60 protein-coding genes, 1 tRNA gene and 1 riboswitch (1 of these 62 running past the window's edge) are annotated in these 54,758 nt (G+C 61.1%); of the genes, 35 read left to right on the top strand and 26 right to left on the bottom strand.

What is annotated here, in order from left to right; genetic code table 11:
* Positions 1-755, bottom strand: partial view of an AI-2E family transporter gene (locus tag HX786_RS18120; RefSeq protein ID WP_003211986.1) — the 5' portion only. 316 nt of this gene lie to the left of the window's left edge; only the first 755 of its 1,071 coding nucleotides appear in the window; its start codon is at positions 753-755; its stop codon lies beyond the left edge, outside the window.
* A gap of 40 nt (positions 756-795) precedes the next feature.
* Positions 796-1,035 carry a sulfurtransferase TusA family protein gene (locus HX786_RS18115; protein ID WP_003211989.1) on the bottom strand — a complete coding sequence of 80 codons (240 nt, stop codon included), beginning with the start codon at positions 1,033-1,035 and terminating at the stop codon, positions 796-798.
* A 95-nt stretch (positions 1,036-1,130) separates the two neighbouring features.
* On the opposite strand from HX786_RS18115, the gene HX786_RS18110 reads away from it, so the two are divergent.
* Complete coding sequence (locus HX786_RS18110) at positions 1,131-2,564, top strand: M48 family metalloprotease (RefSeq protein ID WP_087692605.1); 1,434 nt, start codon at positions 1,131-1,133, stop codon at positions 2,562-2,564.
* A 67-nt stretch (positions 2,565-2,631) separates the two neighbouring features.
* On the opposite strand, the gene HX786_RS18105 is transcribed toward HX786_RS18110, so the two are convergent.
* From HX786_RS18105 to rpoE, 4 genes are all read right to left on the bottom strand, one after another.
* A complete protein-coding gene (locus HX786_RS18105) occupies positions 2,632-4,071 on the bottom strand; it encodes a DegQ family serine endoprotease (RefSeq protein ID WP_003211993.1) in 1,440 nt (479 codons plus the stop codon).
* A 244-nt stretch (positions 4,072-4,315) separates the two neighbouring features.
* Positions 4,316-5,272 (bottom strand): MucB/RseB C-terminal domain-containing protein, encoded by a 957-nt coding sequence (locus tag HX786_RS18100; RefSeq protein ID WP_178912419.1) that lies wholly within the window; start codon positions 5,270-5,272, stop codon positions 4,316-4,318.
* A 16-nt stretch (positions 5,273-5,288) separates the two neighbouring features.
* On the bottom strand, positions 5,289-5,876 hold the full coding sequence (locus HX786_RS18095; protein ID WP_003172479.1) for a sigma-E factor negative regulatory protein: 588 nt from the start codon (positions 5,874-5,876) through the stop codon (positions 5,289-5,291).
* Positions 5,877-5,907: 31 nt separating this feature from the next.
* Complete coding sequence (gene rpoE, locus HX786_RS18090; RefSeq protein WP_003172477.1) at positions 5,908-6,489, bottom strand: RNA polymerase sigma factor RpoE; 582 nt, start codon at positions 6,487-6,489, stop codon at positions 5,908-5,910.
* 467 nt (positions 6,490-6,956) lie between these two features.
* Here rpoE and nadB point away from each other — a divergent pair, with 467 nt between their 5' ends.
* On the top strand, positions 6,957-8,573 hold the full coding sequence (nadB, locus tag HX786_RS18085; protein WP_003211997.1) for an L-aspartate oxidase: 1,617 nt from the start codon (positions 6,957-6,959) through the stop codon (positions 8,571-8,573).
* Here the strand turns inward: nadB and HX786_RS18080 are convergent.
* Together HX786_RS18080 and HX786_RS18075 are read right to left on the bottom strand one after the other, a co-directional pair.
* A complete protein-coding gene (locus tag HX786_RS18080) occupies positions 8,542-8,994 on the bottom strand; it encodes a protein YgfX (RefSeq protein ID WP_008437845.1) in 453 nt (150 codons plus the stop codon). The two genes, nadB and HX786_RS18080, sit on opposite strands and share 32 nt — an antisense overlap.
* Positions 8,978-9,232 (bottom strand): succinate dehydrogenase assembly factor 2, encoded by a 255-nt coding sequence (locus HX786_RS18075; RefSeq protein ID WP_003212000.1) that lies wholly within the window; start codon positions 9,230-9,232, stop codon positions 8,978-8,980. Before HX786_RS18075 ends, HX786_RS18080 begins: the two co-directional genes overlap by 17 nt.
* 139 nt (positions 9,233-9,371) lie before the next feature.
* On the opposite strand from HX786_RS18075, the gene HX786_RS18070 reads away from it, so the two are divergent.
* Positions 9,372-10,313: a folate-binding protein YgfZ gene (locus tag HX786_RS18070; RefSeq protein WP_178912418.1), complete on the top strand. Its 942-nt coding sequence runs from the start codon at positions 9,372-9,374 to the stop codon at positions 10,311-10,313.
* 36 nt (positions 10,314-10,349) lie between these two features.
* Positions 10,350-11,171, top strand: a complete 822-nt coding sequence (locus tag HX786_RS18065; RefSeq protein ID WP_003212004.1) for an HDOD domain-containing protein — start codon at positions 10,350-10,352, stop codon at positions 11,169-11,171.
* Here HX786_RS18065 and HX786_RS18060 read toward each other — a convergent pair whose 3' ends face one another.
* Positions 11,172-12,557 (bottom strand): sensor histidine kinase, encoded by a 1,386-nt coding sequence (locus HX786_RS18060; protein ID WP_003212006.1) that lies wholly within the window; start codon positions 12,555-12,557, stop codon positions 11,172-11,174.
* Positions 12,550-13,221, bottom strand: coding sequence for a response regulator (locus HX786_RS18055; protein WP_003212008.1), 672 nt, complete (start codon positions 13,219-13,221; stop codon positions 12,550-12,552). The genes HX786_RS18060 and HX786_RS18055 overlap by 8 nt, the downstream gene beginning before the upstream one ends.
* A gap of 236 nt (positions 13,222-13,457) precedes the next feature.
* On the opposite strand from HX786_RS18055, the gene HX786_RS18050 reads away from it, so the two are divergent.
* The 5 genes from HX786_RS18050 (at position 13,458) to HX786_RS18030 (ending at position 18,888) form a co-directional block, all read left to right on the top strand.
* A complete protein-coding gene (locus HX786_RS18050) occupies positions 13,458-14,738 on the top strand; it encodes an OprD family porin (RefSeq protein WP_008437839.1) in 1,281 nt (426 codons plus the stop codon).
* 28 nt (positions 14,739-14,766) lie between these two features.
* On the top strand, positions 14,767-15,753 hold the full coding sequence (locus tag HX786_RS18045; protein ID WP_166742143.1) for a tripartite tricarboxylate transporter substrate binding protein: 987 nt from the start codon (positions 14,767-14,769) through the stop codon (positions 15,751-15,753).
* A 130-nt stretch (positions 15,754-15,883) separates the two neighbouring features.
* Complete coding sequence (locus tag HX786_RS18040) at positions 15,884-16,342, top strand: tripartite tricarboxylate transporter TctB family protein (protein WP_008437838.1); 459 nt, start codon at positions 15,884-15,886, stop codon at positions 16,340-16,342.
* Position 16,343: 1 nt separating this feature from the next.
* On the top strand, positions 16,344-17,858 hold the full coding sequence (locus HX786_RS18035; RefSeq protein WP_003212016.1) for a tripartite tricarboxylate transporter permease: 1,515 nt from the start codon (positions 16,344-16,346) through the stop codon (positions 17,856-17,858).
* A complete protein-coding gene (locus HX786_RS18030; RefSeq protein ID WP_003212018.1) occupies positions 17,851-18,888 on the top strand; it encodes an AbrB family transcriptional regulator in 1,038 nt (345 codons plus the stop codon). Before HX786_RS18035 ends, HX786_RS18030 begins: the two co-directional genes overlap by 8 nt.
* 68 nt (positions 18,889-18,956) lie before the next feature.
* Here HX786_RS18030 and ung read toward each other — a convergent pair whose 3' ends face one another.
* Positions 18,957-19,649: a uracil-DNA glycosylase gene (gene ung / locus HX786_RS18025; RefSeq protein WP_003212020.1), complete on the bottom strand. Its 693-nt coding sequence runs from the start codon at positions 19,647-19,649 to the stop codon at positions 18,957-18,959.
* A 135-nt stretch (positions 19,650-19,784) separates the two neighbouring features.
* On the opposite strand from ung, the gene HX786_RS18020 reads away from it, so the two are divergent.
* Positions 19,785-20,897 carry an enoyl-CoA hydratase/isomerase family protein gene (locus HX786_RS18020; RefSeq protein WP_178912417.1) on the top strand — a complete coding sequence of 371 codons (1,113 nt, stop codon included), beginning with the start codon at positions 19,785-19,787 and terminating at the stop codon, positions 20,895-20,897.
* Here the strand turns inward: HX786_RS18020 and HX786_RS18015 are convergent.
* Together HX786_RS18015 and HX786_RS18010 are read right to left on the bottom strand one after the other, a co-directional pair.
* Positions 20,891-21,340, bottom strand: a complete 450-nt coding sequence (locus HX786_RS18015; protein WP_178912416.1) for a DUF3757 domain-containing protein — start codon at positions 21,338-21,340, stop codon at positions 20,891-20,893. The genes HX786_RS18020 and HX786_RS18015 overlap by 7 nt on opposite strands.
* Positions 21,341-21,500: 160 nt before the next feature.
* Positions 21,501-21,857 carry a hypothetical protein gene (locus HX786_RS18010; RefSeq protein ID WP_003212026.1) on the bottom strand — a complete coding sequence of 119 codons (357 nt, stop codon included), beginning with the start codon at positions 21,855-21,857 and terminating at the stop codon, positions 21,501-21,503.
* Positions 21,858-22,159: 302 nt separating this feature from the next.
* Positions 22,160-22,260, top strand: a riboswitch (guanidine-I (ykkC/yxkD leader).
* A 61-nt stretch (positions 22,261-22,321) separates the two neighbouring features.
* Between HX786_RS18010 and HX786_RS18005 the strand changes: the two genes are divergently transcribed.
* The 11 genes from HX786_RS18005 to HX786_RS17955 all read left to right on the top strand — a co-directional run bounded on the left by HX786_RS18005 (position 22,322) and on the right by HX786_RS17955 (position 33,277).
* Positions 22,322-23,389 (top strand): putative urea ABC transporter substrate-binding protein, encoded by a 1,068-nt coding sequence (locus HX786_RS18005; protein ID WP_003212027.1) that lies wholly within the window; start codon positions 22,322-22,324, stop codon positions 23,387-23,389.
* 12 nt (positions 23,390-23,401) lie between these two features.
* Positions 23,402-24,217, top strand: coding sequence for an ABC transporter permease (locus tag HX786_RS18000; protein WP_003212030.1), 816 nt, complete (start codon positions 23,402-23,404; stop codon positions 24,215-24,217).
* Positions 24,214-24,978, top strand: coding sequence for an ABC transporter ATP-binding protein (locus HX786_RS17995; RefSeq protein WP_003212032.1), 765 nt, complete (start codon positions 24,214-24,216; stop codon positions 24,976-24,978). Before HX786_RS18000 ends, HX786_RS17995 begins: the two co-directional genes overlap by 4 nt.
* The gene (locus HX786_RS17990) at positions 24,975-25,700 is read left to right on the top strand and encodes an urea amidolyase associated protein UAAP1 (RefSeq protein WP_003212035.1); all 726 of its coding nucleotides are present in this window, start codon (positions 24,975-24,977) and stop codon (positions 25,698-25,700) included. The genes HX786_RS17995 and HX786_RS17990 overlap by 4 nt, the downstream gene beginning before the upstream one ends.
* Before the next feature lie 9 nt (positions 25,701-25,709).
* Positions 25,710-26,342, top strand: a complete 633-nt coding sequence (locus HX786_RS17985; RefSeq protein ID WP_003212037.1) for an urea amidolyase associated protein UAAP2 — start codon at positions 25,710-25,712, stop codon at positions 26,340-26,342.
* Positions 26,343-26,646: 304 nt separating this feature from the next.
* Positions 26,647-30,288 carry an urea carboxylase gene (uca, locus tag HX786_RS17980; protein ID WP_178912415.1) on the top strand — a complete coding sequence of 1,214 codons (3,642 nt, stop codon included), beginning with the start codon at positions 26,647-26,649 and terminating at the stop codon, positions 30,286-30,288.
* Positions 30,289-30,361: 73 nt separating this feature from the next.
* Positions 30,362-30,574, top strand: a complete 213-nt coding sequence (locus HX786_RS17975; protein WP_003212042.1) for a cysteine-rich CWC family protein — start codon at positions 30,362-30,364, stop codon at positions 30,572-30,574.
* The gene (locus HX786_RS17970) at positions 30,574-31,266 is read left to right on the top strand and encodes a pseudouridine synthase (RefSeq protein ID WP_178912414.1); all 693 of its coding nucleotides are present in this window, start codon (positions 30,574-30,576) and stop codon (positions 31,264-31,266) included. Before HX786_RS17975 ends, HX786_RS17970 begins: the two co-directional genes overlap by 1 nt.
* 291 nt (positions 31,267-31,557) lie before the next feature.
* On the top strand, positions 31,558-32,442 hold the full coding sequence (locus HX786_RS17965) for an alpha/beta fold hydrolase (protein WP_003212046.1): 885 nt from the start codon (positions 31,558-31,560) through the stop codon (positions 32,440-32,442).
* A 137-nt stretch (positions 32,443-32,579) separates the two neighbouring features.
* Positions 32,580-32,653: transfer RNA gene (locus HX786_RS17960), tRNA-Gly, on the top strand.
* A 168-nt stretch (positions 32,654-32,821) separates the two neighbouring features.
* The gene (locus HX786_RS17955) at positions 32,822-33,277 is read left to right on the top strand and encodes a hypothetical protein (protein WP_177068322.1); all 456 of its coding nucleotides are present in this window, start codon (positions 32,822-32,824) and stop codon (positions 33,275-33,277) included.
* Between the two features lie 46 nt (positions 33,278-33,323).
* Here HX786_RS17955 and HX786_RS17950 read toward each other — a convergent pair whose 3' ends face one another.
* The 3 genes from HX786_RS17950 to HX786_RS17940 all read right to left on the bottom strand — a co-directional run bounded on the left by HX786_RS17950 (position 33,324) and on the right by HX786_RS17940 (position 35,753).
* Positions 33,324-34,130 (bottom strand): polysaccharide lyase family 7 protein, encoded by an 807-nt coding sequence (locus HX786_RS17950; protein WP_178912449.1) that lies wholly within the window; start codon positions 34,128-34,130, stop codon positions 33,324-33,326.
* A gap of 169 nt (positions 34,131-34,299) precedes the next feature.
* On the bottom strand, positions 34,300-34,539 hold the full coding sequence (locus HX786_RS17945) for a DUF6124 family protein (RefSeq protein ID WP_003212057.1): 240 nt from the start codon (positions 34,537-34,539) through the stop codon (positions 34,300-34,302).
* A 317-nt stretch (positions 34,540-34,856) separates the two neighbouring features.
* Positions 34,857-35,753, bottom strand: coding sequence for an SDR family oxidoreductase (locus HX786_RS17940; protein ID WP_178912413.1), 897 nt, complete (start codon positions 35,751-35,753; stop codon positions 34,857-34,859).
* Between the two features lie 95 nt (positions 35,754-35,848).
* Between HX786_RS17940 and HX786_RS17935 the strand changes: the two genes are divergently transcribed.
* From HX786_RS17935 to HX786_RS17925, 3 genes are all read left to right on the top strand, one after another.
* Complete coding sequence (locus HX786_RS17935; RefSeq protein ID WP_008437810.1) at positions 35,849-36,661, top strand: helix-turn-helix transcriptional regulator; 813 nt, start codon at positions 35,849-35,851, stop codon at positions 36,659-36,661.
* A gap of 161 nt (positions 36,662-36,822) precedes the next feature.
* Entirely contained in the window at positions 36,823-37,116 is a 294-nt protein-coding gene (locus HX786_RS17930) for a type II toxin-antitoxin system RelE/ParE family toxin (RefSeq protein WP_178912412.1), read from the top strand.
* 2 nt (positions 37,117-37,118) lie between these two features.
* The gene (locus HX786_RS17925; protein WP_003212064.1) at positions 37,119-37,427 is read left to right on the top strand and encodes an addiction module antidote protein; all 309 of its coding nucleotides are present in this window, start codon (positions 37,119-37,121) and stop codon (positions 37,425-37,427) included.
* Here the strand turns inward: HX786_RS17925 and HX786_RS17920 are convergent.
* Both HX786_RS17920 and HX786_RS17915 read right to left on the bottom strand, forming a co-directional pair.
* Complete coding sequence (locus HX786_RS17920; RefSeq protein ID WP_178912411.1) at positions 37,420-38,610, bottom strand: MFS transporter; 1,191 nt, start codon at positions 38,608-38,610, stop codon at positions 37,420-37,422. The genes HX786_RS17925 and HX786_RS17920 overlap by 8 nt on opposite strands.
* On the bottom strand, positions 38,607-39,770 hold the full coding sequence (locus HX786_RS17915; protein WP_178912410.1) for an MFS transporter: 1,164 nt from the start codon (positions 39,768-39,770) through the stop codon (positions 38,607-38,609). The genes HX786_RS17920 and HX786_RS17915 overlap by 4 nt, the downstream gene beginning before the upstream one ends.
* 95 nt (positions 39,771-39,865) lie before the next feature.
* On the opposite strand from HX786_RS17915, the gene HX786_RS17910 reads away from it, so the two are divergent.
* From HX786_RS17910 to HX786_RS17885, 6 genes are all read left to right on the top strand, one after another.
* A complete protein-coding gene (locus HX786_RS17910) occupies positions 39,866-40,774 on the top strand; it encodes a LysR family transcriptional regulator (RefSeq protein ID WP_102604152.1) in 909 nt (302 codons plus the stop codon).
* Between the two features lie 171 nt (positions 40,775-40,945).
* A complete protein-coding gene (locus HX786_RS17905; protein ID WP_003189411.1) occupies positions 40,946-41,128 on the top strand; it encodes a type II toxin-antitoxin system HicA family toxin in 183 nt (60 codons plus the stop codon).
* A gap of 23 nt (positions 41,129-41,151) precedes the next feature.
* On the top strand, positions 41,152-41,562 hold the full coding sequence (locus HX786_RS17900; RefSeq protein ID WP_003212074.1) for a type II toxin-antitoxin system HicB family antitoxin: 411 nt from the start codon (positions 41,152-41,154) through the stop codon (positions 41,560-41,562).
* Positions 41,563-41,584: 22 nt separating this feature from the next.
* On the top strand, positions 41,585-41,917 hold the full coding sequence (locus tag HX786_RS17895) for a hypothetical protein (RefSeq protein WP_178912409.1): 333 nt from the start codon (positions 41,585-41,587) through the stop codon (positions 41,915-41,917).
* Between the two features lie 89 nt (positions 41,918-42,006).
* Positions 42,007-42,489, top strand: coding sequence for a methylated-DNA--[protein]-cysteine S-methyltransferase (locus HX786_RS17890; RefSeq protein WP_003212078.1), 483 nt, complete (start codon positions 42,007-42,009; stop codon positions 42,487-42,489).
* A 110-nt stretch (positions 42,490-42,599) separates the two neighbouring features.
* Positions 42,600-43,025, top strand: a complete 426-nt coding sequence (locus tag HX786_RS17885) for a low affinity iron permease family protein (RefSeq protein ID WP_003212079.1) — start codon at positions 42,600-42,602, stop codon at positions 43,023-43,025.
* A gap of 55 nt (positions 43,026-43,080) precedes the next feature.
* On the opposite strand, the gene HX786_RS17880 is transcribed toward HX786_RS17885, so the two are convergent.
* Positions 43,081-43,608, bottom strand: coding sequence for a DUF4142 domain-containing protein (locus HX786_RS17880; protein ID WP_003212082.1), 528 nt, complete (start codon positions 43,606-43,608; stop codon positions 43,081-43,083).
* Between the two features lie 209 nt (positions 43,609-43,817).
* On the opposite strand from HX786_RS17880, the gene HX786_RS17875 reads away from it, so the two are divergent.
* A complete protein-coding gene (locus tag HX786_RS17875) occupies positions 43,818-44,057 on the top strand; it encodes a CopG family ribbon-helix-helix protein (RefSeq protein ID WP_008437804.1) in 240 nt (79 codons plus the stop codon).
* The gene (locus HX786_RS17870; protein WP_008437803.1) at positions 44,047-44,331 is read left to right on the top strand and encodes a type II toxin-antitoxin system RelE/ParE family toxin; all 285 of its coding nucleotides are present in this window, start codon (positions 44,047-44,049) and stop codon (positions 44,329-44,331) included. The genes HX786_RS17875 and HX786_RS17870 overlap by 11 nt, the downstream gene beginning before the upstream one ends.
* Positions 44,332-44,337: 6 nt before the next feature.
* On the opposite strand, the gene HX786_RS17865 is transcribed toward HX786_RS17870, so the two are convergent.
* Positions 44,338-45,255 (bottom strand): LysR family transcriptional regulator, encoded by a 918-nt coding sequence (locus HX786_RS17865; RefSeq protein WP_008437802.1) that lies wholly within the window; start codon positions 45,253-45,255, stop codon positions 44,338-44,340.
* Positions 45,256-45,322: 67 nt separating this feature from the next.
* Between HX786_RS17865 and HX786_RS17860 the strand changes: the two genes are divergently transcribed.
* On the top strand, positions 45,323-45,811 hold the full coding sequence (locus HX786_RS17860) for a DMT family transporter (protein ID WP_003212086.1): 489 nt from the start codon (positions 45,323-45,325) through the stop codon (positions 45,809-45,811).
* Here HX786_RS17860 and HX786_RS17855 read toward each other — a convergent pair whose 3' ends face one another.
* The 5 genes from HX786_RS17855 to HX786_RS17835 all read right to left on the bottom strand — a co-directional run bounded on the left by HX786_RS17855 (position 45,812) and on the right by HX786_RS17835 (position 51,158).
* Positions 45,812-47,143 (bottom strand): MFS transporter, encoded by a 1,332-nt coding sequence (locus tag HX786_RS17855; protein ID WP_008437801.1) that lies wholly within the window; start codon positions 47,141-47,143, stop codon positions 45,812-45,814.
* A 59-nt stretch (positions 47,144-47,202) separates the two neighbouring features.
* Positions 47,203-48,141 carry a hydroxymethylglutaryl-CoA lyase gene (locus HX786_RS17850; RefSeq protein ID WP_178912408.1) on the bottom strand — a complete coding sequence of 313 codons (939 nt, stop codon included), beginning with the start codon at positions 48,139-48,141 and terminating at the stop codon, positions 47,203-47,205.
* Entirely contained in the window at positions 48,138-49,331 is a 1,194-nt protein-coding gene (locus tag HX786_RS17845) for a CaiB/BaiF CoA-transferase family protein (protein WP_087692626.1), read from the bottom strand. The genes HX786_RS17850 and HX786_RS17845 overlap by 4 nt, the downstream gene beginning before the upstream one ends.
* 240 nt (positions 49,332-49,571) lie before the next feature.
* Entirely contained in the window at positions 49,572-50,483 is a 912-nt protein-coding gene (locus HX786_RS17840; protein ID WP_003212094.1) for a LysR family transcriptional regulator, read from the bottom strand.
* Positions 50,484-51,158, bottom strand: a complete 675-nt coding sequence (locus HX786_RS17835; protein ID WP_102604145.1) for an NAD(P)H-binding protein — start codon at positions 51,156-51,158, stop codon at positions 50,484-50,486. It lies immediately after the preceding gene.
* 115 nt (positions 51,159-51,273) lie between these two features.
* Between HX786_RS17835 and HX786_RS17830 the strand changes: the two genes are divergently transcribed.
* On the top strand, positions 51,274-52,461 hold the full coding sequence (locus HX786_RS17830) for an MFS transporter (protein WP_178912407.1): 1,188 nt from the start codon (positions 51,274-51,276) through the stop codon (positions 52,459-52,461).
* Here the strand turns inward: HX786_RS17830 and yiaY are convergent.
* A complete protein-coding gene (gene yiaY / locus HX786_RS17825) occupies positions 52,428-53,576 on the bottom strand; it encodes an L-threonine dehydrogenase (RefSeq protein ID WP_003212101.1) in 1,149 nt (382 codons plus the stop codon). The genes HX786_RS17830 and yiaY overlap by 34 nt on opposite strands.
* 127 nt (positions 53,577-53,703) lie before the next feature.
* On the opposite strand from yiaY, the gene HX786_RS17820 reads away from it, so the two are divergent.
* On the top strand, positions 53,704-54,720 hold the full coding sequence (locus HX786_RS17820; RefSeq protein ID WP_003212103.1) for a DUF4917 family protein: 1,017 nt from the start codon (positions 53,704-53,706) through the stop codon (positions 54,718-54,720).
* Positions 54,721-54,758: the final 38 nt, after the last annotated feature.

The raw sequence follows: 54,758 nt of genomic DNA, 5'->3' as shown, positions 1-54,758 counted from the left end.
ACCACCACTGAAACACCCACCAGCAGCGCCAACAGGGCAGCGTAGTTAAGCCCCAGCGCGACAAAACCGATGTAAGTGACGCCACCGCAGATAAAAATCTCGATAACCTTGCCGCGGATGTAGTTGGCAATCTGCCGGTTCATTTCCTCGGCGACCCGGGTAATCAGCGCACGCTCACGGGGCAGATAGCCACGCACCCAGCGACCGATCATCTCGCGGTCCTTGAGGAAGAAAAACACCAGGATCGGCACCAGTACCAGGTAGATCATGATGTTGACCAGCAGCGGCAAGCTCGAAAGGGAAAAGGTCAGCGCCCATTGTCCGAACTTTCCGATTTCGCCGCGAGCCACCTCAATGGCCTGCAGGACCTGCTCGTCCGACACCAGGTGCGGATAGCGCTCAGGCAACAGCAGCAGCAATGACTGCCACTTGGCGAGCATGCCCGGTAGCTCGTTGAACAAGGTGATCAACTGGTGCCACAGCAAAGGCACCACGATCACGATAAATACCAGCAACAGCCCCATGAACAAGGCAAACACTAGACCCACCGCTGCCCCACCCGGCAAGCGCAGACGCTCCAGGATGGAGACCAGGCCTTGCATCAGGTACGCCAGCACCATCCCCGCCAGTACCGGCGCCAGCATGCCGCCCAAAGTGAGCACGGCCGTAAAGGCAAGAAACAGCAGGACGGCCAGCACCACGGCTTCTTCGTCGGAGAAGTAGCGCTGAATCCAGTCACGTAACACTTTGAACATCAATAAACCTCAGGCGATAAGGACAGCATATTCAAGCGATTCAGGCCTTGCGCAACCAGTAACGATAGACGCCCGCTTCGTCTTCTTCATGCAGCAGGGTGTGGCCGGCCAGCTTGGCGAACGTACGAAAGTCCCGCTGGGAGCCAGCGTCCGTGGCGATCACCTTGAGCACCGCGCCGCTGGCCAGCCGATTGAGCTCCAGCTTGGCCTTGAGCAACGGCAGCGGGCAGTTAAGGCCACTGGCATCCAGTTCGGCATCGAAGGCTACAGCGTCGGTCATGGTCTAACTCCGGGTGGGCGTCGAGGGCGCTTAGAATATCTGGTCCGAAGCTCAGTGTCCGGCTACAGTAAGCTCTTTGTCGAAAGGCTTTGTGCATGACTTTTTTGCGCCCTACCCTGCTGACGCTGGCTTGCCTGCTTGCCTCTCCAGGCTTCGCCGACGACCTGCCGTCACTTGGCGACGCCAGTTCTGCCATTGTCTCGCCAAAACAGGAATACGATCTGGGTCGGGCATGGCTGGCCTACCTGCGTGGCCAGGTCTCGCAACTCAACGACCCGCAGCTCAAGGATTACGTCGAATCCAGCGTTTATAAGCTGGTGGAAACCAGCCAGGTCAATGACCGGCGCCTGGAATTCATTCTGATCAACAGCCCGCAGTTGAACGCCTTTGCCGCACCGGGCGGTATCGTCGGGGTCAACGGCGGCCTGTTCCTCAACGCCCAGACCGAAGGCGAATATGCCTCGGTACTGGCCCACGAATTGGCTCACTTGTCCCAACGTCACTTCGCACGAGGCGTGGAAGCACAGCAGCGCATGCAGATCCCGATGATGGCTGCGCTGCTCGGCGGCATCATCGCTGCCGCCGCTGGCGCAGGCGATGCGGGCATTGCCGCGATCGCCGGCAGCCAGGCCGCCGCGATCCAGGAGCAACGGCGCTTTTCCCGGCAAAACGAGCAAGAGGCTGACCGCATCGGCATTCTCAACCTGGAGAAAGCCGGCTACGACCCACGGTCCATGCCAACCATGTTCGAGCGCTTGATGCGCCAGTACCGTTTCGATGCCAAGCCGCCTGAATTCCTGCTGACTCACCCGGTAACCGAATCGCGTATCGCCGACACCCGCAACCGTGCGGAGCAAGCCAAGCTGGGTGGCATTGAGGACAGCCTGCGCTATCAACTGATCCGTGCTCGAGTGCAACTGTATTACGAAGACACCCCGGGGCTGGCCGCCAAACGTTTCCAGGCCCAGCTGGATGAAAATCCGAAGAACGATATCGCGCGTTATGGCCTCGCCATCGCTCAGATCAAGGGTGCCCAGTTCAACCTGGCCCGGGAAAACCTCAAGCCGCTGCTGGCCAAGGCGCCCAACGACATCACCTACAACCTGGCGCAGATCGAGCTGGACATGACCAACAATCGCCTGCCGGATGCCCAGCAGCGTACGGACCGAATGTTGACGCAATATCCAGGCAACTATCCGCTGAACCAGGTTCGTGTGGATCTGCTGCTCAAGCAGAACCGCAACGCTGACGCGGAAAAAGCCCTGGAAGGATTGTTGAAGTCTCGCCCGGACGATCCGGACGTCTGGTACCAGGTTGCGGAAACCCGTGGCTTGTCGGGCAATATCATCGGCCTGCATCAGGCCCGGGCCGAGTACTTCGCGCTGGTGGGAGATTTCAAGCAGGCCATCCAGCAATTGGATTTCGCCAAGCGTCGCGCCGGCAGCAACTTCCCGCTTTCGTCACGTATCGACGCACGCCAGCGTGAACTGATCGACCAGGAACGCATGATCAAAGACATGATGGGCTAAACCTTTCAGCCACAAAAAAGCCCCGCTCTAGAACATCGAGAGCGGGGCTTTTTATTGGACTAGCGGATTACTCGGCCAGTTTGAAGGTAATGAAGCTGGCACGCCCCTGACGCAGGACGCGCATCGACACCGAACGGTTCTTCGGCAGCGCCTTGGCGATGTCGGTGAACTCTTTGGTGGAGTTGATAGCCTGGTTGTTCAGGTGGGTGATGACATCACCTGGTTGCAGGCCGATCAGGGAGGCAGGACCGTCCTGGACTTCCTTGATCACTACACCGCTCTTGAGGTCGAAGCTCTTTTTCTGTTCGTCGGTCAACTCGACTACGGCAATGCCCAGGCGATTGCTGCTGCGCTCGGCACCTGGCTTGCTGTTGCCCAGCGCATCCAGCGCCGCGCCTTCTTCCGGGATCGCACCGACGGTCAGTTCGACGTTCTGGCGCTTGCCGTCACGAATCACTTCCAGCTTGGCCTTGCTGCCGGCCTTGAGCGCACCCACCAGGTGTGGCAAGTCCGCAGACATGACGATCGGCTGGCCGTTCATGCTCAAGATCACGTCACCGACTTGCAGGCCACCTTTGGCAGCAGGGCCATCGTCCTGGATCTGCGCGACCAGGGCACCGGCCGGCTTGTCGAGACCGAAGGATTCAGCCAGGTCCTTGTTCACTTCCTGGATCACCACCCCCAGCCAGCCGCGGCTGACTTTGCCACCGGTTTTCAGCTGGTTCGAAACGTCCATGGCCACGTCGATCGGAATCGCGAACGAAACGCCCATGAAACCACCGGAGCGGGTGTAGATCTGCGAGTTGATGCCAACGACTTCACCCGCCAGGTTGAACAACGGACCGCCGGAGTTGCCCGGGTTGATCGGCACGTCGGTCTGGATGAACGGCACGTAGTTTTCGTTCGGCAGGCTGCGACCGATGGCGCTGACGATACCCTGGGTCACAGTATGGTCAAAACCAAACGGCGAACCGATGGCGACGACCCATTGGCCGGCTTTCAGGTCCTGGGATTTGCCCAGTTTCAGCACCGGCAGGTCCTTGCCTTCGATTTTCAGCAGGGCAACGTCGGAACGTGGGTCGGTGCCCACCAGCTTGGCTTTCAGCTCACTGCGGTCCGCCAGGCGCACCAGGATCTCGTCGGCGTCGGCAATCACGTGGTTGTTGGTGAGGATGTAGCCGTCAGGCGAGATGATGAAGCCCGAGCCCAGGGACTGGGCCTCACGCTGGCCGCCACCACCGCCACGCGGCGTGCGCGGCTGGGGCATGCCGCGTTCGAAGAACTCTCGCAGCATCGGCGGCAGGCCTTCCAGGTCGGGCATCTGCTGGTTGGAGACCTTACGATCCGGCAGCTTCTGCGTAGTACTGATGTTCACCACGGCAGGCGACGCCTGCTCCACCAGTTGGGTGAAGTCAGGCAGCTCGGCCGCTTGCGCGGTAACGGCCTGACCCAGCACCAGCACCGTGGCGACTATGGATAGGTAAGACTTCAAACGTGGTATCGACATACAGCTCCCGTTACGACGAGCAGGGTTGAGCGACAGGGTTCAATAAACGCCGAAAAACTGCGACCGACATTTTTGTTCCGCGAACAAAACAAGGCCAGGGCCGTTAAGCCCTGACCTATAAAAAACATAGGGGATATTAGCAAGTGAAAAAAATGATCCAGACATTTCATGCTCTCGGCAGAGGCAGGCATCGACTATCTCCTGCGCAACATTGAAATATCAGGATGAACATAGGATTAACAACTCAAGGCTTGGCGGGCACGGTGCCACTGCGTAGTGACAGCGCAATTCGCTCGGCGGTGCCAATCGGGATCTCGCCGACGACGGTCACCATCACCTCGCCTTCCAGGGTATTCAACCGCCGTGAAACGGCGACTGTCGGGCCCAACTGGGTGCGGGTCTCGTTTACGGTCGCACCGTTAAGCGGCTCCAGGAATACCGAAAAACGCGCCAGACCATCGTCATACATCAGACTGCTGACGGTTACCTTGGTGTGGGAGTCTTTATGGGCACTGCTGTTGACCAGCTGAAAGCCTGGTGGCAACCAGTCGACGCGCCAATCCTGAGGGATCTCGACCTCCGGGGCCTTGGCGTTGGTCACCGCCACCGGCGTGCATTCGCCACTGGGCTGCAAATCACGATCGTCAGGCACCGATGTATTGAGCTGGGTGAACTGGAAACGCTCCAGCAACTGGCCCTGGTCGTTAAGCAACAATGACTTCAATGGCAGCGCAGTTTCACGATCCAGATGCAGCTCAAAACCATAACGGTATTGATCGCGGGGGGTCACGGAGACGATCACCGCATTCCGACCGGCCACGCGCGATTTGCCGATGACGGCAAGATCGTAGAACGCTTTGAGTTTTTGCGGATCAAGGGTACGCGCAGTGGCATTGGGAGAACCCCCAAGCCCGGCAACCAGCGTGCCGCTCACGCATTGGGTACGGCCATCGACGCGCAGGACTTCCTGAGCAGAACCATCGAGCTGCAAAAGCCGCTCACGGACCTGACCATTCTGGACACGATGCCAGATGTCATGGGTAGAAAAACTACCGTTACGCTCGTAGATGAAGGTGCCCTGAAAGCTTTGCTGCTGCTCCGCCCGCCCAAGACGCGTCAGCCAGTCTTGGGCTTCATCGGCATGGGCGGGGACTGCAAACCAGCCACTGAGCAAAAGCGCAAGGAGCGGTATGGCGCGCATAAAGCTCCTTGGCGGACTAGCGGTTTTCCAGGCTTGCAGCGCGGGCGTAAGGCAGAGCGCTTTCAGTGCCTTTCAAGGCCGATTCCTGTGCGTGTTGGCGCAGGTAGCCTGGAAGACGCTGATCCTGCCAGCCGGATTGCCCTTGAAGTACACCGTTGGCCATAGGCCCGGTGGTATCGGAGCTTTCCTTGTAGCCGGCCAGTACGGCTGGACCCTTGACCTGCGGGCCGGCCATGACCGGTTGCTGGGTCTGTTGGGCCAGTTCGGCACCGGCGATTTCGTCCTGGTTGTACAGGCGAACACCTGCCAATACAGCGACGGTCACCGAAGCAGCGACTGCCAGACGGCCCAGGCTACGCCAAGGACCGCGAGCAGCTTTTGCCGGAACGGCTTCATCAGCCAGTGCAGCAGAAACGGCCGCAGCAATATCCAGACGAGGGATTAGAAGATCCTTGTGCATCACCGCCCGAGCGACTTGGTAACGAGACCAGGTATCACGGGTTTCGGCATCATCAAATGCATTAAGCACTCGACGAAGTTCCAGTTCATCCGCTTCGTTATCCATCACTGCGGACAGCGATTCCTGCAGGGCATCACGACTCATGGCGGTTCCTCTCTTGGCTGTCGCCGCTGTCTCAGTTTTCCTGCAACAACGGCTGCAGGGCTTTATCGATGGCTTCCCGAGCCCGGAAGATCCGGGAGCGTACGGTACCCACCGGACATTGCATGACGCTCGCAATGTCTTCGTAACTCAGACCATCGAATTCACGTAAAGTTAACGCCGTACGCAAATCTTCTGGCAGTTGTTGAATAGTGCGATGGACGGTTCCTTCGATCTCGTCGCGCAGCAATGCACGCTCCGGCGACTCGAGATCCTTGAGGCCGTGATCACCATCATAAAATTCAGCATCTTCCGAACTAACATCACTATCCGGCGGGCGGCGACCGCGAGAAACCAGATAGTTCTTCGCCGTGTTAATGGCGATGCGATACAGCCACGTGTAAAACGCACTGTCACCGCGGAAATTACCGAGTGCACGGTACGCCTTGATAAAGGCTTCCTGTGCAACGTCCTGCGCTTCATGGGTGTCGTGCACAAACCGCACGATCAACCCGAGAATTTTGTGCTGGTATTTCAGCACTAGCAGATCAAATGCCCGCTTGTCGCCGCGTTGAACGCGCTCGACCAGCTGCTGATCCTCTTCCTGGGTTAGCATGAACACTCCTCGTTGTACTTGAAGGAGGCTTGCATAACTAATCGATCAGGCTTGCAAACATAGACTCGGACTTTTCGCAAAAGTTCTCCCCCTCCAAGCAAGTTTCCGGCGCGCACTGATTTGGCACACACGAAAAACGCAGCGCGGGCAATGCCGGCTGCGCGAATAATCTGTCGCCAGTTTCCTGACGCGCCTGACACAGACGCGGCTCAGCAAATCCAGCGTGTTCCCAGCTTTCGGGCATCCTGCTATTGAGTCGGGGCCTATGCAAAAAGTTCCCATCCCAATCGCTGTCCGTTTCATGAAAGCCGTGCAGTTCGTTGCCCGTAGTCTCACAATGCCACGAATGCCCGGCTATTGTGCCGCTCCCCCCCTCTATATACTAGTGGGCCGTGTCACCCTTTGATTCGCCGATCCAGGCGTCCTGTTTGCGCCCCCTACGGATCGCTTTTTGCGGAATCCTTCAAATGAGCCAACAGTTTCAACACGATGTCCTGGTGATTGGCAGCGGCGCTGCGGGCTTGAGCCTTGCACTGACCCTGCCGGGCCACCTGCGCATAGCCGTACTGAGCAAGGGCGACCTCGCCAATGGCTCGACGTTCTGGGCCCAGGGCGGTGTCGCCGCGGTGCTCGATGACACCGACACCGTGCAATCCCACGTCGAAGACACCCTGAATGCCGGCGGCGGCCTGTGCAATGAAGAGGCGGTGCGCTTCACCGTCGAGCATAGCCGCGAAGCCATCCAGTGGCTGATCGACCAGGGCGTGCCCTTCACCCGCGACGAACATTCCGGCACCGACGACGGCGGCTTCGAGTTCCACCTGACCCGCGAAGGCGGCCACAGCCATCGGCGGATCATCCATGCCGCCGACGCCACCGGCGCCGCGATCTTCAAGACCCTGCTCGCCCAGGCCCGGCAACGCCCCAACATCGAACTGCTGGAACAGCGGGTCGCCGTCGACCTGATCACCGAAAAGCGCCTTGGCCTGCCGGGCGAACGCTGCCTCGGCGCCTACGTGCTCAACCGGGCCAGCGGCGAAGTCGACACCTACGGCGCGCGCTTCACCATTCTCGCCTCGGGCGGCGCAGCGAAGGTCTACCTCTATACCAGCAACCCCGACGGCGCCTGCGGTGACGGCATCGCCATGGCCTGGCGTTCGGGCTGCCGGGTGGCGAACCTGGAATTCAATCAGTTCCACCCCACTTGCCTGTATCACCCGCAGGCCAAGAGTTTCCTGATCACCGAAGCCCTGCGCGGCGAAGGCGCACACCTGAAGCTGCCCAACGGCGAACGTTTCATGCAGCGCTTCGACCCACGAGCAGAACTGGCCCCGCGGGACATCGTCGCCCGGGCCATCGACCATGAAATGAAGCGCCTGGGCATCGACTGCGTCTACCTGGACATCAGCCACAAGCCCGAAGCCTTCATCAAGACCCATTTCCCGACGGTCTACGAGCGCTGCCTGGCGTTCAATATCGACATCACCAAGGGCCCGATCCCGGTCGTCCCGGCGGCGCACTACACCTGCGGCGGCGTGATGGTCGACCAGAACGGCCGCACCGACGTGCCCGGCCTGTACGCCATTGGCGAAACCAGCTTCACCGGCCTGCACGGCGCCAACCGCATGGCCAGCAATTCGTTGCTGGAGTGTTTCGTGTACGCCCGCTCCGCCGCCGCCGACATCCTTGAACAGCTGCCGCGCATCCCGGTGCCGGCCGCCCTGCCCCGCTGGGACGCCAGCCAGGTGACCGATTCGGACGAAGACGTGATCATCGCCCACAACTGGGACGAGTTGCGGCGCTTCATGTGGGACTACGTGGGCATCGTGCGCACCAACAAGCGCCTGGCGCGGGCGCAGCACCGGGTTCGACTGTTGCTGGATGAGATCGACGAGTTCTACAGCAACTATAAAGTCAGCCGCGACCTGATTGAGCTGCGCAACCTGGCCCAGGTGGCGGAACTGATGATCCGCTCGGCCATGGAGCGCAAGGAAAGCCGGGGATTGCATTACACCCTCGACTACCCGCAAATGCTGCCCGAAGCGCGCGACACTATTCTGGTGCCAACCACCTACGGCGGCTGAACTTCAAGCGCACCCGCAGGCGCCGATGCACATCGGTAGCCTGCGAATCCCGTGGCACGCAGATCGAACGCACCCGCCAGTCACCCTGCACCCGAAAGCGCAGCACCACGATCAACGGCAACGCCAGGCTGTCGGGGCGCAGTTGCACGCTGTGCCAGCCACGCGCGGCGCTCCACAGTTGCCAGCCATCCTCGTCGCGGCGCAGGCCACGGATCGACGAACGGTGAGTCAGCAGGATATGACGCGGCAATACCCAACCGGCATGGGCCAGGCACAACAAGGCGCCAAAGGCTCCGAACCACGGGGACACATCGAGAAACCACAGCGCACCCAGTGCGAACGCCTGGGCGAAAAGATAAGCCGCCAGCAACTGCCCGGAGGCGTGCCAGCGGCATTCGAACGTATTACTTGGGCTGGACACGATCCAGAATCATCCGAACCATGCGCTGCAGCTCCGGGTCTTCCGATTCGGCGCGTTCCATGAACCAGCCGAACATGTCCTGATCCTCGCATTCCAGCAGCTTGCGGTAGCAGTCGCGGTCGACGTCGTTGAGGTGCGGATAGACCTCCCTGACGAACGGTACCAGCAACACGTCCAGTTCAAGCATGCCGCGGCGGCTGTGCCAGTAGAGGCGATTGAGTTCTACATCTTCGACCATGGAGCGCTCCTCAAATAGAGCGCAAGTATACAGGCCGAAGCTGCCTGGAACAGTCGGCTTTGGTCGGCCATACGGAAACTATCCATTTGCCGGGCGCCCCTCTATGATGCACTCATGACTTTTTAACCTGCGATGACCCATGGCTGACTCTGCTTTTTTCTGCCCCCTGTCCCACGAAGGCGTTCTCGCCGTCCGCGGTTCCGACGCTGCCAAGTTCCTCCAGGGACAACTGACCTGCAACCTTAACTACCTGAGTGACACCCAGGCCAGCCTGGGCGCGCGCTGCACCCAGAAAGGGCGCATGCAGTCGAGCTTCCGCATCCTGCTGCAAGGCGATGGCGTGCTGCTGGCCATGGCCACCGAACTGCTGGAGCCACAACTGGCGGACCTGAAAAAGTACGCCGTGTTCTCCAAATCCAAACTCACCGACGAAAGTGCTGCCTGGGCGCGTTTCGGTGTGTCGGATGCCGATCAGGTACTGGCCGGCCTCGGCCTCCAACTACCCGCCGAGACCGACAGCGTGGTGCGCAGCGACGACCTGATCGCCATCCGCGTATCGCCGGGCCGTGCCGAACTCTGGGCCCCCGCCGCCCAAGCTCAAACCCTGCACGGCCAACTCGCCGCACAATTGCACGAAGGTGAACTGAACCAATGGCTGCTGGGCCAGATCCGTGCCGGTATCGGCCAGGTCATGCCCCAGACCCGCGAACTGTTCATCCCGCAGATGCTCAACCTGCAAGCCGTCGGCGGCGTCAGCTTCAAGAAAGGCTGCTACACCGGCCAGGAAATCGTCGCGCGCATGCAGTATTTGGGCAAACTCAAGCGTCGCCTGTATCGCCTTAGCCTGAATGCCGGCGAGCTGCCTGAGCCCGGCACCCCACTGTTTTCCCCGAATCACAATAGTGCCATCGGCGAGGTGGTGATTGCCGCCCGTGCCGATCAGGCGATTGAACTTCTAGCGGTGCTGCAAGCCGAAGCAGCAGAGAGTGGCGATGTGCATGTAGGCACGCTGGAAGGCCCCGGCCTTCAGCTGCTCGACCTGCCCTACCAGCTGGACCGTGATCGCGAGATCCAGCGCTGATCGTCGTACCTTTTTGCTACACCCTAGAGATCTTGAATGAACAAGCTGGCGGAAAAAGTCCAACAGGCGTTGGTTGTGGCCATCGATAACGATGACCTGGTTCTGCCAACGCTGCCGGAAGTGGCCCTGAACATTCGTCAGGCCGCCGAAGACCCGGACATCAGCATCAGCCACCTGAGCAAAGTGATCGGCCGTGACACTGCCTTGTCGGCACGGCTGATCAAAGTGGTCAACAGCCCGCTGTTGCGCGCGACCCAGGAAGTCACCGACCTGCACACCGCCATCACCCGCCTGGGCACCAACTACAGCAGCAACCTGGCGATCGGCCTGGTGATGGAACAGATCTTCCACGCCCGTTCCGAGGTGGTCGAACAGAAGATGCGCGATGTCTGGCGGCGCAGCCTGGAAGTGGCCGGCGTGAGCTATGCGTTGTGCCGCAACCACAGCCAGTTGAAGCCTGACCAGGCGGCGCTGGGTGGGCTGGTGCACCAGATTGGCGTGCTGCCGATCCTGACCTTCGCCGAAGATCACTATGAGCTGCTGTCCGATCCGGTCAGCCTCGATCACGTGATTGAAAGCATCCACCCGTTGCTGGGGGACAAGCTGCTGCGGCGCTGGGACTTCCCGGAAATGCTGGTGAACCTGCCGGCGCAGTACATGAACCTTGAGCGCGACTCCGAGCGCCTGGACTATATCGACCTGGTGCAGGTCGCCGTGTTGTATTGCCACCGCGACACTGACCACCCGCTGGCCAGCGTGCCGATATTGACGGTACCTGCGATCAAGAAGCTGCGACTCGACCCCTACAGCGACACCTTGCGCGCCGAGCTGGATGAAGCACGGTCGATGTTCTACTGATTACCCCGCGATAAAACTGACCCGCACTTTCAAACCCGCCAACTCTCCGTCATGCAAGCTGATCTGCGCCAGGTGTGCCCGGCAGATCTCGCCAACAATCGCCAACCCCAAGCCCGCCCCCAAGCCCTGCTGGCTGCGCCGATAGAAGCGCTCGAACACTCGGTCCCGCTCATCCAGCGGGATGCCCGGGCCGTCATCTTCCACCTCAAGTACCGCCGGCGCCGTGACCCGCAAGATCACGTTGCCGCCCGGGGGCGTGTGGGCCAGGGCGTTGTCCACCAGGTTGCTCAACAACTCGTTCAACAAGGTGGGCTCGCCCCGCAGCCACACCGGTTCATCCGCCTCCAGCGCCAGGGCCACGCCACGCGCATGGGCCAGCGGCGCCATGGCCATGCCCAGCTCGCGAGCCAACTGGCTCAGGTCCAGCAACTGGGCCCCGCCTTCGGCAATCGCCCGGGCGCCGTTTTCGATGCGCGCCAGCGAGAGCAATTGATTGGCCAGGTGAGTCAGGCGATCAGTGCCCTGGGCTGCGGTTTCCAGGGTGGTGCGCCAGGTAGCCGGATCTTCGGCACGCAGGCCAAGCTCCAAGCGTGCCTTGAGCGCTGCCAACGGAGTGCGCAGCTCATGGGCGGCATCGGCAATAAACTGTGCCTGGCGCTCGAACTGCCCGCGCAGGCGTTCGGTGAAATGGTTGAGCGCATGTACCAGCGGGCCCAATTCATGCTGCACTTCCACCAGCGGCAATGGCCGCAGGTCATCGGGCTGACGCTCTTCCACGGCCGTGCGCAAGCGCTCCAACGGCCGCAGCGCCGCGCTCACGGCAAAGAACACCAACAACAATGCACCGATGGCCAGCATCCCCAGGCGCAGCAAGGTATCGGCCATCAGGCTGCGCGCCATCGCCACCCGCGCTTCGTCGGTTTCGGCCACGCGGATTTCCGCCATGCCGTTCATGTTCGGTTCGGAGACTGCCTTGAGCAGGCTGACCACTCTCACGTTCTGGCCCTGATACCTGGCGTTATAAAAGCGCGCCAGCGCCGGATAGTCATCGGTGCGTGGAGTTCCCGGCGGCGGGCCCGGCAGGTTTTCGTAGCCGGAGATCAGCTTCTGGTGAATATCGTTGACCTGGTAGTAGATCCGCCCGGCGCTGTCGTAGGCGAACGTATCCAGGGCGACGTAGGGCACATCGGCACTCAAGGTACCGTCGCGGTGGGACAGGCCGGCCGCAATGGTCCGCGCCGAGGCCAACAGCGTTCGGTCGTAAGCCGTGTCCGCCGCCTCGCGCCCATTCCAGTAAGCGCTCAAGCCGCTGGCAATCATCAACACCACCAGCAACAGCGCCAGGTTCCACAGCAGGCGCCAGCGCAGGCTGCTGGGCTTATGCATCGCGGGCTTCCAGCAGGTACCCCAGGCCACGGAAGGTGACGATGGCCACAGGCTGGCCATCGAGTTTCTTGCGCAGGCGGTGCACGTAGATTTCGATGGCATCGGGGCTGGCCTCTTCATCCAGGCCAAACACCTGGGAAGCCAGTTGCTCCTTGCTCATCACCCGGCCAGGACGCGCGATCAGCGCCTCAAGCACCGCCTGCTCGCGGGAGGTCAACGTCAGCAATTCGCCGCCCAGGGTGAAGCGCCGCGTGTCCAGGTCGTAAATCAGCACACCACACGCCTGTTGCCGCTCACCGCCCAGCACGCTACGGCGCAGCAGCGCCTTGACCCGGGCTTCCAGCTCCGTCAGTTCGAACGGCTTGGCCAGGTAGTCATCCGCGCCCAGGTTGAGGCCATGCACGCGGTCCTTCACATCGCTGCGTGCGGTCAACATCAACACCGGCAGATTTTTCCCACGAGCCCGCAGGCGCGCCAACACTTCAAAACCGTCCATGCGCGGCAGGCCCACATCGAGAATCGCCACCGCGTATTCCTCGCTGCTCAAGGCCAGGTCCGCCGCCACTCCGTCGTGCAACACGTCGACGGTCAAACCCGTGCTCTTGAGCGCTTGGGCGACACTTTCGGCTAGCTGCAAATGGTCTTCGACCAGAAGGACACGCATGGGTTTTTACCTCGTTCGGGGGTGGTCGGCGCCACGCTTTGCCGGGGAGTTTACAGGCGCGGCCTGCGCTGTGAAGCCCGAAAACATTGAAAGGCGACTGAAAGGTTAGTGAAAGCTTCGCCCTTTAGCATCCAGCCACGGTGGGTTTCGCCTGCCGAGCTATTTCACCCATAGCGCCCGAAAAACGCCTCGAAGCGTTTTCGCCAAAATAAGAACAATAACGGAGTACACCCACGATGCTGCGCACACAGCCGCCTGCTCGTTCTTCTCGTATCACCCAGACCGCCCTTGCCAGTGCCGCCGCCCTCGCCGGCTTTTCGCCCGCAGGCCAGGCCGCCTTTTTCGAGGACAGCACCGCCACCCTCGAAACCCGCAACATGTACTTCAACCGCGACTTTCGCGACGGCACCAGCGCACAACAATCCAAGCGCGACGAGTGGGCCCAGGGCTTCATGCTCAACCTGCAGTCGGGCTATACCGACGGTACCGTCGGCTTCGGCGTGGATGCGCTGGGCATGCTCGGGGTCAAGCTCGACTCCAGCCCCGACCGCACCGGCACCGGGCTGTTGCCGACCCACGACGACGGCCGCGCCGCCAACGAATATTCCAAACTCGGCCTGACCGGCAAAGTGAAGATCTCCGCCACCGAGCTGAAGATCGGCGCGCTGATCCCCGAATTGCCGATCCTCAAGCCCAACGACGGGCGCATCCTGCCGCAGACGTTTGAAGGCGGCCTGCTCAGTTCCAGGGAATTCAAGAACCTGGTGTTCACCGGCGGCCGCCTGAACAAGGCCAAGGACCGCGACGACACCAACTACGAAGACATCGGCCTCAACAACAAGAACAGCCGCTTCCTCAGCGGCGCCACCGGCAAGCATTTCGACTTCGGCGGCGTGGACTACAAGTTCGCCGACAAGATCACCGGCAGCTACCACTTCGCCCAACTCGACGACGTGTACCGCCAGCATTTCCTCGGCCTCGTGGCCTCGCGCCCGATGGGCCCCGGCACCTTCGGCGCCGACCTGCGCCTGGCCGTCAGTGACGACACCGGCGCGGCGCGCGGCGGCAAGATCGACAACACCTCCCTCAACGGCCTCTTCAGCTATGCCCTCAATGGCCATAAGCTCAGCGCCGGTTACCAGCACATGTCCGGCGACAGCGCCTTTCCCTACGTGGACGGTAGCGATCCTTACCTTGTCAACTTCGTGCAGATCAACGACTTTGCCGGCGCCGAAGAACGCTCCTGGCAGGCCCGCTACGACTACGACTTCGCCAAGCTGGGGATTCCCGGCCTGAGTTTCATGAGCCGTTACCTGTCGGGTGACAACATCAAGCTCAAGAACGGCGAGACCGGCAAGGAGTGGGAACGCAACAGCGAGATCCGCTACGTGGTGCAAAGCGGCACGTTCAAGGACGTGGCCGTGCGTCTGCGCAATGCCACCTACCGTTCCAACTATTCGGCCCGTGATGCGGATGAAGTGCGCCTGCTGGTGAGCTACAGCGTCGCACTCTGGTAACAGCAACCTCATAACAACAATGATGGAGATGAACATGACCCTTTCACTGCGTAAATTTGCCCTGACGGCCAGCTGCATGCTGTTCGCCAGCCAACTGCTGGCCGCCGAGCCCAAGCGCCCGGAATGCATCGCCCCGGCGTCCCCCGGCGGTGGTTTCGACCTGACCTGCAAACTGGCGCAGAGCGCGCTGGTCAACGAGAAACTGCTGAGCAAGCCGATGCGCGTGACCTACATGCCCGGCGGCGTGGGCGCGGTGGCCTACAACGCCGTCGTGGCGCAGCGTCCGGCCGACGCCGGCACGCTGGTGGCGTGGTCCAGCGGCTCGCTGTTGAACCTGGCCCAGGGCAAATTTGGCCGCTTCGATGAAAGCGCCGTGCGCTGGCTCGCGGCCGTCGGCACCAGCTACGGTGCCATCGCGGTGAAAAACGATTCGCCCTACAAAAACCTCGACGATCTGGTCAAGGCCCTGAAGAAAGATCCGGGCAGCGTGGTCATCGGTTCCGGCGGCACCGTCGGCAGCCAGGACTGGATGCAAACCGCCCTGATCGCCAAGGCCGCCGGCATCAACCCGCGTGACCTGCGCTACGTGGCACTGGAAGGCGGCGGCGAGATCGCCACCGCCCTGCTAGGCGGCCATATCCAGGTAGGCAGTACCGACATCTCCGACTCCATGCCGCACATCCTCAGTGGTGACATGCGCCTGCTGGCGGTGTTCTCCGACGAACGCCTGGACGAGCCGGAAATGAAGAACATCCCGACCGCCAAGGAACAAGGCTACGACATCGTCTGGCCGGTGGTGCGTGGCTTCTACCTCGGGCCAAAAGTCAGCGACGAAGACTATGCCTGGTGGAAAGACGCCTTCGACAAACTGCTGGCTTCCGAAGAGTTCGCCAAGCTGCGTGACCAGCGCGAGCTGTTCCCGTTCGCCATGACCGGCCCGGAGCTGGACACCTACGTGAAGAAACAGGTGGCTGACTACAAAGTGCTGGCCAAAGAGTTCGGCCTGATCCAGTAATCGCCCCTCTGTGGGAGCGGGCTTGCTCGCGAAAAACTTCAACGATGACGCGTGCTGCCTGTATAAACGCGACGTCCTGGCATTCTTCGTGAGCAAGCTCGCGCCTACAAGAGTCTCCAAGGAGTTTTCCATGCTCTTACAACGCATTTTCGCCTCAGTGATGTTGCTGGTCTGTGCCGGCCTCGCACTGATGGCCTGGCCATATCAGGCGTCGTTTTCCTACGAGCCGGTAGGGCCTCGGGCCTACCCGCTGCTGATGCTCGGGCTGATGGGCCTGGGCCTGATCTACATGCTGTTTCGTCCACAGCCCACCAAGCACACAGAAGAAGAGCCCGCGCTGGACCGCCAGACCCTGATCAAGATCGGCATCTGCGTCGGGTTGCTGCTGGTGTTTGCCGGCACCTTCGAACCCTTGGGTTTCATCCTCAGCAGCATGCTGATCGGCATTCCGATGGCGCGCCTGTATGGCGGCCGCTGGATGCCCAGCGTGGTGATCGTGACCTTGATGAGCATCGGTCTTTACCTGCTGTTCGACAAGGCCATGGATGTACCGCTGCCGCTCGGCCTGCTTGAAGTTCTGGAGAACTGATATGGATACGTTCAGCTATTTGGGCCAGGGCTTCGGCGTTGCACTGACCCCTTACAACCTGATCACCGCACTGTGCGGCACCTTGATCGGCACCGTGGTCGGCCTGTTGCCGGGCCTTGGGCCGATCAACGGCGTAGCGCTGTTGATCCCCATCGCATTTGCCCTGGGGCTGCCGCCTGAGTCGGCCTTGATCCTGTTGGCGGCCGTGTACCTGGGCTGCGAATACGGCGGGCGCATCAGCTCGATCCTGTTGAACATCCCGGGTGAAGCTTCCACCGTGATGACCACCCTCGACGGCTACCCGATGGCTCGCAAAGGCCTGGCGGGCGTGGCGTTGTCGCTGTCGGCGTGGAGTTCGTTCATCGGTGCGTTTATCGCCACCTGCGGCATGGTGCTGTTCGCCCCGCTGCTGGCCAAATGGGCGATTGCCTTCGGCCCGGCGGAATATTTCGTACTGATGGTGTTTGCCATCGTCTGCCTGGGCGGCATGGCCGGTGACAAGCCGCTGAAGACCTTTGTCGCGGCCTTGATCGGCCTGTTTCTGTCAGCAGTGGGTATCGATGCCAACAGCGGCGTTTACCGATTCACCGGCGATAACATCCACCTGACCGACGGCATCCAGTTCGTGGTGCTTGTATTGGGCCTGTTCTCCATCAGCGAGATCCTGTTGCTGCTGGAAAAAACCCACCGTGGCCAGGAAGCCGTGAAAGCCACCGGACGCATGATGTTCAACCTGAAGGAAGCTTCTGCGGTATTCGTCGTGAATATTCGCTGCGGCCTGCTGGGTTTCATCATGGGTGTCTTGCCGGGCGCGGGTGCCACACTGGCCTCGGCCGTGGCCTACATGACCGAAAAACGCCTGGCCGGTGCCAGCGGTAAATTCGGCCAGGGCGACATGCGCGGCCTGGCGGCTCCGGAAACCGCGATCGGCGCTTCCGCCTGCGGCGCCCTGGTGCCGATGCTGACCCTCGGCGTACCCGGCTCGGGCACCACGGCGGTGATGATCGGCGCCCTGTCGCTGTACAACATCACCCCCGGCCCGCTGCTGTTCCAACAGCAACCGGACATCGTCTGGGGCCTGATCGCCTCGTTGTTTATCGCCAACATCATGCTGGTGATCCTCAACATCCCGATGATCCGCATCTTCACCCGCATCCTTGCCGTGCCGAACTGGGCACTGGTGCCGGTGATCGCCATCATCACTGCGATCGGTGTGTACGCGGTTCACGCCACCACCTTCGACCTGTTCCTGATGGTCGGCATCGGCATCTTCGGCTACATCCTGCGCAAGCTGGATTTCCCGCTGTCGCCGGTGCTGCTGGGCTTTATCCTCGGCGGGTTGATGGAGCAGAACCTGCGTCGTGCGCTGTCGATTTCCAACGGCGAATTGCAGATCCTCTGGTCGAGCCCGATCACCTTCGGCGTGTGGGTACTGACGGCCTTGATGCTGTTGTTCCCGCTCCTGCGCATCTGGCGCAAGCGTTCCCTGCAGCGTCGTGCCGTGGCCGATGTCTGAGGCCACGTTCAGAAACTGGTGGGCAACACCGCTGGTCGGTCTGCTGGGCGGGTATCTCGCCAGCCAGATCGGCTGGCCACTGCCGTACATGGTCGGCTCGTTGCTGGCGATCATCCTGGTGCGCTGCCTGACACCCTGGCAGCTCGCGGAAATTCCCGGCGGCCGCAAATGCGGCCAATGGGTGGTGGGCATCGGCATCGGCCTGCACTTCACCCCGGTGGTGATCGAGCAGGTGATGAGCCACTTCGGCCTGATCTTCTTCGGCGCGCTGGTCACCAGCCTCTCCAGCATTGTGGGCGTGTGGTTGATGCGCCGCAGCGGTGAAGACCGTGCCACAGCGTTTTTCTCGAGCATGCCGGGTGGGTCGGGGGAGATGGTCAACCTCGGCGCACGCAACGGCGCAGTGCTCAGCCGCGTCGCGGCGGGCCAGAGTTTGCGGGTATTGGTGGTGGTGCTCTGTGTGCCGGCGGCGTTCAAGTATTTGCTGGGGGAAGGTGCCCCGCAGTTTCATCCGGCGACGGTGGATTGGACCTGGCTGGCGCTGCTGTTTCCCGTCGGCGCACTGGTGGCCTGGGGCTGGCAACGCTTGCGTCAGCCAAACCCCTGGCTGTTCGGGCCGCTGCTGGTCAGTGCCGCCGCCAGCATTACCTGGGACTTGCACATCGGGCTGCCCGACGGCGGCAGCCAGATCGGCCAGTGGCTGATCGGCAGCGGCCTGGGCTGCCACTTCAACCGGCAGTTCTTCCGGCGCGCGCCGTTGTTCATGGGACGTACGTTGATCGGTACGGCGTTGACTATGTTGATTGCGACGCTGGCGGCTGTGGGCTTGAGTGCACTCACACATCTGGACCTGCGTTCGCTGACACTGGGCATGATGCCAGGCGGAATTGCGGAAATGAGCCTGACGGCGGAAACCCTGCAACTGTCGGTGCCGTTGGTGACGGCGATGCAGGTGATGCGTTTGTTGTTTGTGCTGTTTCTGGCGGAGCCTTTGTTTCGGCACTGGAACCGGCAGCCAGATAAAATCTGAAGCCCAAGAGACGTTCAATTGTAGGAGCTGTCGAGCTTTAGCGAGACAGCTCCTACATTGGAGCTATGTCAAACCGGCGGCAATCGCCACTCGATCGGCGTCTCGCCATTCTGCTCAAGAAACTTGTTGGTGCGGCTGAAATGCCCGCAGCCAATAAACCCTCTATAGGCCGACAACGGCGACGGATGCACCGACGTCAGCACCAGGTGCTTGGTGGCGTCGATCAGCTTCTGCTTGCCCTGCGCATGGGCGCCCCACAGCAAGAACACCAGGTGCGGCTGATGCTCGCTCACCACTTCAATAATCCGATCGGTAAAGAACTGCCAGCCCTTGCCCGCATGGGCGTTGGCATTCGCGCGCTCCACGGTCATGGTGGTGTTGATCATCAGCACGCCCTGGTCGGCCCAGCTTTGCAGGTAGCCGTGGTTGGGAATGTCGATGTTCAGGTCACGCTTGAGTTCTTTGTAGATATTGACCAGCGACGGCGGTGCCGGCACGCCCGGTTGCACCGAGAAGCACAAGCCGTGGGCCTGGCCCGGGCCGTGATACGGGTCCTGGCCGAGGATCACCACCTTGACCTTGTCCAGGGGCGTTGAGTTGAGTGCGTTGAAGATCATCGGGCCGGGTGGATAGATCTCCTTGCCTGCCGCGTGCTCCTGGCGCAGGAATTCCCGCAACTGGGCCATGTACGGCTGGTCGAACTCGTCACGCAGGGCGTGTTTCCAGCTGGGTTCGAGTTTGATACGGTCGTCGGTGGTCATGGTTACGCTGTCTAGTCAAAAGAATGAGGCGAACCCTAGGAAAGCCGACCTTGCTTGTCAATTGATCTGACGCAGATACCGCACTTTCCTGCGAAGCGATCATACTGAACCTTCACTTTATCGATTGAGGTCATGATGAACCTGCACTTCGAAGAGCTGATTGGCACCGGCGGCGCCCGCGTTGGCATCGCCAGCCTGGACGCGGAAAAATCCCTCAATGCCTTGTCGTTGCCGATGATCCTGGCCCTGAGCGAACGCCTGGACGCCTGGGCCAAAGACCCGCAAATCGTCTGCGTGCTGCTGCGCGGCAATGGCCCCAAGGCCTTTTGCGCCGGTGGCGAAGTCCGCAGCCTGGCCCAGGCCTGCCGTGAACATCCCGGCGAAGTACCGGCGCTGGCCGCTCAATTTTTCGCCGCGGAGTACCGCCTCGACTACCGCCTGCACACCTATCCCAAACCGCTGATCTGCTGGGGCCACGGCTATGTGCTGGGCGGTGGCATGGGCTTGCTGCAAAGCGCCGCCGTGCGCATCGTCACGCCAAACAGCCGCCTGGCCATGCCGGAAATCAGCATCGGCCTGTACCCGGACGTGGGCGCCAGTTGGTTTCTGTCTCGCCTGCCCGGCAAGTTGGGGTTGTTCCTCGGCCTGACCGGCGCCCATATGAATGGCCGCGACGCCCTGGACCTGGGCCTGGCTGACCGTTTCCTGCTGGATGAACAACAAGACGAACTGCTTGAAGGCCTGCTGCAACTGAACTGGCAGGAACAGACCGACATGCAGCTCAACAGCCTGCTCAAGGCCCTGGCCCAGGAAGCCGCCGGCCAGTTGCCCGAAGCCCAATGGCTGCCGCGCCGTGGGCAGATCGACGAGTGGCTGGACGTGGGGGATGTGCGCTGTGCGTGGCGAGCCTTGAGCCAGTTACGCGATCACACCGACCCGCTGCTCCGCCGCGCAGGCAAGACCCTGAACGAAGGCTGCCCGCTGACCGCGCACCTGGTGTGGGAACAGATCCAGCGCGCGCGGCACCTGTCCCTGGCCCAGGTGTTCCAGATGGAATACACCTTGAGCCTGAACTGCTGCCGTCACCCGGAATTCAGCGAAGGTGTGCGGGCGCGGTTGATCGACAAGGACCAGCAGCCACACTGGCACTGGCCGGACATCAACTTGATCCCCGAGGCCGTGGTGCAGGCGCACTTCCACAAGGTCTGGGAAGGGCGGCATCCGCTGGCGGACCTGTCTGACTATTGAGCGCCCGTCGGCGCTTTTTTGCCCACGAACGTGAAGGCACAATTATCGGGTTGGTGGTCGTCGCACTGGAAAATCTGTTGCCCGAAAGCATCGGTGCCCGGCACCCAATGCGTGGTATCTGCCAGCGACATCGCCCCCCCGGCTTGAGCCGTGCCGTACCTCAGGGTGACTGTCTTACCCCTCAGGGTTTTATAAATGCACTTTTCCAGATAGCCATGCTTGCGCTCGTCCTGCTCGCTAGGAGTAAAAAGCGCGCCGACAAAGGTTTCCACGAATTCCCCGCCGCTCATTGCCTGGCTTATCCATGGCGAGTCGCTGTCAGTTCCCTGAAAGTGACCGTCAACGTACCGTACAGCACTCGGGTAAGGACAGGATTGCGCTGCTGCCAACGTACTGACGCCAAGAAAAGCAAAAAATAACAGGTAGAGCGGGCTGACGTTCATGTCATGGGTTCCATCAGTCGATGCTGGAAGCGATACGCCAAACAGGCGACTGCTCCCAATTAACTACAGGCGTAACCCACAGGATAGCTGTCAAATATGACAGTGCCGACCAACGGTAAACAAAAACGGCGCCTGAGCGCCGTTTTTCCAATTATTCCTATCAGCGATGACCGCCGCCACGGCCTCCACCCTGACCACCACCCTGGCCATGTCCGCCACCATTACCCCAGTGACTGTTGCCCCAACCCTGGTTTGGGTAAGGCCGATAACCCGCGCGCGGCCCCGCAGGATAATAGCGCGGCGCCGGCTGGTAATAACGCGGCGACGGGTAATAACGCTGCGGTGGCGGATAGTAACCCTGGCGGTAATGGTAATACGGGCCGCCGCCGTAGTAATACGCCGGCGCGGGCGCCGTGTAGACCTCGGAACCGTAGTAGGCCTGGCCGCCACCGTAATAAGGCGCGCACGCAGAAAGGGTCAAGCCGAGCAAAGCGATGAGAAGCAGTCGACGATACATGGCGGCCTCCTGGACCGCGGAAGAGCACACCCAGCGACGCTGGGGGGCGGCAAACAGCTTTCACTGCCTGACGAAATATCTGACATCAAAAACGGAATCTGGTGCGATTTAGACATAGATTGATACATCTGCCGGTCGCCTCATTGCAGTGCAACCCCGCACCACCACGACGCATATTCACCGCACGTTTCGCCCTCCTCCTCGCGCCATCCCGCGCCATTACTGCACCCGTGCCACTTGGCACGACTCTCGCTTTACCTCTCCCGTGCAGGAGTCATCACAGGTTCGCGGCACCACAATTTGCAATGGCTGACTAGGGTTCCGGCTCGCTAAGGCGAGTGGCTGGTCCGAGAGTCGGCGACCTCCAGTTGAGGTTACACGGCGGGATAAAAGCCCGGGAGACAAGCCACCGTTCACGGTGCCGCGTTGCTCCTGCTCGCCCTTGATCAACTGGAGAAGCATCCATGCCCTCGATACGTTTACCCGCCCTGCTCGCCGCCGCCTTCGCCGCCGTGGTGAGTTTTTCCGCCCAAGCCGCCCCCAAAGACCATTTCAGCGTGTGCTGGACGATCTATGCCGGCTGGATGCCGTGGGAATACGCCGGCAGCCAAGGCATCCTCGACAAGTGGGCCAAGAAGTACGGCATCAAGATCGACATGGTGCAGCTCAATGACTACGTCGAATCCATCAACCAGTACACCGCCGGCCAGTTCGACGGCTGCACCATGACCAACATGGACGCCCTGACCATTCCCGCCGCCGGCGGCGTGGACAGCACCGCGCTGGTGGTCAGCGACTTCTCCAATGGCAACGATGGCGTGGTCATCAAAGGTGAAGGCAAGACCGTCGCCGACCTCAAGGGCATGAACGTCAACCTGGTGGAACTTTCCGTGTCCCACTACCTGCTGGCCCGCGCCCTGGAGTCGGCCAACCTCAGCGAAAAAGACCTGAAAGTGGTCAACACCTCCGACGCCGACATCGCCGCCGCCTTCAACACCGACCAGGTCAAGGCCGTCACCACCTGGAACCCGATGCTCTCGGAGATCAAGGCCAAGCCCGGCGTCACCGAAGTGTTCGACTCCAGCAAAGTGCCCGGCGAAATCATGGACATGATGGTGGTCAACACCCAGACCCTCAAGGACAACCCCAAGCTGGGCAAAGCGTTGACCGGCGCCTGGTTTGAAGTGGTGGCGCTGATGAACGCGAAAAACGCCGCCAGCACCGACGCCCTGGAACACATGGCCAAGGCCTCCGGCACCGACCTCAAGGGCTTCCAGTCGCAACTGGACACCACCAAGCTGTTCGCCACGCCCAAGGAAGCCCTGGCCTTTGCCACCAGCGCGCAGTTGCCCGCCACCATGGGCAAGGTCGCCGAGTTCTCGTTTAAACACGGCCTGCTGGGTGAAGGTGCCAAGGACACCAACGCCGTGGGCATGAGCTTCGCCAATGGCGTGACCCGCGGTGACACCGCCAACCTCAAGCTGCATTTCGACCCCAGCTACGTACAGATGGCCGCCGACGGCACGCTGTAAGAGGACCCGGCCATGCGCCTGATCAACCGTCACCCGGAACGCTCCAGTCGCCTGCTGTTGGTGCTGCTGCCCTTCGCCCTGCTGCTGTTCGCCTACTTCGTGGGCTCGGCCGAGCGCCTGGCAGACAACCCCAACGACAAGCTGCTGCCCAGCGCCGCACAAATGGGCGACGCAGTGAAACGCCTGGCCTTCAGCGCCGACACTCGCACCGGTGAATACGTGCTGTGGCAAGACAGCGCCTCAAGCCTGCGCCGCCTGGCGATCGGCCTGGGCATCAGCGCCCTCGCCGGCCTGTGCCTGGGCATTGCAGCCGGCACCTTGCCGCTGTTTGGCGCACCGTTGTCCCCCTTGCTGACAGTGCTGTCGATGGTGCCGCCGCTGGCGATCCTGCCGATCCTGTTCATCGTGTTCGGGCTGGGGGAATTGTCGAAAGTGATGCTGATCGTGATCGGTATCACCCCGGCCCTGGCGCGGGACCTGGAACAGCGGGCACGGGAAATTCCCGTGGAGTTGCTGGTGAAGGCGCAGACCCTCGGCGCCTCCACCTGGACCCTGATGCTGCGGGTGGTGCTGCCGCAATTGCTGCCACGTTTGCTGATCTCCCTGCGCTTGATGCTCGGCTCGGCGTGGCTGTTCTTGATTGCAGCCGAAGCCATCGCCTCCACCGACGGTTTGGGTTACCGGATCTTCCTGGTACGCCGCTACCTGGCGATGGACGTGATCCTGCCCTACGTGGTGTGGATCACCCTGCTGGCCTGGCTGATGGACTGGGGCCTCAAGGCGCTGACGCGGCGCGCGTTCCCCTGGTACGAAGGAGCGCGGGCATGAGCTTTATCAGCGTCAACAATGTGTGGCAGCGCTATGGCGACCAGGTGGTATTGGAGCGCCTGAACCTGCACGTGGCCGAAGGCGAATTCTGCACCCTGGTCGGCACCTCCGGTTGCGGCAAATCGACCTTCCTGCGCCTGCTGCTGGGGCAGGAAACCGCCAGCCATGGCGAGATCCTGCTGGACGGTAAACCGCTCGCCGCCGAACCCGATGCCAGCCGTGGCGTGGTGTTCCAGCGCTACTCGGTGTTCCCGCATCTGACGGTGCTGGACAACGTTGCGCTGGGCCTTGAGTTGCCACGTTCAGCGTTGCTCGGCCGCCTGTTCGGCAGCGCGAAAAAACAGGCCCGGGAACAGGCCGCAGCGCTGCTGCATAAAGTCGGTTTGGGCCATGCCCTGGACAAGTACCCGGCGCAGCTTTCCGGCGGTATGCAGCAGCGGCTGGCCATCGCCCAGGCGCTGATCATGAAGCCCCGCGTGTTGCTGCTGGACGAACCCTTCGGCGCCCTCGACCCGGGCATTCGCAAAGACATGCACCTGCTGTTGCTGGAGCTGTGGCGCGAAACCAGGCTGACGGTGTTCATGGTCACCCACGACCTGAGTGAAGGCTTCAGCCTCGGCACCCGCTTGCTGGTATTCGACAAGGTGCGCCTCGACCCACACGCCCCCGGCGCCTACGGCGCCCGCATCACCTACGACATCCCTTTGAACAGCGAGCGCCGCAAGGCGATCGCCGCCGAACTTGGAGCCACTTCCAAATGACCGACTCAACTCAATTGTTCCCACCTTTCGCCGAGGAAATGCTCCCCGGCGGCGGCCACCGTTCCTTTGTGCTCAAGCGCGGCCAACTGCTGCGCCTCACCGACATTCGCGGCGGCGCCAACGTCAGCCTGACCCTGCTCAATGCCAATGAAAAAACCGAGCGCCTGAACCTGCCCGACAGCCTCAAATGCCAACACACCGCCAAGCTCACCAACGGCCATTGCCTGTACTCGGACATGGGCCGCGTGCTGGCTGCCATCACCGCCGACACCTGCGGCTGGAGTGACAGTATCGGCGGCGTGTCATGCGCCTCCGAGGTCGCGGAAAAATACGGCAAAGGCCGCTATCAAGAGCTGCGCAACGGCTTCTACCGCAACGGCACCGACAACCTGCTGGTGGAACTGGGCAAGTGGGGCCTGGGGCTGTCCGACCTGCTGATGACCCTCAATCTGTTCAGCAAAGTCACGGTAGATGAAGCTGGCAGCCTGCACTTTGTCCCCGGTCACTCCAAGGCCGGCGACTACATCGAACTCTACGCACCGATGGACACACTGGTGGTGCTCACCGCGCTGCAACATCCCATGGACCCCAACCCCGAGTACGCGCCGCAGCCGCTGAAACTCAGCTGGATGAACGCTGACCCAAGCGTCGCCGAACACTGCCGAACCTCGCGCCCGGAAAACGAGCGCGGCTTTATCAACACCGACCGTCTGTTCGCCTGAGGACCTGCCATGTCTATCGCACTCGCCAAACAACCGGACGCGGCCGTGTACCGCGCGACCATTCCCGCCGGCGAACCCTGGCTGATGGAAGTCAAGGCCGGCCAGACCCTGCGCATCCTCGACCTTGAGGGCAACCAGGCGGTCGACACGCTGTTCTACAGCCTGAAAAACCCCAGGGAACGCTACGACGTGCAGCGCACCCTGCGTCGGCAAAACAGCGTGTACCTGAGCACCGGCAGCGTGCTGTATTCCAACCTCGGCCAGCCGATGCTGACCATCGTCGACGACACCTGCGGACGCCACGACACCCTTGGCGGCGCCTGCGCCCAAGAGAGCAACACCGTGCGCTACGCCCTGGAAAAACGCTACATGCACAGCTGCCGTGACAACTATCTGCGGGCCTGTGCCCACGATGGCCGGCTGGGTAAAAGCGACATCGGGCCGAACATCAATTTCTTCATGAACGTGCCGGTGACCGCCGATGGCGGGTTGACCTTCGAGGACGGGATTTCCGCCCCCGGCAAGTACGTCGACCTGCGGGCCGAGATGGACGTGATCGTACTGATCTCCAACTGCCCGCAACTGAACAACCCGTGCAACGGCTACAACCCAACCCCTGCGGAGTTACTGGTATGGAACTGAAGATCAAGCGGTTGCGCCAGTGGTTGTTCGCCCTGTGCCAGGCCCGGGCCGGGCAGTGCCTGCGAAAACGCTGAAGATCACCTGTGGGAGCGAGATTGTGTGGGAGCGGGCTTGCTCGCGAAAGCGGCGTATCAGGCGACTGATGTATTGACTGAACCACCGCATTCGCGAGCAAGCCCGCTCCCACACTCCACCTCCCACACTGACTGCATGCGCTGCGGACGACCGTAGCGCCATCCACATTTGCGGGACGGCCCGCATCCCAGGACAAGGCCGAGCACTCATCGGCCTGCGGGGTTTTGCCATGTTCGAAAAACTGTTGATCGCCAACCGTGGCGCCATCGCCTGCCGCATCCTGCGCACCTTGCGTGAGCTTTCGGTCAAGGGCGTGGCGGTGTATTCCGAAGCCGATGCCGCGAGCCTGCATATCCAGCAAGCGGATGAGGCCTACAGCCTGGGCGAAGGCGCGGCGGCCGGCACCTATTTGTCGGTGGAGAAAATCCTCGCCACGGCCAAGGCGTGTGGCGCCACCGCGATTCATCCCGGCTATGGCTTTCTATCGGAAAACGCCGCCTTCGCCGAAGCCTGCGAAACAGCAGGCATCGCCTTCGTCGGCCCGACGCCGGAACAGCTGCGGGTATTCGGCCTCAAGCACACCGCGCGCGCGTTGGCCAGGCAGCACAACATCCCGCTGCTGGAAGGCACCGAGCTGCTCAACAGCCTCGACGCCGCACTACTGGCCGGGGAAACCGTGGGCTATCCGATCATGCTTAAAAGCACCGCCGGTGGTGGCGGGATCGGCATGCGCGTGTGCCACAGCGCCGATGAATTGCGCGACTGTTTCGAGGCGGTGAAACGCCTGGGCCAGAACAATTTCAGCGATGCCGGTGTGTTTATCGAGAAGTACATCCAGCACGCCCGGCACCTGGAAGTGCAGGTGTTTGGTGACGGCTGCGGCGAGGTGATCGCCCTCGGTGTGCGCGACTGTTCGGTGCAGCGGCGCAACCAGAAAGTGCTTGAAGAAACCCCGGCGCCGAACCTGCCCGACGGCATGGCGGATGAGCTGTGCCGTGCCGCCATCACCCTGGCCAAGGCAGTGAATTACCGCAGCGCCGGCACCGTGGAATTTATCTTTGATAGCGCCGATGGCCGCTTCTATTTTCTGGAAGTGAACACCCGGTTGCAGGTGGAACATGGCGTCACCGAGCAAGTGTGGGGCGTGGACCTGGTGCGCTGGATGGTGCAATTGGCCGCCGGGGAAATGCCGCCATTGCGGGAACTGCAACTGAAGCCTCACGGCCACGCGATTCAGGCACGCCTGTACGCCGAAGATCCGGGCCGGGAGTTTCAGCCAAGCCCGGGGCTTTTGACGTATGTGGACTTCCCGGTCGCTGAAGGCCTGCGCATCGACACGTGGGTGGAGGCCGGTTGCGAGATTCCGCCCTACTTCGACCCGATGATCGCCAAGCTCATCACCTGGGCGCCGACCCGCGAACAGGCACGCCTGGATTTGCATCAAGCCCTGAGCAACAGCCAACTGTACGGCGTGGAAACCAACCGCGATTATCTGCGCCAGATTCTGCTCGCTACACCGTTCGCCAGTGGCCATCCGTGGACGCGCTGCCTTGAAGATTTGGTGTACCACGCCAACACGTTTGAAGTGCTCAGCGCCGGCACGCAAACCAGTGTGCAGGACTATCCGGGGCGCCTCGGTTACTGGGCCGTAGGCGTGCCGCCGTCGGGGCCGATGGACAGTCGCGCGCTGCGCCTGGGCAATCGCCTGCTGGGCAATGCCGAGGGCACCGCTGCGCTGGAAATCACCATGAGCGGGCCGTTGCTGCGCTTCAATTGTGCGGCGGTGGTGGCGGTGACGGGTGCAGACATTGTGCTGCGCTTGAATGATGAAGCGGTATCGATGAACACCGCGTTGCTGATCCCGGCGGGCGCAACCTTGAACCTGGGCACCATCGCCGGGGCCGGTGCTCGCAGCTACCTTTGCGTGCGCGGCGGGCTGCAGGTTCCGGATTATCTGGGAAGCAAAAGTACCTTCACCCTTGGCCAGTTTGGTGGGCATGGCGGGCGGGCTTTGCGGGCGGGTGATGTGTTGCACTTACTGCCGTTGGAGGATCTCAGTTGCGGCAATACGCTAGTGCCTGAACCGCTTGGCGAGGTGCGAACACTGCGGGTGATCTACGGCCCCCACGGCGCGCCGGAATACTTCAAGCCCGAGTACATCGAGACGTTCTTTGCCACCCAGTGGGAAGTGCATTTCAACTCCAGCCGCACGGGTGTGAGGTTGATCGGGCCGAAGCCTCTGTGGGCGCGTACGGATGGCGGTGAGGCGGGGTTGCATCCGTCGAATATTCACGACAATCCGTATGCGATCGGTGCGGTGGATTTTACCGGGGACATGCCGGTGATCCTCGGCCCCGACGGCCCGAGCCTGGGTGGGTTTGTATGCCCGGTGACGGTGATCGAGGCGGACTTGTGGCAGTTGGGCCAGCTCAAGGCGGGTGACAAAATCTGCTTCACCCCCGTCGACATCAAGACCGCCCGAGACCTCGCCTTGAACTGGGATCGTTCCCACGCTCTGCGTGGGAATGCCGCCTGGGACGCTCCGCGTCCCGCTGTCGACGCAATGACGCAGAGCGTCACAGGATGCATTCCCACGCAGAGCGTGGGAATGATCAGGTCGCCTGTTGTTCTGGACATCGGCCAGGCCGACACCCGCCTCGTCGCCCGCCTCGCCGGCGACACCCACCTGCTCCTGGAAATCGGCGCCCCGGAACTCGACCTGGTGCTGCGCTTTCGCGCCCACGCCCTGATGCAAGCCCTCGAAGCACAAGCCCTGCACGGCGTCATCGACCTGACACCCGGCATCCGCTCCCTGCAAATCCACTATCAGCCCGAACAACTTACCCTCGCCGACCTCCTGGCGCTGATCACCGCCGAATGGCACGCCGTCTGCGCCAGCCAAAACCTGCAGGTGCCGTCGCGCATCGTCCACCTGCCACTGTCCTGGGACGACCCGGCCTGCCAACTGGCGATCGAAAAATACATGACCACCGTGCGCAAGGATGCCCCATGGTGCCCGAGCAACCTGGAGTTCATCCGCCGCATCAACGACCTGGCCAACCTCGACGAAGTGCGCCACACCGTGTTCGATGCCAGCTACCTGGTGATGGGCCTGGGCGACGTCTACCTCGGCGCGCCCGTGGCCACGCCGCTGGACCCGCGTCACCGCCTGGTCACCACCAAGTACAACCCGGCACGCACCTGGACCGCCGAAAACTCCGTGGGCATCGGTGGCGCCTACCTGTGCGTGTACGGCATGGAAGGTCCCGGCGGTTATCAGTTCGTCGGGCGCACCTTGCAGATGTGGAACCGCTACCGGGAAGTCGCCGCGTTCGATGGCAAACCGTGGTTGCTGCGCTTCTTCGACCAGATCCGCTTTTACCCGGTGAGCTCCGATGAGCTGGTGCAGATTCGCCGGGATTTTCCCCTTGGGCGGTTTGAACTGAGCATCGAACACAGTCAGTTGAACCTGACGGATTACCAGGCCTTTCTCGCGCAGGAAGCCGAAAGCATCGGCGCGTTTCGCGGGCAACAACAGCGCGCGTTCAACGCCGAACGCGAACGCTGGATCGCCAGCGGCCAGGCGCATTTCGACAGCGAGGAACTCGCCGCACCACAGGGCGCAGACACGCCCTTGCAGGCCAACGAATACAGCATCGACAGCCACATCGCCGGCAATCTCTGGCAAGTGCAGGTCAGCGCTGGCGAACGCGTGGCGGCGGGAGATGTGCTGGTGATCCTGGAGTCGATGAAAATGGAAATCCCGGTAGTCGCACCGTTCGCCGGCACCGTGCGGGAAATTCCGGTGCAGCCCGGCAGCGGCATTGGTGCAGGCCAACGGGTGGTGGTGCTGGAGCGTGATTTGCAATAACGCGGCGGGGCTGTATCGTGCAAGGCACACCGGGTTTCACCGGGACCTTGTCCGATACAGCCTGAACCGACCGATGACCACGCCAACCCTCTGCCCCGCCTGCGGCGCCCGCAACGATTGCGCCCTGGCCGACCCGCGCACTGCCGACCAGGCATGCTGGTGCTATTCCGTCAGCATCGACCCCGCAGTGCTCGAAGCCTTGCCGGCGGAACTGCGCAACAAAGCCTGCCTGTGCCCGCGTTGTGCCCAGGTGGACGAACAACTGCGCGGCAACGAGCGGTCGTAATGCGCGTAGATCGTTTCCTCAGCAACCTGCCCCGTTTCAACCGTAAACAGGTTCGCCTGTTGCTGGTGGAGCGGCGGATCAGCGTCGACGGCCAGGCCATCAGCGATCCGCACCACCCGGTAAGCGAGTTCAGCCGTGTGTTGCTGGATGACGAAGTGCTGCAAGCCGGCAAACCCGCGCGTTACTTCATGCTGCACAAACCCCAGGGCTGCGTCAGCGCCACGTCCGACCCGCAACACCCCACGGTGCTCGACCTGCTGGATGAACCGGACAAGCACGAGCTGCACATCGCCGGTCGTCTGGATTTCAACACCACCGGCCTGATGCTGATCACCAACGACGGCCAGTGGTCCCGCCGCCTGACCCAGCCGCAAACCAAACTGCCCAAGGTCTACTACGTCGAGACCGAGCAGGACATCGGCCCGCAATACGCGGCCACTTTCGCCGCCGGCCTGTACTTCGCCTTTGAAGACCTCACCACCCAACCGGCGGAACTGGAACTATTGGGCCCCAGAACGGCGCGCCTGAGCATCATTGAAGGGCGTTATCACCAGGTGAAGCGCATGTTCGGGCACTTCGACAACAAAGTGATGCGCCTGCACCGCGAACGCATGGGACCGCTGGAGTTGGACGCAGCCCTTGCGCCAGGCCATTACCGGGCGCTTACAGAGGCTGAAATCCAACAGGTCTGATGACCGTTCAGCCGATGATGGCAAAAACCCACGCCATCGACTGGCGAACTGGCATCCCTGATGCTTGAATCAACCCAGCCAGCCGCAATCTGACTGGCGAGTCACCCCTACCTACAAGAAACACTTTGCCCGTCCGCACGCTTGACCTGCGGGCCTCTCACGGCAAATTGCCCGCCATAACAACACCCGTCGGATCGACATGGGCCCTCACTTCCAGGCGTATGCCTACCTGTCACAAAGCTCGTGCAGAGTGATCTGCGCGCATTACCCGCTTGCCAGGAGTCTTACGACATGAGGCCAGAAATCGCTGTGCTGGATATACAGGGTCAGTATCGGGTTTACACGGAGTTCTATCGCGCGGACGCAGCAGCCAAGACCATCATCCTGGTCAACGGCTCAATGGCCACCACTGCGTCTTTCGCCCAGACCGTGAAAAGCCTGCACCCGACGTTCAACGTGGTTTTGTATGACCAGCCCTACGCTGGCCGCTCCAAAATCCACAACCGCCACGAGCATATGCTGACGAAAGAAGTCGAGGGCCAGATCCTTCTGGAACTCATCGACCACTTCGCCGCCGAACACGTGCTGTCCTTTTCCTGGGGCGGCGCCGCGACCCTCGTCGCCCTCGCCCACCGCCCGCGCCGTGTGGAAAAGGCCGTGATCAGCTCGTTCTCCCCGGTGATCAACGCCCCGATGCGCGACTACCTGGAGCGCGGTGTCGACTACCTCGGCAACCTCGACCGCGACCGCGTGGGCCACCTGGTCAACAGCACCATCGGCAAACACCTGCCGTCGCTGTTCAAACGCTTCAATCACAAACACGTGAGCAGCCTGGCCGAGCACGAGTATGGGCAGATGCACTTTCACATCAGCCACGTGCTCAACAGCGACCGGCTGTGCTACCTCAAGGCCGCTAAGCAGATTGATATACCGGTGTTGTTCTTGAACGGCGAATGGGACGAGTACACCAGTGCCCAGGATGCCAAGCTGTTTGGGCAACATATTGCGAAAAGCAGCTTCGGCACGATTCAGGCAACCGGGCACTTTCTGGATATGGAGCACAAGGCCGCGTGCCGGGATAGCCGGGAGGCGTTGATGGGCTTTTTGAGACCGGAGCAGCAGCCAAGCCGGTTGCGGTACCACGCGTCACAGCCACAGCATGCGTTTGCCGTATGAGCGGTGGGGTTGTGGGCGGGCCGGATTTCCCAGGGGGGCCGCCTGCCCACGATCGACCGTTGGCACGTAAAACACAGAATTTTCGAAGAAAAACTTCAAATCCGCGAGCACATCTGGTACAAAGTCAGCCGCTCTGAGCGGGTATAGTTTAGTGGTAGAACGAAAGCTTCCCAAGCTTTAGATGAGGGTTCGATTCCCTCTACCCGCTCCACTCAGATTTTGCTCCTGCGTCAGGCTGGTTTTGACGGGGGATGTGTAAAAAAACCGGTCCTTGGTGACCGGTTTTTTTATGGGTGGGATTTGGTACAACGTGCAGCAATCATGCTGCTCTCATGTTCGCCGTGGCAGAGTTGCCAATATCAATTTCAAGGGATCAGGGATGAAGGCTTTCGTTATTACAGTCATGTTATTGATCACCGGCTGCGCCGCCAAAGTCGTTGAATACACGCCGGCCCCCATCACTGCGGAACAGGCAAGATCAATAATCGAGCAGGTCCTGATGGAGCAACCGCAAAAGACCAGGCCTGAGCAGGTATTTTTCACCGACGAGTACATCGGTTATGGCAACGGCATCGTCTCGTCCAGCAGCGGGTTTGCCAGTGCAGTACCGATTGGTAACGGGGCAATAGCTGCCGGAAGCTCGGTCACCTCGTCCAAGTCGGTACAAACCAGGATCTATTTCAACTCAATTGGTACCGCGACGCTTTACTCCAAGCGCGGCCGTTGGGTGGTGATTACCCGAAATCAGGCGGGTAGCACCATGAACTTTTCTCTGGTCGACACTCAGCAAAAAGCTGAGCGGTTTATTGATGCAATGATGTACTTCAAGAAATAACGGTACGGATCGGTCAAGGAGGGGAACTCCCCCCAAACTGTCCTATTTATCGATAACTAACATCCAGGGAGGTGTACGCAACAATAGCTGCCCCGCCGTCCTGCTCAGCGGTCTGGTTGTAATTCCCGGCCTTGAAATACAGATTGATGCCCTGCCAACCCGATGGCGGAATATCGAACTCCCGGCTGGCCTGCCTGCCATTCGCCGCAGCCGAAACCAGCAGCACCATGCCACCCTCGGAGCCCTTGACCTCAATCTTGTAATTCAGCTTGTCGTTAAGCTCGAGCCCCTTCAGCAATACTGTCCGTTGCTCCTTTTGCCCATAGCGCGTTTTGGTCCCGGCGATGATCGAGCCACCTTCCCAGCGAAGCTTCAGCAGCTCCGAACCTCCCGCCTTGTCGCCATGTATCTGGGCAAATATGATCGATTTTGTGCTTGGATTTTGCACCACGTAAAGCTCGCCGGACTGGGTGTTATCAAACACATCACCTGCGGTGAACTCTCTTTTTGCCCGCAGTTCAACCCGGGGATAGTGACTGTTGGGCGTCGCGTTAAGACCCGAGGGTGTGTTGAATACCAGCGCTCCTTCCGGCACACCTTGATGGCATCCCGATGAGCGATAACAGTTTGTGTAGAAATAGGCGTTCTGAAGATTTTCGCCTAGCGCTATTTCTTCTGGCTGACCTTGCGCATTGAAATCCTGAAGAACGTACGCACGGCTCAGGTTGGGCAGGTTGTCGCCTGGGGTTTTTGTGGCATCCAGGGCAAAGGCATTTCCACCGTTAAAAATCACTCCGATGGCCACTACCGACACCGCGATAACTCTAGCGCCAAACACTTTAAATGCGTGCATCACCGTCACCAATTATTCGTCAAAGCCCCAACTCCAACGCCAGCAGATCCGATAGCTGTTGCGGGTGTCGAATCAATGTAATGCGCCTTACTGCCGAAAGAGAAAAAAATATTGGAGGGCTGCCCTTCCCTTGGTATGTGCGGCCTGGAAGGGAAAGCCTTTTACAGAATCAAGAAACCCGATCCACTCGGTCCTGCACGGCTTCTACCAGTAAAAGCCCCAGTTCAATCATTTGCTGAATCGCCAAGGCCAGACTGCGATGCTTATCTGGCAGGTTATCGGCAAATTCGTTGGTCATTGCGCCAGCGCCGGCAATGGTTTCGTAAGCGTTGGCGAGCAATGCATCGGTGCCGATTTCGGGACGTACGCTGAAGATTCTTACGGGTGAGTTATACGAGTCAGTACACATCTGTTGATCCTCAAGAAGGACCACCACCCAGTACTACGGAGATAGGGTGGCAGCTGTACGCAGGTTAGTAGACCGGGAAGTTTCAGAACCGGCGCGCCCGAAGACGCCCTGCGCACAGCTACCATTAGGCACAGGCAATAAGATGCCTGACCGATAGAACAGCCGTACGCCAAAACTTCACCGGGCTACTAAACCCGACCGCTGATGGGCAGCGGCTGACGAACCTTAAAGAGGTTGCCCAAGGCGTACAACCGGGACGATTCTGATGGTTGTGTAGGCAATGGAGCAAGGTTCAAATATTCAGGCCAATCCGCGCTTCAGCCTTCAGTTCCCTCCAACTGCGCAAGATCCGCAAGCAACCCCGGCCCCACCGGTTCCCATCCCAACTTCTTGCGCGTGATCGCACTGGATGCAGGCATATCGTGAGCGGTAAACCTTGCCAACCAACCAAAAAACCCCTGAGCCTCTTGCGCCGAAATGGATTTAACCGGCAAACCAAGCCGCGTCCCCAACACCTCGGCAATCTCCCGTTGCGACACACCCTCCTCCGCCACCGCGTGATACCTCGTGCCCGGCTCGGCCTTTTCAATCGCCAGCCTGTAGAGCCGAGCCACATCCAGAATATGTGCCGCCGGCCAACGGTTTTTCCCGTCGGCGATGTAAGCGCAAACGCCCTTCTCGCGATACAACTCGATCACCGGGCTAACCAGCCCCTGCCTGACGGTGTCGTGTACTTGAGGCAAACGCATTACCGACACATTCACCCCCGTCGCGGCTACAGCGTTAGCCGCCTCTTCTGACGCCGCACGGGGAATTTGCGCTGAGGTAACCACCGCACCATCCTCCGTCGCCAACTGCCCCGGCACGGTGCTCGCAATTCCGACACCGGAGGTAATGATCAGCGGTCGATCCGACCCGGCAAGTGCCTCTCCCAGCGCCTGGATAACCCGGCGGTCGTCCTCGCAGTTCGCGACGAATTTCGAGAAGTCGTGATTGAACGCCAGGTGAATCACGCCATCCGCCTGGGCAACACCAGACTTGAGGCTTCCCAGGTCCTCAAGCGACCCACGATGTACCTGAGCCCCGGCGGCCTCCAGCGCTGCCACCTTGTCATCCGAGCGGCACAACCCCAGCACCTGATGGCCCGCCGCGATCAGTTCCTTGACGACAGCCGACCCGATAAATCCGCTGACACCCGTTATAAATATGCGCATGAACCGTATCTCCGTGTGTATTCAGAGACTAATCTGTGCGCTTGCCCTATACGGGTAAAGTAGTGAGGTTATCAGGGTATAGAGGCTAACAGGCTATGAGCGCAAACCAGTTGGGCAGCTATCTGAAAGACCGACGTACCCGGCTTGATCCGGCGGCATTCGGCTTCTCATCGGCACGACGGCGTACGCCAGGTTTGCGCCGCGAAGAGGTGGCCCAACGCGCGAACATCAGCCCCACCTGGTACACCTGGCTCGAACAGGGCCGTGGCGGCGCGCCGTCGGTGGAAGTGCTGGAGCGGATTGCCCATGCGCTGATGTTGACCGATATCGAACGCGAGCATCTGTTCCTGCTGGCCTTCGGACGCCCACCCGAAGTGCGCTACCAGCAAAACGAAACGGTGACGCCACGCCTGCAACGGGTACTGGATGCCTTGAACCCCAGCGCCGCGATCCTGCGTACGGCGACCTGGGATGTGGTGGCCTGGAACCAGGCGGCGACGGTGATGTTGATGGACTACGGATCCCAGGCGCCGGAACAGCGAAATATCCTGCGGTTCATGTTCCTTGATCCCAATTCCCGCGCGGCCCAATACGACTGGGAAAGCGTGGCGCGATTTGTGCTGGGGGCTTTCAGGATTGATACGGCGCGCTCAGGCGCGGCGGAGCAGGTGCAGCCGCTGGTGGATGAACTGTGTCGACGCAGCCCTGAATTTAAGGCGATGTGGAGCGAAAACGATGTTCAGGGCGCCCATGGTGATCGCATCAAGCGGATACGCCATTCGGTGTTGGGGCCGATCGAATTTGAGTATTCAGTGTTTGCGGTCGATGGGCGCAAGGATCTGAATATGGTGGTGTACAACCCGGCGACGCCGGAGGATGCGCAGCGGATCGCATCCTTGATGGATTAGGCGCCAGCAACTGCAAGAGACTTCGACACTGCAATCGCTCGCAACAAGAGACCATTTGAATCCTTAGCCTTACTCACATCATTCTCCTGCGCCTAACCGCGCCGCGCGCACGTGCTCATGCCTATTGCCAGCCAGTATCCATATGGATACAGTGAGAACCCGTGAACTATCATGTCCAGCAAACGCAGACCTTCATTACCTGGCATTCAGCAATACGTGATTTACGCGCAAAAATCGCCATCGCCCGGCGCATCGATCGCGCATCTGCTGGCAATCTGGGCGATATAAAGACGGTAGGCAACGGTGTCTCGGAAATGCGCGTAGATATCGATCTGGGTTATCGAGTGTATTTCACGCAGCGAGGAAGAACCGTCATCGTCTTGCTGGCCGGTGGCGACAAATCCTCACAAGACGCCGACATCCGGCGAGCAAAAAAACTGGCAAAGGAAGTTTGATCATGAGCCAAACACTGACGACATTTGATATGGCGGCACTGCTCGACAGTGATGAAGCCATCAGCGAATACCTTTCTCAAGTTCTGGCCGACGGCGATAACGAGGAGTTCCTCAGGGCCGTCGGGTACGTGGCCAAAGCTCGCGGGATGGCGCGGGTCGCGACCGATACCGGCATGGGCCGTGAGAGTCTGTACAAGGCATTTGCCCCTGGAGCAAAGCCCCGCTTCGAAACGGTACTCAAGGTGCTTCACGCACTGGGTATCGATCTGCAAGCACAGCCGGGGCATGTCGCCAATCATTCGATTATTTGAGTGAGCAGCCCCGCTGCACCACCCACGCCAACGGCAACGTCAGCAACAACATCCCCGCCAGCACCATCACCGCCACCGGCACGCCCATCGAGTCCCCCAGCCCGCCAAAAAGAACCGGCGCCAACGCGCCCCCGCCGATGGTGCCGGTGTAGAACACGGCAAACGCCTGCTCGCGTTTACCTGCGCCAGCGAGATCCGGCACCGCGCCGTACAGCACCGAAGAGGTGCCATTCAACGCCAGCCCCAACACCGGCAACATCACCATCAACCCGCTCAACGGCAGGTACACCGCCGCAACGATCAACACCGCCGTGCTGCTCTCCGTCAGCCACACGGTTTTCATCACGCCGATGCGTGCGCCGAGGTAGCCGCAGAGCAATTTGCCGAAGGCGCCGCCGATAAACAGCATGGTCAGCGCGAGACCGATGCCCGCAGTGCCGGCGCCTTTAGCTTGCAGAAGAAAGGGCAGAAACGTGAGAAAGCCCATGCGCACGGCACTGTCGAGTGTGCCCGTGACGATCAGCGCACGCAGGCCGCTGACGGAGCCGCTTCCTACCAGTGTCCTGGCGGTTTTCCCGGAAGTGGACGCCGCTGCCTGCGTTGGGATCAGCCACCACAGCAACCCCGCCGCAGCCAATCCCAGCACTCCAAGAAGCGTGACGCTCGCGCGCCAGCTGATGACGGTCAGCAACAGGCCGACCAGCCCGGGAACCAGGGTTTTGCCAATGTCCCCGGAGAAGTTGTATTGAGACAGCGCTTCCTTGACCCCACCACCGCTCTCGTAGGTGTCGGTGATCATCGAAGAAGCCAGCGGATGCTGGGTACTCGCCCCCAGCCCGCCCAACAGCAACGCCAGCAACAACATGCCCAACCCGGTCGCCTGCCCCACCAACAGATAGGCAACACCGGCAAGCGCCGTGCCGCCCACCAGCATCGGCGTGCGTCCCCAGCGTTTGGCGGCGCGACTGGCCATCAGCTGAAACACCGCCATCATCCCGGAATAGGCACCGCGCAGCAGGCCGACCTGGGCGTAGGTCATGCCGAACTGCGCTTGCCAGATCGGCAGCAGCACGTAGATCACATCGGTCAGGCCATCGTGAATCGCGTGGGCGCTGCAGCCGGCGATCAACGAGCGGCGACGGGCGGAAGTCTCGGGTACCGGCAGGGCAACGGCATCGTTCATGAGGTCTTGCTCAGTTCAGGTTGGAGGGGCTTCCAGCCCGCCAGGGCGATCAGCAACGACAGTAGCTGGAAACCGATGATCAGCGCCACACACCCCACCCAACCCCAACGCCCCCAGATCAGCGCCGGGACGATGGCGCCGAAGCTGCCGCCCAGGTAATAGCAGGTGAGGTACAGGCCCACGGCGCCGGCCTTGTTGTGGCGGGCGGTGGCAGTGGTAAAGGCGCTGGCCGCGGCCTGGGCGAGGAACACGCCCGTGGAGCTAAGGGCCAGGCCCAGCACGATGCACCACAGGGATGGCAGCAAGGTCAGGCCCGAGCCACAAACGCCAAGCACCGCAGCCGCCGTCAGCAGTTCGGATTGCGGGCGGGATTTGCTCAGGCGCCCGGCAACGGGAATGACCACCAGGGCCAGCAGGAACACCATATAGATCGTGCCCAGCGCCGCCGGGCCAAGGTCGAACGGGGCTTGGCTGAGGTAAAGGCCAGCGTAGGTAAACGTCGCCACTTGGGAGAACAGCACGCAAAATCCTACGGCGTAGGCTGCCAGCAGCGGCGTGCCGAGCACGTCGGCCCAGGTGGTTGAAGGTCGTGCGACTCGGGGCGGATTGCCCGGCAGCAGGAACTGGATAAATCCGCCCACCATCAGGCTCAACACTGCCAACAGTTCAAAGGCTTCGCGCCAGCCGACGTACTCGGTCATCACGCCGGTGACGAAGCGCCCGGCAAACCCGCCGAGCACGGTGCCGGCCACATAGAGGCTGGTGACTTCGGTGACGGTGCCGCCGCGCCAGCGATCACCGATGTAGGCCACGCTGGTGGCGAACACCACGGGGATCAGCATGCCTTCGATAAAGCGCCACACCAGCAGTTCGGCAAAGCTGCTGGCATAGGCAGTCATCAGCGCCGGCAACGCCAGCAACAGCGCAGCCGCCGAGATCACCGTGCGTTGCTCAAAACGCCCGGTCAGGCGGCTGACAAAGGGCGCGGTCAGCGCTACCGCCAAGGTGGTGACGGTAATGCTCCAACCGGCCGCCCTGGCGCTCACTTCAAAGTTGGCGGCAAGGGTCTGCAAAATGCTCTGGGTGGCGTAGAGGTTGAGAAACGCCGCGCAGCCACACAGGAACAGGGCAAGACGGGCACAATGCAGGCGCGGTTTCATGAAACCTCTCGTTTTATTATCTGAGGCCTTTATAGAATGACCCGCACACCCGAGACCAATACCGATTTCGAACCGATCAATACCCTGGGGCCAGGATGCTCGACCTACGCAAGCTGCGTTACTTTCTGACCGTCGCCGAAGAATTGCACTTCGGCCGAGCGGCCATTCGCCTGCACTTGGCCCAGCCGCCGTTGACCCGGCAGATTTCCGCGCTGGAGACTGAGCTGGGATTTCGCCTGTTCGACCGCACCAGTCGCACGGTTTCGCTCACTCCCCAGGGGCGCGCGTTCCTGCCCTACGCACGGGCGGTGCTGGAGCAGGTCGACCTCGCTGAAGTCATCGCGGGCAAATTGGCGGCGGGTGCCGCCGGGCAAATGGCGCTGGGTTACGTCAGTTCGATAGCCCTATCGGACTTGTTCAGCCAGGCGATTCAAGCCTTCGCCCAACGCTTTCCCGATGTGCAACTGACGCTGGTGGAATGCGCCTCCGGCAGCCTGGGCGCACAGGTGGCTGATGGCCGCCTGGATATCGGCCTGAGCCGGTTACTGCCCCAGGACGGTCAGACTGAGGTGCAAGCGTTGTCGTTGGGTGAGGAGCGGCTGGTGGCGGCGGTGTCCAGCGACAGCCCGTTGGCCAACCAGGCCGAGGTCAGCCTGGCGCAGTTGAGTGGGTACCCGTTGATTCTGTTCCCAGCCGATTATGGCTCGGGGCTTAACCAGTCCATTGAGCAGCTTTATCGGCACAAAGGTTTGCCACTGAGGGCCGGGCCGTCGGGACGGCAAATTACCTCGATCATTGCACTGGTGGCGGCGGGACAAGGTGTGGCGCTGGTGCCGGAATGTACGCAGAGTTTGATGAACAAGGGCGTGACGTATCGGCCGTTGGTGGACGCGGAAGCGTATGCACGGCTGCTCGTTCTTACGCGCAGCGGCGCAAGCAGCTTGATGGTCACGGCATTTCTCACGGTAATTGATGAGTTGCTGCAGGCTCGTCAGAAAGCCTGATTGTTCTCTCGAAAAACCTCGCAATACCTCCGCCGGGCACCGTCCCCATGCGCTCATACACTACATACGCGCCCTACAGAAACACCGGTCATCGACCGCTGGTAGGTAGAGTGTTGATAATTTATTTTCAGTGGTTATAGTCTCCACCAACACACACCACAAGGAGGTGCTGTGGACAGCCGATATTTGATAGGTCACATCGTTGCGGATGGCTGGTATCTGGTGCGAATCAGAGGCAGCCATCATCATTTCAAGCACCCGACAAAGCCGGGGCTCGTGACGATTCCCCATCCTAAAAAGGACCTGCTGGACAAGACCGCAAAGAGCATTTTGAAACAAGCTCTGCTCAGCTAACACGTTCGTGGAGGACAACAAACATGCTGTACCCAATCGCAATTTCAACCGGTGACGAGGACCATGCCTGGGGTGTGGAAGTCCCGGACATTCCCGGTTGCTTCTCAGCTGGAGATGATCTGGACGACGCCATGGCCATGGCTCGCGAAGCGATCGAAGGCCACTTCGAGATCCTCGCAGAAGACGGTGCGCCCATTCCTACAGCACAGAAAGTCACCCTCCATGCCGCCAACCCGCAATATGCCGGCTGTACTTGGGCGGTGGTGGATATTGATGTGACCAAGTACCTGGGCAAGGCACAGAAACTCAATATCACGTTGCCCGGCTATCTGCTGAACCGCATTGACGAATACGTCCTGCATCATCCGGAAGAAAAAAGCCGTTCGGGCTTTCTTGCGTCTGCTGCCCTCAAGGTATTGCAACAAGACCGGTAACAGCACTTCAAGGAACCGCGCAATGCTCCCTCCCTCAGACCGCACGCCCAGCCCCGTACTGCGCAAGGTACTGGGCTGGGTACTGATCGCTCCTCTGCTGCTCTCGTTCCTCAGGCTGCCCTTTGCGCTGGGACTCGTGTTGGTGCTGGCGTCCATCACCGCCTCCGTTTATGGCGCCCGGTTTGCCCAACTGCATGCCAGTCGGCGTGTAACCGTATTTGCCGTGATCATCACGCTGCTCAACATCGCTTCATTTTTTGTCATTGGCACGGCATCGGTACTCAAGGCGCTGTACTGGTTCTCGTGGTTTTATTGGTATCCGTATTACGCCGATTGGGTTTACTGGAACTTCTAAGTCGTTCGCGAATTCGACCGCAAGAAACGTAGTTCCACCCTGGGCCGGCCTATCTACAGTAGAGCCATACCCACTCAAGGAGCCCGACCATGTCCTACGAATACAAATACATGCCCTCCCCCGTCGGCCAACTGACCCTCGTGGCCCGTGACGGAAAACTCACCGCCATCCTCTGGGAAAAAGAGCGGCCCAATCGCGTTCGCCTGGGTGCCCTGCAAGAAGCCAGCAACAGCCCGGTACTGCTGGAGACCGAGCGACAGTTGAAGGAGTACTTCGCCGGTGCCCGCAATCGTTTCGAGCTGGAACTGGACTTCGCCGGCACCGACTTCCAGAAGAAAGTCTGGCAGGCGCTGTTGACCATCCCGTTCGGAGAGACCCGCAGCTACAGCCAGATCGCTGCGCAGATAGGCAACCCCAAGGCCGTGCGTGCCGTCGGCGCCGCCAACGGGCGCAATCCGATTTCGATTGTTGCGCCGTGCCATCGGGTGATCGGTGCGTCGGGTGGCTTGACCGGGTTCGCCGGCGGGCTTGAGGCCAAGCAGTATCTGCTGGCGCTGGAGGATCACGGCTGACCCCCAGCAGGAAAACGTACAACTTTGTTCAGATCCTCAATTGTAAAAAGAAATTTCAGAGCGCGCCTGCGGTCAGTATTTTCATCACCCACCCTTATAGGAAAACGGTCATGAAATTCTCCGCCATCTCACAATCCCTGTCCCGCTGGGCAGGCAGCGCCCGCACGTTCTACGCGGCGGTGGGATTGATCCTCCTGTGGAGTCTGAGCGGGCCCTATTTCCACTACAACGACACGTGGCAGCTGATCATCAACACCTCCACCACCATCATCACCTTCCTGATGGTGTTCCTGATCCAGAACACGCAAAACCGCGACAACGACATTTTGCATATCAAGATTGACGAGTTGCTGCGCGCCACCAAGGATGCACAAAACGCCGTATTGAGCCTGGACGGCCTGGACCGCAAGGAACTGGAGAAACTGCGCAAGGAATACAAGACCATCGGCGACAGTGAAACCATCACTGTGACGACCCTGGTTACCGAAACAACGGATGACAATGGCCGGTCCAAGACGGACCTGAACCAGGCATAAAAAAACGGCGGCTGGATCACTCCAGCCACCGTTTTTCATGGGGTACTCAAGGCAATCAACCGTCGCCCTGGTGACCCTTACCGTACGTCGACGCCAGCGCCCGGGCTTTCTCCAGGCGCTCTTCCAACTTGGGCAAGGTCTCATCCACCAAAGCCTTTATTTCCGGGATATCGGACTCGGCGCCCTCCTGCTTGAACAAGGCGATCGCGTCTTCGTTGGCCTTGATCTGCTGGGCGGTGTAGGCGGCGTCAAAGGAGTCGCCGTCCTTGAGCTCGGGCATCAGCGATTCGGCCTTGTCGACAATCTTGTCCCGTGGGGCCACCGGCAAGTCGAGCTTCTTGGCGATGGCCGCCAGGTGCTGATTGGCCAGGGTGCGTTCATTGATGACTTCGATGGTGTAGTCCTTGATCTCCTGGGACGAAGTCTTGGCGTGTGCCATGCGGCTGGTCTCGATATCGGCCATGCCCTTGGCCGAAGCCTGCTCGATGAAATCGGCAGGCGACTGGGCGAAAGCATTGCTGGCGCCGAGGCCCAGCAGCATCGCGAAACTGGCGGTGCGTAACCGGATAGCCATGCGGCTCATGATGGGTTCCTCCAGGTAATAAACAGGTGCAGGGAAACGAGCCCCGCTCTGAATCTGAATTTTCAGGGCGGCAAAGGTTTAGAAAAAACTTGTTAGTGCGACGAACGGTCGTCAGGGCTTACTGAGGAGCAGTCCTGACGAACGGGACACAAAGATGCAACGGTGACAATGTAGTATGTTGTATTACACATCACTACATCGAGGCACTTATGTCGGTCATGTCATTACGTCTACCTGAAGACATCTCCGAAACACTCGCCAGCCTTGCCAAGGCCACCGGGCGCAGCAAATCGTTCCTCGCCGTCGATGCGTTACGCGAATACCTGACGCGTGAAGCATGGCAAATCGAGGAAATTCAAAAGGCGTTGAAAGAAGCCGATGCGGGTGACTTTGCAACTGCCGCCGAAGTAGACGCAGTGGCAAACAAATGGCGTGCCAATGCGCGTTGAGTGGCTGAAGGCAGCACTCAAAAATCTTGATGATGAAGCAGCTTTCATCGCCCAGGAAAACCCCAAAGCGGCTTATGAGTTTGTTCAGGCCATCCGGACGGGGCTTGAGCATGTTGCTGAGTTTCCGGCGATGGGTCGAGAAGGACGCGTTCCTGGTACACGTGAGTGGGTGATGCCACGCTGGCCCTATCTCGTGCCATATCGTATTCGCGAGGGACGGTTACAGGTTCTTCGAATATTTCACACACGGCGCCAACCACCGAACAGTTGGTAACGCCGATCAACCCTGTATCACAACCTGCACCTGCCCATTCAACCACTGCAACGCCGCGTCCCCACCCCGCCGCGAATGCCACGCCAGCACAAACGCAAACGACGGAATGTGAAACGGCGGCGGCACCGCCAACAACTGTTCGTGATCAATGTTCAGCAGCCCGCGAGACGACACGGTAAGAATCAGGTCCGTGCCCTGGATCAACTGCGGCGCAACACCCCAATGAGGCAAGCTGATAGACACGTGCCGGCGCTCACGAATCGCCGTCAGCGCCCGTTCGATTTCCGGGGTGCCGCTGCCACGCATTTCCAGCAATACGTGGGGCCGCGCCAGATAGGTGGGCAGGTCGAGTACACCGCTTGCCGGCAGGCTGTCACGGTCCACCAGGCACACGTAATGCTCTTCAAACAGCGGCGTGCTGCGCAGTTCGGCAGGCATGTCGGGAAACACCCCGGCCGCCAGGTCGATATCGCCATTGAGCACACCGTCAAGCATGCCTTCGCGACTGGCCTGGATAATCTGCAAATCAATCCCCGGCGCTTCCCGGCGCAAGGTGCGCACCAGTCCCGGCAAGAAAATCGCCGCACTGTAGTCCGACATGGCGACCCGGAAGGTGCGCTTGGCCGACGCCGGATCAAAACGATTGGGCTCCAGCAGCGCCTGTACCTGGGCCAGCGCTTCCGCCAGCGGCATGGCCAGTTCCAGAGCACGAGCAGTGGGCACCAGCGAGCTGCCCTGGCGCACCAGCAACGCGTCTCCGAGCAAATCCCGCAACCGCGCCAGCGCGTGGCTCACCGCCGGCTGGCTCAGGTGCAGGCGCTCGGCGGCACGGGTCACGTGTTGCTCGCTGAGCAAGGCATCAAGGATCACCAGCAGGTTAAGGTCGATGCGTCGTAGATCATTCATCAGCTGCATGTTCTGCATAAGAACTTGGAATTTAAATTTGCGCGACGAATAGCCTAGAGTCCAGCAAAACCTCTGGGAGTTGATCATGACGACGTTGCATTGGGTAGGTTTGTTGCTGTTGGCCGCGTTCGCCGGGGCAGTGGTGCCGTTTCAAAGCGCGATCAACGCCAACCTGGGACGCGGCCTGGGGCATCCGCTGTGGGCCACCCTGGCCTCGCTGCTGGTGAGCATCATCGTGCTGCTGCCGGTGATCCTGGCCCTGCGCCTGCCGCTGCCCAACCTGGGTTTTATCACCAAGGCGCCGCTGTGGATGTGGAGCGGCGGCGCGTTCGGCGTGTGCTTCATTTCGCTGGCGTTGATCCTGATGCCCAAGCTCGGCGCCTCGGGGTTTATCGCCCTGGCGATGGCCGGGCAAATCGTCGCCTCGTTGATGCTGGACCACTTTGGCTTGTTCGGGCTGGTGGAGCGCCAATTGACCGCGCCCCGGTTGATCGGGGCGCTGATGTTGATTGGCGGTGTGGCCCTGATTCAATTCAGTGCCGCACCCACCCGCTCGCTGGTGACCGCCGGCTGATCAGCGCTTGTCGAGGGTGCGCAGCTTCTGAGGCAAGCCCCACAGCAACAGCGCCGCCGCCAGCAACGCACACACGCCGATGACATACAGCGCCGGCGTGGTGCTGCCAGTGAGGTCCTTGATCCGGCCGACCATCACCGGGCTGACGATGCCGCCGAACTGGCCCAACGTGTTGATCACCGCGATCCCGCCAGCAGCGCCCGCGCCGGCACCGGCCAACAACTTCGGCGGCAGCGTCCAGAACGTCGGGATCGAAGCGATGATCCCCGCGCCCAGCAAGCTCAGGGCGACGATCAGGAACGTGGTGTGATCGGCAAAGATCCCGGCACAGAAGAACCCCACCGCCCCCAGCGCCACCAGGCCGCTGACGAACTTGCGACGTTCGCCGGTGGCGTCGGACAAGCGTCCGATCACCACCATGCTGATGGCGCCGCAGACGTAGGGAATCGCCGTCAGCAAGCCGATCATCACCGGGCTCTGGGTGCCGGCGCTGCGGATCAGTTGCGGCGCCCAGAAGTTCAACCCGTAGGACGCCACCTGGATCAGGAAGTAGATAAAACCCAGCATCAGGAAGCCTGGGATACGCAATGCTGCCAGCAATGAGCCGCCGCTCTTGTGGGGTTCATGCACGGCAATGCGACTGGCCAGCAACGTCTTCTCCGACGGGGTCAGCCAGTGGGCATCCTCGATACGATCCTTGAGCAGCTTGAGCACCAGGAACCCCAGGCCCACACAGGGCAAGCCACCGAGCAAGAACAACCAGTGCCAGCCGCGCATTTGCAGCACACCGTCGAGGTGTTCCAGCACCAGCCCGGAGAACGGCGCGCCCACCAGCCCGGCAAACGCCGACGCCAGGAACAGCATCGAGGTGATACGCCCACGGTAGTGCTGCGGGAACCACAACGTCAGGTAATACAGCACGCCCGGGGCAAACCCGGCCTCCATCGCACCGATGATGAAACGCAGGCCGTAGAACTGCCATTCGGCCGTGACGAACACCATAGCGGCCGTCGCCAGCCCCCACGACATCATGATGCGAGCGATCCAGCGGCGGGCGCCGACCTTGTACAGCATCATGTTGCTCGGCACTTCAAAGATCACATAGCCCACCACAAACAGCCCGGCGCCGAGACCATAGGCGGTGTCACTCAGGCTCAGATCGGCCTGTAGCTGGAACTTGGCGAAGCTGATGTTGATGCGGTCAAAAAACGCGAACAGATAGCAGACCATGATCAGCGGCATCAGGCGCCAGGCGACCTTGCTGACCAGGGCTTTTTCGGCATCGTGTTCAGCGGCCGGGCGCACGCCGGCCTCCAACGTATTAAGGCTCATCGATTCTCTCCAGCGGACTGCTCGCAGGCGTCCGATTGTTTTTGTTGTCTGGTTACGGCTTACAAGGTGGCGATGTAGGCCGGTGGCGGATGCAGGTCGCAATTGCGCCCGGCCTTGGCCACCTGGCCCGGCAATTCGTGGCCCAGCAAGGCTGGCAATTGCCGCGACATTTTCAGCAGGTGCGGCAGGTCGATGCCGGTGTGGATCCCGACTTCATCACACAGGTTGACCAGGTCTTCAGTGCAGATATTGCCCGACGCGCCGGGCGCAAACGGGCAACCGCCGAGGCCGCCCAATGCCGCATCAAACCGTCGCGCACCGGCCTCGTAGGCGGCCAGCACATTGCACAAACCCAGGCCGCGAGTGTTGTGGAAATGCAGGGTCAGGTCGCTCGCCGGAACACATTCGAGCACACGCTTGACCAGGCGCTCGACCTGACGCGGATTGGCCATGCCGGTGGTGTCGGCCAGGCTGATGCCCTGGATGCCCAGCTCGCGGTAGGCGTCGACCAATTGCAGCACGCGGTCCTCATCGATCTTGCCCTCGAACGGGCAGCCGAAGGTGGTCGCGATGCTGCCGTTGAGGCGCACCGGGTGCTCGGCAGCAAAGCTCACGATATCGCCGAATGCGGCCAACGAAGCCTCGCAACGCATGCGCATATTCGCCAGGTTGTGGGTCTGGCTGGCGGACATCACCAGGTTCAACTCATCGGCCCGGGACTCGATAGCACGCTGGGCGCCCTTGAGGTTGGGGATCAACGCCACGTAGATAACCCCGGGGCGACGAGTGATGCCCTGGAACACCTGCTCACCATCGCGCAACGCGGGAATGGCCTTGGGCGACACGAACGAGCCGGCTTCGATCCGGGAAAACCCGGCCATGGACAGTTGGTCTATCAACACGATCTTGTCGACAGTCTCGACCCAGGTCGGCTCGATTTGCAGGCCGTCACGGGGCGAGACTTCCTGCACGACCAGGGCATCGGAATAGTTTTTCATTGCACCACTCCCGAGGATTTCAGGCGCTGAATATCGGCGCCGCTCAGGCCCAGGTCGCCGAGGATTGAATCAGTGTGCTGGCCCAGGCTCGGGCCCTGCCAATTCACCGCGCCGGGGGTTTCCGACAGTTTGGGCACGATACCGGGCATCTTCACCGTGAGGCCGCCGGGCAGGTCGGCGCTGAGCAGCATGTCGCGGGCCTGGTAGTGCGGATCGGCGACGATATCGGCCACTGAATAGATGCGCCCCGCCGGTACTTCGGCGGCTTCCAGGGCACTGAGCACCTGGTCGATGGGCAGGCTGCTGGTCCAGTGGGTGATGGCGGCGTCCAGCAGGCCGCTTTTCGCGGCGCGGCCATCGTTGTGGGCAAACTCCGGCGCTTCGGCCAGGTCGGCGCGGCCGATGGCGAGCATCAGGCGCTTGTAGATCGGGTCGCTGTTGCCGGCGATCACCACATAGGCGCCGTCGGCGGTCAGGTAGGTGTTGGACGGTGCAATGCCGGGCAAGGCGCCGCCACTGCGTTCACGCACATGGCCAAGCATGTCGTATTCCGGCACCAGGCTTTCCATCAGATTGAACACGCTTTCGGCCAGGGACACGTCGACAATCTGGCCGTCGCCCTGGCCGGTCTTGACCCGCAGCAGCGACATCAGCGCGCCGATCACACCGTGCAGCGACGCCAGGGAATCACCGAGGCTCACGCCGACCCGCGCCGGTGGTGAATCCGGGTTGCCGGTGGTGTAGCGAATCCCGCCCATGGCCTCGCCGATGGCACCGAAGCCCGGGCGGTCGCGGTAAGGGCCGGTCTGGCCGTAGCCGGAGATGCGCACCAGGGTCAGCTTGGGGTTGAGGGCGTGCAGCACGTCCCAGCCCAGGCCGAGTTTTTCCAGGCCGCCGGGGCGCAGGTTTTCGATCAGCACGTCGGCATCGCCCAGCAATTGCTTGACCAGGTCCAGGCCTTCTGCCGACTTGAGGTCCAGGGCCAGGGACTTTTTGTTACGCGATTGCAGGTACCACCACAGCGACGTGCCTTCGTGCAGCTTTCGCCATTTGCGAAGCGGATCGCCCTGCCCCATGGCTTCGATCTTGATCACCTCGGCGCCAAACTCGGCCATCAGCCGGGCGGCGAAGGGCGCGGCAATCAGGGTGCCGATCTCGATCACCTTGATACCGCTCAGGGGAGCCGTCATGGGGTGTACCTCTTGTTCTTGGAATGTGGGGCCAAGGCTAGAGGACGCAGGCAGTAGAAATCCAACCGTCAGTTGGCAACGAGCGTTCGCCAAATGCGAACGCTTGAGTAAGGACTGGTTGTGGCGAGGGAGCTTGCTCCCGCTGGAGTGCGTAGCGCTCCCGGCTTTTTTGGGGCTGCTACGCAGCCCAGCGGGAGCAAGCTCCCTCGCCACAGCAAGGGCCCTCGCCACAGGGTTTGCTTACGCCTGCTCCCGCCGCAGGTAATCGAACAACAACCGGCTCACCGGCGACAGCTGCGCCTCGTCACGCACCACCAGGATCAGGCTGCGGTCCGACCAGGCATCCGTCAGCGGCACCGCGTGCAAGCCCAACGCCCGGCCAAACAGTTCATAGGCTTTTTGCGGCAGGATGCCGATGCCCATGTTGGCCTGGACCATCCGGCACATGGCATCGAAGCCCGGCACATGGATCCGCAAGCGCAGCACCTTGCCCGCCTCCCGCGCCGCCGCATGGGTGCGCATGTTGATCGAACTGGCGGAATGCAGCCCCACGTAGTCGCTGTCCAGCGTCTCGGCGAACGTCAGGGTCTTGCGCGACGCCAACGGGTAATCCGCCGGCATCAGCACCACCAGTTTGTCCCGGCGATAGGTCACACCGGGCAGGCCTTTGGTATCGGTGTCGCTGGAACAGATGCCCAGGTCCGCAACGCCGTCAATCACACCCTGGACCACGCCATTGCTGGGCCGCTCTTCCAGGTCGGCCTTCACCTGTGGATGCAGCGCGGAAAAGTCGCGCAAGTCTTCGGGCAGGAACTGAATGATTGCCGAGAGGTTCGCCAGCATCCGCACATAACCGCGCACGCCGTGACTGTGTTCGCCCAGCTCCAGGCCCATCTTCTCGACATTGAACAGCATCTGCCGTGCATGGTGCAGCAAGGTCTCGCCGGCAGCCGTGAGCTGCATGCCCTTGGCCTGGCGCACAAACAGGCTGACGCCCAGCACCTGTTCCAGCTCCATCAAGCGCTTGCTGGCCGCCGAGACCGCGATAGCTTCACGGGCGGCGGCGCGGGTCAGCGTGCCTTCCTCATGCACTGCCACAAACAATTGCAGGGTGATCAGGTCAAGGCGGCGAACCAGGCTTTTGTGCAGCATCTAGGCGCGCTCGGTGGCCAGGCGATTGATATCGGCCTGCTCCACCACCGGCAGAGGTGCACCGTGCCGGACGGCCGAGAGCATTGCGCGGCCAACGGTTTCCGTGCTCACCACCCAGGCCGGTCGCACATGGCGCAGCAGCGACAACAACGGGCCGACCACGGTGTAGATGGACTGGTAGAGCGGGGTTTTCGAGCGCACGCCGTGCAACGGCTGGATCACCCCGGGACGGAACAGGTACACCGCCTTGAACGGCAGGCGCAGCAACGCATTCTCGGTCTTGCCCTTGATCCGTGCCCACATGGTTTTGCCGGTTTCGCTGCTGTCGGTACCGGCGCCGGACACGTAGATAAAGGTCATCTGCGGGTTGAGCCGCGCCAGGGTGCTGGCGGCCACCAGCGTCAAGTCGTAGCTCAAATGGGTGTACTTGGCTTCATCCATGCCCACCGAAGAAACGCCCAGGCAAAAGAAGCAGGCATCGAAACCTTGCAGCAGATGCTCCAGGGGCTGGAAATCGAACATGTCGGCATGCAGCACTTGATGCAGCTTGCCGTGTTCCTGGGTCAGCGCGGTACGGCCGACGGCGACGACTTCCTGCACGTCACTGGCCAGCAGGCACTCGCGCAACACGCCTTGGCCGACCATGCCGGTGGCGCCGAATAATAGAACTCTCATAAGGTTGGTTCCTAAGCGACAAGCGGTTAGCTTCAGGCTGCAAGGTAGAGACAAACCCACTGGCAACTTGTAGCTTGCGGCTTGCAGCTTACTGCTCAACAGGATCTTTTGCCCCTTGAAAAGCACCACGACCCTCGCCATTGCCTGCAGCGCGGCCTTTTTGTCCCAGGTTGGCATCAGCAGTTATCTGCCCGCCGTGCCGGCGATTGCCTTGTCATTGACCGCTGCAGAGGACCAGGTGGCACTGGCCCTGGCGGTGTACTTGATCGGCATGGCGTTGCCGATGCTGCTCTGGGGCAGCCTCGGTGAGCGCCTGGGTAGAAAGCCGGTGTTGCTGGCAGCGTTGGCGTTGTATGCGCTGGCCAGTGCGGCGATTCCGTCCGCCTACAGCCTCGAATCGTTCCTAGGCCTGCGCCTGGTCCAAGGCCTCGGTGCGGGCGGTGTGTCGGTGATGGCGCGGGTGCTGGTTCGTGACAGTTTCAGCGGTGCCCTGTTGGCCAAAGGTTTGTCGTGGCTGGGGATGACGTTCGTGATCGCCCTGGGCATCGGGCAGTTTGTGGGCTCGCTGTTGCAAGTGGCGTTTGGTTGGGAGGCGATCTTTTATGGGCTGGCGGTCGCGGCTGTCGGCTTGATGATTGCGCTGCAACGGGTGGTGTTTGCAACACTGGAAAAAGCCGCCGGGCACGTCTCGGCCTGGCGCATCTACGGCACGATCCTGCGTCATCCGGCGTTCCTGCGGCCTGCGTTGGCGGGCGGTTTGGGTTACGGGGTGATCATCGCGTTCAACACCTGCGCACCGTTGATTTTGCAGGGCCATTTCGAGTGGAGCGCGGCGCAATATGGCTGGCTCGGCTGGCCGATCAGCGGGGCGTATCTGGCGGGGGCGTTGATGGTCAATCGCCTGGTAGCCCGCACCGGGCGCCTGTCGATGATGAGTTGGGGCGTGGCGTTGGTGATGTGCGGCAGCGCGACGATGTTGCTGGGCAGCCTGTTTGCCAATGGGCTGGCGATCCTGCTGTGGCTGCCGTATTGCCTGGCGGTGTTCGGCCAATCGATGAGTTATCCCATCAGCCTGTCGCTGGCCAATGATGAATCACCGGTGAGCGGCTCCTACGCCATGGCCTTGAGCGGCTTTATGCATCAGTTGATGGCGGCGGCGATCGGTGGCGTGGCCAGCCTGCTGGCGAGTCAGCAGGCCTGGCCGTTGGCGGTGTTATGCGTGGCGCTGGCGGGCGGCGCACTGCTGTGCGTCGCCATGGCCAGGACTGATCAGAACGCGCTGCGGAAGATCTCTTCAATCTGACGCTGATCCGCCCGCCGTGGGTTGGTCAGGCCGCAGGCGTCCTTCAGGGCGTTGGACGCCAGCAGCGGGATGTCCTGCAACTTGGCGCCCAGCTCCCGCAACCCGGCAGGAATTTCCACATCCTGGGACAGGCTGCGAATCGCCGCGATGGCCGCCTGGGCGCCCTCTTCCACCGACGTACCCTTGATATCTGCGCCAAGGGCCCGTGCCACATGGCTCAGGCGCTCGGCGCTGACGCTGGCGTTGAAGCTTTGCACATGGGGCAACAGCACCGCATTGCACACGCCGTGGGGCAAGTCATACAGCCCACCCAACTGGTGCGCCATGGCGTGCACGAACCCCAGGGACGCGTTGTTGAAGGCCATGCCGGCAAGGAACTGCGCGTAGGCCATGTTCTCCCGGGCGGCCAGGTCTTTACCGTCGCGCACCGCAATCCGCAGGTTGGCGCTGATCAGTTCGATGGCCTTGATCGCACAGGCGTCGGTGATCGGGTTGGCAGCCGTGGACACGTAGGCTTCGATTGCGTGGGTGAGTGCGTCCATGCCGGTGGCGGCAGTCAGGCCCTTGGGCATGCCGACCATCAGCGCCGGGTCGTTGACCGACAGCAGCGGCGTGACGTTACGGTCGACGATGGCCATTTTCACGTGGCGGGTTTCGTCGGTGATGATGCAGAAGCGGGTCATTTCGCTGGCCGTGCCGGCGGTGGTGTTGATGGCTACCAGCGGCAGTTGCGGTTTGGCCGACTGATCGACGCCTTCGTAGTCACCGATGTGCCCGCCGTTGGTCGCACACAGGGCAATGCCCTTGGCACAGTCATGGGGTGAGCCACCGCCCAGTGACACCACGAAATCACAGGCGCTCTGCTGCAGCAGTGCCAGGCCTTTTTCGACGTTATCGACGTTCGGGTTGGGCTTGGCGCCGTCATAGATCACCGAGTCGATGTCTTGCATCGCAAGCTTCTCGGCGATCATGCTGGCCACACCTGCCTTGGCCATCCCGGCGTCAGTGACGATCAGCGCCTTGCGAAAACCGTAGTTGCGAATCGCGGTCATGGCTTCGTCGAGGCAGTCGAGGCCCATGATGTTGACGGCGGGAATGAAGAAGGTGCTGCTCATGGTGGCTAATCCTTTAAAGTCGTTATGCCTACAGCATCGACCTCGATTGCCTGCGGCATCTTGACCAGGATCAACGCCCGCTCGTGATAAAGTCACCGCCCAGCCGATTTCGAGTAGACCCGCCGCAATGAAGGATTCCCAGGATTTTGATGCCCACCTAGAAGACTGGAACGCCTTGCGCAGCAGTACCGCCATCAGCGGGATCCTGATCGGCAACGGCGCCAGCCGCGCAGTGTGGGAAGACTTTGCCTACGACTCGCTGTTCGAAAACGCCCGCACCGTGGAGGAAAAACCCCTGAGCCAGTCCGAACTCAGCGTGTTTGACGCGATGCAGACCCGCAGCTTCGAGCAGGTGCTGGGTGCACTGAAAACCACCAGCCGTGTCAACAAGGCCCTGGCGGTCAGCTCGGCTGCGCCGCGTAATCGCTATTACGCGATCAAGGAAGCGCTGATCAATACGATCCACAGCGTGCATATTCCGTGGCGCCTGGTGAAGCCGTCGACACTGGCGACCCTCCATCAGGAGCTGGCGAGTTACCCGACGGTGTTCACCAGCAATTACGACCTGCTCAACTACTGGGCGATCCTGCATGCGCCGGGCATCGATGATCTGTTTCGCAGTGCCGATGCGAGCTTTGACCTGCGCAATACTGCCTGCGACACCACGCGCATTTTGTATCTGCATGGTGGCCTGCACCTGGTGCGTAACCTTGATGGTACGGCGCGTAAATTGCCGACCACTGACAGCACGTTGCTCAGCAGTTTTGCGATCAACAACACGATCAAGACGCTGGATGATGTGCCGTTGTTTGTCAGCGAGGGCAAGGTTGAGGAGAAGCTGAAGACCATTCGCAGTTCTGACTATTTGTCGTTCTGTTATGAGCAGTTGTTGGGCCATGAAGGTGGGCTATGCATCTTTGGGCATCACCTCGGCGCGCAGGATGTGCATCTGGTGCAGGCGATTCGACAGGCGAAGATCAGCACGTTGGCGATTTCGGTGTTTGGCCGCAGTGCGGGGTTTATCCAGCAGCAGAAGCGGCGTTTTGCGGAGCTGTTTGAGGGGATGGAGGTGGAGTTGCGGTTTTTTGATGCGCGTAGTCATGCGCTTGGGAATTCGGGGCTTTCGGTGCCCGTGGAGCGGTGATGGTAGTTGGGGTGAGGTGAGGTGGTGTGGGGTGGGGT

This window comes from Pseudomonas sp. 21615526 (assembly GCF_013386245.1).
Lineage (GTDB): Bacteria > Pseudomonadota > Gammaproteobacteria > Pseudomonadales > Pseudomonadaceae > Aquipseudomonas.
Note: the sequence above shows the minus strand (reverse complement) of the source record. Positions and strands in the feature narration are given on the sequence as shown.

Bases quoted from the DNA above. Each gene is read 5' to 3' on its own strand.
- HX786_RS18065 (WP_003212004.1), top strand. From the start codon at position 10,350: ATGAACAAGCTGGCGGAAAAAGTCCAACAGGCGTTGGTTGTGGCCATC.
- HX786_RS17870 (WP_008437803.1), top strand. From the start codon at position 44,047: ATGCGCGTTGAGTGGCTGAAGGCAGCACTCAAAAATCTTGATGATGAA.
- HX786_RS17985 (WP_003212037.1), top strand. From the start codon at position 25,710: ATGTCTATCGCACTCGCCAAACAACCGGACGCGGCCGTGTACCGCGCG.
- HX786_RS17885 (WP_003212079.1), top strand. From the start codon at position 42,600: ATGAAATTCTCCGCCATCTCACAATCCCTGTCCCGCTGGGCAGGCAGC.
- HX786_RS17925 (WP_003212064.1), top strand. From the start codon at position 37,119: ATGAGCCAAACACTGACGACATTTGATATGGCGGCACTGCTCGACAGT.
- HX786_RS17920 (WP_178912411.1), bottom strand. From the start codon at position 38,610: ATGAACGATGCCGTTGCCCTGCCGGTACCCGAGACTTCCGCCCGTCGC.
- HX786_RS18110 (WP_087692605.1), top strand. From the start codon at position 1,131: ATGACTTTTTTGCGCCCTACCCTGCTGACGCTGGCTTGCCTGCTTGCC.
- HX786_RS18015 (WP_178912416.1), bottom strand. From the start codon at position 21,340: ATGAACGTCAGCCCGCTCTACCTGTTATTTTTTGCTTTTCTTGGCGTC.
- HX786_RS17890 (WP_003212078.1), top strand. From the start codon at position 42,007: ATGTCCTACGAATACAAATACATGCCCTCCCCCGTCGGCCAACTGACC.
- HX786_RS17880 (WP_003212082.1), bottom strand. From the start codon at position 43,608: ATGAGCCGCATGGCTATCCGGTTACGCACCGCCAGTTTCGCGATGCTG.
- HX786_RS17875 (WP_008437804.1), top strand. From the start codon at position 43,818: ATGTCGGTCATGTCATTACGTCTACCTGAAGACATCTCCGAAACACTC.
- ung (WP_003212020.1), bottom strand. From the start codon at position 19,649: ATGACCACCGACGACCGTATCAAACTCGAACCCAGCTGGAAACACGCC.
- HX786_RS18105 (WP_003211993.1), bottom strand. From the start codon at position 4,071: ATGTCGATACCACGTTTGAAGTCTTACCTATCCATAGTCGCCACGGTG.
- HX786_RS17900 (WP_003212074.1), top strand. From the start codon at position 41,152: ATGCTGTACCCAATCGCAATTTCAACCGGTGACGAGGACCATGCCTGG.
- HX786_RS18075 (WP_003212000.1), bottom strand. From the start codon at position 9,232: ATGGTCGAAGATGTAGAACTCAATCGCCTCTACTGGCACAGCCGCCGC.
- HX786_RS17855 (WP_008437801.1), bottom strand. From the start codon at position 47,143: ATGAGCCTTAATACGTTGGAGGCCGGCGTGCGCCCGGCCGCTGAACAC.
- HX786_RS17990 (WP_003212035.1), top strand. From the start codon at position 24,975: ATGACCGACTCAACTCAATTGTTCCCACCTTTCGCCGAGGAAATGCTC.
- HX786_RS17840 (WP_003212094.1), bottom strand. From the start codon at position 50,483: ATGCTGCACAAAAGCCTGGTTCGCCGCCTTGACCTGATCACCCTGCAA.
- HX786_RS17935 (WP_008437810.1), top strand. From the start codon at position 35,849: ATGAGCGCAAACCAGTTGGGCAGCTATCTGAAAGACCGACGTACCCGG.
- HX786_RS17820 (WP_003212103.1), top strand. From the start codon at position 53,704: ATGAAGGATTCCCAGGATTTTGATGCCCACCTAGAAGACTGGAACGCC.
- rpoE (WP_003172477.1), bottom strand. From the start codon at position 6,489: ATGCTAACCCAGGAAGAGGATCAGCAGCTGGTCGAGCGCGTTCAACGC.
- HX786_RS18020 (WP_178912417.1), top strand. From the start codon at position 19,785: ATGAACCTGCACTTCGAAGAGCTGATTGGCACCGGCGGCGCCCGCGTT.
- HX786_RS17950 (WP_178912449.1), bottom strand. From the start codon at position 34,130: ATGCACGCATTTAAAGTGTTTGGCGCTAGAGTTATCGCGGTGTCGGTA.
- HX786_RS17895 (WP_178912409.1), top strand. From the start codon at position 41,585: ATGCTCCCTCCCTCAGACCGCACGCCCAGCCCCGTACTGCGCAAGGTA.
- HX786_RS18050 (WP_008437839.1), top strand. From the start codon at position 13,458: ATGCTGCGCACACAGCCGCCTGCTCGTTCTTCTCGTATCACCCAGACC.
- nadB (WP_003211997.1), top strand. From the start codon at position 6,957: ATGAGCCAACAGTTTCAACACGATGTCCTGGTGATTGGCAGCGGCGCT.
- HX786_RS17945 (WP_003212057.1), bottom strand. From the start codon at position 34,539: ATGTGTACTGACTCGTATAACTCACCCGTAAGAATCTTCAGCGTACGT.
- HX786_RS18000 (WP_003212030.1), top strand. From the start codon at position 23,402: ATGCGCCTGATCAACCGTCACCCGGAACGCTCCAGTCGCCTGCTGTTG.
- HX786_RS18010 (WP_003212026.1), bottom strand. From the start codon at position 21,857: ATGTATCGTCGACTGCTTCTCATCGCTTTGCTCGGCTTGACCCTTTCT.
- HX786_RS18070 (WP_178912418.1), top strand. From the start codon at position 9,372: ATGGCTGACTCTGCTTTTTTCTGCCCCCTGTCCCACGAAGGCGTTCTC.
- HX786_RS18035 (WP_003212016.1), top strand. From the start codon at position 16,344: ATGGATACGTTCAGCTATTTGGGCCAGGGCTTCGGCGTTGCACTGACC.
- HX786_RS17860 (WP_003212086.1), top strand. From the start codon at position 45,323: ATGACGACGTTGCATTGGGTAGGTTTGTTGCTGTTGGCCGCGTTCGCC.
- HX786_RS18095 (WP_003172479.1), bottom strand. From the start codon at position 5,876: ATGAGTCGTGATGCCCTGCAGGAATCGCTGTCCGCAGTGATGGATAAC.
- HX786_RS17910 (WP_102604152.1), top strand. From the start codon at position 39,866: ATGCTCGACCTACGCAAGCTGCGTTACTTTCTGACCGTCGCCGAAGAA.
- HX786_RS17995 (WP_003212032.1), top strand. From the start codon at position 24,214: ATGAGCTTTATCAGCGTCAACAATGTGTGGCAGCGCTATGGCGACCAG.
- HX786_RS17975 (WP_003212042.1), top strand. From the start codon at position 30,362: ATGACCACGCCAACCCTCTGCCCCGCCTGCGGCGCCCGCAACGATTGC.
- HX786_RS18040 (WP_008437838.1), top strand. From the start codon at position 15,884: ATGCTCTTACAACGCATTTTCGCCTCAGTGATGTTGCTGGTCTGTGCC.
- HX786_RS18115 (WP_003211989.1), bottom strand. From the start codon at position 1,035: ATGACCGACGCTGTAGCCTTCGATGCCGAACTGGATGCCAGTGGCCTT.
- yiaY (WP_003212101.1), bottom strand. From the start codon at position 53,576: ATGAGCAGCACCTTCTTCATTCCCGCCGTCAACATCATGGGCCTCGAC.
- HX786_RS17835 (WP_102604145.1), bottom strand. From the start codon at position 51,158: ATGAGAGTTCTATTATTCGGCGCCACCGGCATGGTCGGCCAAGGCGTG.
- uca (WP_178912415.1), top strand. From the start codon at position 26,647: ATGTTCGAAAAACTGTTGATCGCCAACCGTGGCGCCATCGCCTGCCGC.
- HX786_RS18045 (WP_166742143.1), top strand. From the start codon at position 14,767: ATGAACATGACCCTTTCACTGCGTAAATTTGCCCTGACGGCCAGCTGC.
- HX786_RS18060 (WP_003212006.1), bottom strand. From the start codon at position 12,557: ATGCATAAGCCCAGCAGCCTGCGCTGGCGCCTGCTGTGGAACCTGGCG.
- HX786_RS17965 (WP_003212046.1), top strand. From the start codon at position 31,558: ATGAGGCCAGAAATCGCTGTGCTGGATATACAGGGTCAGTATCGGGTT.
- HX786_RS17955 (WP_177068322.1), top strand. From the start codon at position 32,822: ATGAAGGCTTTCGTTATTACAGTCATGTTATTGATCACCGGCTGCGCC.
- HX786_RS17865 (WP_008437802.1), bottom strand. From the start codon at position 45,255: ATGCAGAACATGCAGCTGATGAATGATCTACGACGCATCGACCTTAAC.
- HX786_RS17845 (WP_087692626.1), bottom strand. From the start codon at position 49,331: ATGACGGCTCCCCTGAGCGGTATCAAGGTGATCGAGATCGGCACCCTG.
- HX786_RS17970 (WP_178912414.1), top strand. From the start codon at position 30,574: ATGCGCGTAGATCGTTTCCTCAGCAACCTGCCCCGTTTCAACCGTAAA.
- HX786_RS17940 (WP_178912413.1), bottom strand. From the start codon at position 35,753: ATGCGCATATTTATAACGGGTGTCAGCGGATTTATCGGGTCGGCTGTC.
- HX786_RS18100 (WP_178912419.1), bottom strand. From the start codon at position 5,272: ATGCGCGCCATACCGCTCCTTGCGCTTTTGCTCAGTGGCTGGTTTGCA.
- HX786_RS17915 (WP_178912410.1), bottom strand. From the start codon at position 39,770: ATGAAACCGCGCCTGCATTGTGCCCGTCTTGCCCTGTTCCTGTGTGGC.
- HX786_RS18005 (WP_003212027.1), top strand. From the start codon at position 22,322: ATGCCCTCGATACGTTTACCCGCCCTGCTCGCCGCCGCCTTCGCCGCC.
- HX786_RS18055 (WP_003212008.1), bottom strand. From the start codon at position 13,221: ATGCGTGTCCTTCTGGTCGAAGACCATTTGCAGCTAGCCGAAAGTGTC.
- HX786_RS18030 (WP_003212018.1), top strand. From the start codon at position 17,851: ATGTCTGAGGCCACGTTCAGAAACTGGTGGGCAACACCGCTGGTCGGT.
- HX786_RS17850 (WP_178912408.1), bottom strand. From the start codon at position 48,141: ATGAAAAACTATTCCGATGCCCTGGTCGTGCAGGAAGTCTCGCCCCGT.